This is a genomic window from Psychrobacter sp. UBA5136 (genome assembly GCF_002414005.1).
Classification (GTDB): Bacteria; Pseudomonadota; Gammaproteobacteria; order Pseudomonadales; family Moraxellaceae; genus Psychrobacter.
On record NZ_DHYG01000064.1, the window covers coordinates 1 to 41,846 of the forward strand.

The window sequence follows — 41,846 nt, forward strand, 5'->3', positions numbered from 1 at the left end:
AGAACGATTTAGTATACAAAGAGTGCGAGCAAGAGATTTATGGCATTTGTCTCATCGATTGATTCGTAAGATTCTGTCACACAATCTGTGCTTTGTACTCAACAAAAAACTTGGTAACCCGCCTCTTCAGTTTGATTTGCTTATTTCAAGTTGAGAGTGGGGTCAATTTAATTGATATCTATACACCGCGCTGTGAGCTCTTACTCTTTCTTCTCATACGGTGTTTTTGCAGTCGTCTTTGTAATCGACGGCGCAGCCTTGTCATACGGCGCAAAGGAGACAGTTTCCACACCGTGGTCGGTAAAATATCACGAAACGATGCATTGGTGCCTGTTTGTGCGCGAAACTCCTCAGACCTTTGCGCCGCTTCTTCTGCAGGCAAGATTTTACCTTTACGCCAGCCGCCGTACAGATACAATCCTATCCCCATCAAGGCCGTCGCCACCATCCCTGCTGGAAAAGACAACCAGAGGGCATCCTCACCAAGTGTTGGATAAAGCCCAAAAGCAAAGCCAAGACGTACCGGATACATCGAAATCACCATAACGATCAGCGGCCAGATCACGTAGCCGTTGGCACGCATGGTGCCAAACAGCACTTGCGCGACCCCAAAGAACAGATATCCCCACGTTGCCATGAGTTGAATATGCCGCCCGATTGGCACCGCTGCACTATCACTGCCAAGGAAAAGCCCCAAAACGGTTTTATCAAAAATGGTCAGCACTGCGATCATGGCGCCTGTCAAAATTAAATTAAAGATAAGCCCCCAGCGGGTGATGCCCGCAACGCGATTCCATTGATTGGCACCGATGTTCTGTGCGACCATCGCACTGGCCGCGGCACTGAGCGCCATTGCAGGCATCTGCACGTAGGTCCAAAGCTGCTGGGTCGCGCTGTAAGCGGCCGTTGTCTGTACCCCTTCGCGGTTGATTAGCGACAGCATCGTAAGCGCCGCAGAGGAGATTACAATCATCTGTAGACCCATCGGCAGCCCCTTTGAAAACATTGACTTTATGATGTCTCGGTCTGCGCGCAAAAAACGCAGCTCTGGCAGTCTAAGTGCCAGTACAGAACCGCGCAGATACATGGTAGCGACCATACCAATCAGCGCTAGCGTGTTGGCGACAGCGGTTGCAAAAGCTGAGCCAAATATGCCCCATTCGGGAAACAGGCCTATACCCAAAATAAGCGTCGGCGTCAAAACCAAATCAATAATGACCGATATAATGATAAACCAAAGCGGCGTCGTAGAATCGCCCGTCCCACGTAGCGCCATCATGATGAGTGTAAACGTCAAGGTGACGGGCATCGCAACAAAAATCATCCGCAGATAGGTCAAAGCAAGGCCTGCCGCGCTTGCTGGCGTACCCAGTAGATCAAGGAGCATCGGCGCAAATATCCACCCGACTGCCGCCACCAAGACACTTATCGGGATAATACTACCCAGCGCCGTGCCCATGGTTTTTTTGACCATAGTGTCGTTACGGCGGCCCATGGCCTGACCAATCAAAATGGTAGCCGCCATACCAAAACCAAAAACGAAGGAGATCAGGATAAACATCAAGATGTTGCCGTTCGCCGTCGCTGCCAGTGCCTCTTCACCTAAAAACCGGCCTACCCAGATGGCATTGATCGAACCGTTTAACGACTGCAGCGCCGATGATCCTAATGTTGGCAAGGCAAACAGCAGCATCGTTTTAGCAATTGAGCCTTCGGTAAGGTCGCGCCGTTTTTTAGTGGAAATACTTGTGTTACTCAATGTGCATCCTTTTGCGCCATCCAAGTTGGCTTTGACTGTTGGTAAATATACGTCCTACGAAAGATGGCAAATAGTTAACTTGAGATTGATGAAATACGGTTAATGCAGTAAAAATGCTTATTATAAGTGACAATGCTCGCGCCATCTTTATTAGAGTGGTAAGCAAATAAAGTAGCGTGATAATCTGTTGTAGTAATCATGTTATTTTGCTTTTAAGGTTATCTCTTACTTATGATAAAAAACGTCAAAAGATAAGAAACGTCAGAAAATATTGGCAAAAAGAGGTTTGGCAAAAACAGACGAGGATAATCACGCCACATTGCCTTTTTCCCAGCTTTCGCTTACATCGCGGCGGTCATGGTTTACGCTTGAATTAAGCGAGTGCTAAGCTTATGCTTTTTAATTTACTCTGCCAGATATTAACAAGGAAGTTTCGATGCTATTAAAACGCCTGTGCCTTGCCGCGCTTTTTAGTCTTTCAGTCGTTGGCTGTACCACCGCGCCCAACACTTTAGCCGTCAATACCACCCAAAAGCTAGTTCAGTATGAACGTAACAAGTCTGATTTAGAAGTAAAGGTACTAACATTGTCCTCTGGCGATAAAATGGTTTATGCCGAAAACGGCAATGTAACAGGCGAGCCGTTATTACTCATTCATGGTTTTGGCGGTAATAAAGACAACTTCACCCGCATCGCCAGTCAGTTAGAAGGCTATCATCTGATCATTCCAGATTTGCTTGGGTTTGGTGAGTCTAGTAAACCGATGAGCGCAGATTATCGCTCGGAGGCGCAAGCGGCGCGCTTACATGAGCTGCTGCAAGCCAAAGGTTTGGCAAATCGTGTCCATGTCGGCGGCAATTCGATGGGCGGCGCTATCAGCGTGGCTTATGCGGCAAAGTATCCAAACGACGTCAAAAGCTTATGGCTCGTCGATAGCGCAGGCTTTTGGTCAGTTGGCATTCCTAAATCGCTAGAAGGGGCGACGCTAGAAAACAATCCGCTGCTGGTTAATAGCAATGAAGACTTCTATAAGATGTACGATTTTGTCATGTACAAGCCGCCTTATCTGCCAAAATCGGTCAAAGCGGTATTTGCGCAAGAACGTATCGCCAATAAAGAGCTGGACGCCAAAATCCTCGAGCAAATCGTCACCGACAATGTCGAGGAGCGTGCCAAAATTATCGCCCAATATAACATTTCAACGCTGGTCGTTTGGGGTGAAAAAGATCAAGTGATTAAACCTGAAACGGTCAAGCTTATAAAACAAATCATCCCGCAAGCGCAAGTGATTATGATGCCAGAGGTTGGTCATGTACCGATGATTGAGGCGGTGGAGCAAACGGCGGACGATTATAAGGCGTTTCGTGAAGGGTTAAAGAAATAGTACCGTAGGCTGGGCTTTTAACCCAGCCTACCTGAATCAAACTATAAATCTTTGACCAGGCGCTTGAGCAATTCAAGCGTACTTTCCTGTCTGACCAAAGCCACCCCTTGACCTGCCCATAAAGACTGATGTTCTGCATCTAGGTTGTTTTTTGCATGCGCTCGCAAGTTTTTGGTCATGGCATTTAATTGAGGGTAGGGCGGTAGTTTGTGCGCATTTTCAAATTGACCAAAGTCGCGCAGATAATCGTTTAACAATCCGCGCGCCTGCTTCCCTGAAAACAGCCTAGTTAAGCGCGTCTCGCTACTGCGCTTACCCAGACTGACATCAAGCAGCGCTTGTTTATACGTATCATTAATACCGCATTTATCGGTGGTCAAAAATGCTGTGCCTATTTGCGCAAGCTCTGCGCCTGCTGTTTGTACCGCTTTGATGGCTTGCCCCGTCATAATCCCGCCAGCTGCAATCAAAGGAACATCGGTGCACGCGCGCGTTTGGCTAATCAGCGTCAATAAACCTAGTGGATCGTTGGCACTTTCTTGCAACCAGCCACCGCGATGGCCGCCAGCTTCCGAGCCCTGAATACATACCGCATCGACGCCAATCTCTGCCCATGCTTTTGCTTCCAACGGATGATTGGCAGTACCGATGACGCGCGTACCTAACTCCTGTAAACGCTGCACTTGCTCGGCGCTGATAATGCCAAAGGTGAAACTCGCCACAGGGACGGGATTGTCATAAAGCACTTGCAGCTGCTCAGAAAAATTGAGCGCAGGGCGTTTAGGTAACGCCATGCCTATACTATTTTTTTGATAATACTCGCTTAACCAAGCAGGGATTTCGCTATCCAAGGTATTAGAATCATGCTCCGATAACACCATCAGATTGATCATAAAGGGGCGATTGGTGAGCGATTTAAGAATATTAATGTGCTCATTTAAAACCGATGGTGCCGTCGTCCCACCGCCCAGTGATCCCAACCCGCCAAAGTTACTTACTGTCGCTGCCAGCTCTGGCGTGGTTGCGCCTGCCATCGGCGCTTGCACGATAGGATGGGTTAAATCAAAGGTTTTAAGTAAGGTCATGACGGGCGTCCTTGTTGTGTTATGAGGAGATTTGCATGACTTACTTTAGCAAAGCTGAACGGCAAGCGTGTTAGATAATGTGTATTTAGTTATGCAATAAAAGAAGAAGGTTTCCATTATAAAAGCAATGTTTTTTAAGACTAGTGCTCATTTATTTAACCTAACTGCCTAGCTTAAACGCTTAATGCAACTAAAATTAACCCGCCGGCGGCCACGGGCGATCTTTATCGCTCTCTATCCATTCTGCCACATAGCCTGACGGAGGAAACTTCCAATCAGATCGACCTAGTGCCGCTAATACACGGGCGGTATCCACCACTCTACCGCCTTCTGTAACCCCCGTTCTTAGCAGCATAGACGAGCAGGGTTTGCCCTTCACCCACATCGAATGCTCAAGATATATCCAGCGCTCATCGAAGCCTGCAATATGTGTCTTGATAGTGACTTTATCTAACAGACGAATACGCTTACGGTATTGAATATTGCTACCTGCTACCACCATACCCCAGCGTTTTTTGAGTAACAAACGCCCAAGACCAGTACGGATGATAAAGTCTGTACGGCCGATGTCATATACTGTCAAAGCCCTACCGTTATTCATCTCAAGCATTGGATCAAGGTCGGTAAGACTACAGCGCACTGTCACCTCGCTGGTCTGCGTTAGATCTAAAGACTGACCTTTTATGTTAGCGATGACCGCCCTAACGATAGACTTGGTATAGCGTAGATAAGGATACATAGCGTAATCTCAAAAGTTCAAAGGTAGGTCTAAAATTGGCTAAAATAAGTATTAGGCGTCAGAGTTGTTAGACGGCACGCCAATAGACTCAAAATAAGCACTGACGGTTTCGGGTAACCAGTTGATATCTAATCTTGATTGTTTATAAAGATGCGTCGATTTGTCTCTGTCCGTGCGATAACGGATAAAGCCCACATGCCCACCATGTTCGGTGTCCAAAATAGTGACGCTGTCAGAGACATCGTTTGGCGTGGCGGTAAAACCAAGGAAAGGGTCGTCTTTGGCACTAATTAATAATAAAGGCTTGGTCACTTTTATCAAATAAGGCAGGGCCGATGAGGCGTAATAATAATGATTGTTAGAGCGGTAGCCATGGCGCGGCGCGGTGAAAATATCATCAAAGTCACTGATGCGATTGACCGCTTTGATGGAATCAATCTCATCTTTGGTAATGTCATTAGCCAAGGCTTTTTTGATAATGGGATTAAGCAAATACGGCGTATAAATACGATGGCTCAAAAAGCTGTGCATACTCAGCGCCGCAGACGACATATCGACGGGCGCTGAAATCACCGCCGCGCCATCACATAGCGCTTTATCGCCATATTCGCCCATATATTTAGCCAGTGCATTACCACCTAGTGACACGCCTACCGCGTATATATGGGCAAAGTTTTTGCGCAAATTCTCAAGCATATGGTGCAACTCGCCCGTATCCCCAGCGTTATAAAACACGCGACCGCTTGCAGGAATACCGCCACAGCTACGAAAATGCGCGACGACAAAGTGCCAGCCTTGTGCGTGCATCTGATAGGCCAAAGCGCGCGCATAATGACTGTCGCTACTGCCTTCCATACCGTGAAATAGGACGATTAATGGCGTTTGTTCAAGCTCGCCGTTTTCTGTGTTTATAGGATGAACATCATAAAAGTCATAAGCAATATCACTTTCATCCAACGAATCTTTTGCGACCACGCGGCGATACGTCGGCGTTTTGGGCGCAAAGAATTTGGGTAAAATGCTTTGTAGATGTGGATTGCTTAGCCAAAACGGCGGTTTAAAAGGGGCGGGCGCAAAGGTTTTATTTGTTTTCGGCATAAAGGTTTCTTATTTAATGGTGGTTAAATTTATCGTTAAAATCGTCTCTAAGAATCAATGCCTTATCATACCGACGGGCGTTGCCAAAACCAATGCTTTTCAATGAACGCTCAGTGAACGCATGGTCACTCAAAAAATTATGAGTTAAGGTGATTGTAGGACGCGCCCATTCATCGCTAGGCGCTCTTTTAGATTATCAATATCTGCTTTGGCAAGCGACACGGTCAAGGTGACTTGCTTACTATAATTCACGTCATCAATACGGCCGCCTAAATCCTCGACCACATAGCGGCACTGCGCTTCGGTGGCAAACTCGGCGAGTATTTTTACTTGCGCCATTGGTACGTAGGGGAGCAATACCATTTCGTCTACCGCCGCTTGCGCAGAGCCGGCATAAGCGCGAGTCAAGCCGCCTGCGCCCAGTTTGATACCACCAAAATAACGTACTACGATAATAATGACGTTACCGATAGATTTATGCTGCAAGACATTTAATATCGGTCGTCCTGCGGTGCCATTTGGCTCGCCATCGTCGTCAAAGCCTGCGCTGGCGGTATTGTTAGGGTCGCCGATGATATACGCCCAGCAGTGGTGACGCGCATCGGCATATTGCGCGCGTAGCTGTTCCACGTGAAACATGGCGTCTTCTCGTGAAGCCACCGGATAGGCGTGCGCAATAAACTCGGATTTTTTAATTTCTAAACGTGCCGTGACAGCATGTTTTAGCGTTTGATAACTCATAGTTCATCAGGTCTAGGTTGGATATGGTAAACTTACTTAACTTTCACTGGCGTCCGTATTTGGCGCAGTGCTCATTTAATTTTTTCTTATAATACCATTTCTAATTAGTTAAGACAGCGGACAAGCTTAGCACCCCTGCTGGTATCGTTGGCTTCTATTATAGAGTTGGTAATGTAAAACGGATGGTAGTAATCGTATGCGTCTAGATAAATTTATTAGTAAAGCCACTGAGCTGTCGCGCAAAGAATCAAAGCGGATTTTGCACGCTGGTGAGGTGACAGTAAACGAGCAGGTCATCAAAGACCCAGGCTTACATGTCGATATCGTTAATGACGATGTGATGTGGGCGGGCGAGCCCTTATCGGTTGCTACGGGCAATCGCTATATCTTGCTGCATAAACCAGAGGGCTTTGAATGTACCTTAAAAGCCAAAGAATATCCTATCGTCACCGAGCTAATCGCCGTACCAGAGCTTGGCAGTTTGCGCATAGCTGGACGACTTGATGTCGATACCACAGGCGCGCTGCTTATCAGTGACGATGGCAGTTGGTTACACCGCGTGACCAGCCCTAAGCATGAGCATGCTAAAGTTTATGAGCTAACCTTAGCAGATCCGATGGACAGCGATGCGCAAGAAAAAGCCATCAAAAAAGTGGCTGAAGGCATTTTATTAGAAGGCGATTATGAGCCGACCAAGCCCGCTACCCTTGAGTTTATCGATGAAACCCATGCGCGCCTGACCTTAGAGCAAGGCAAATACCATCAAGTAAAACGCATGATGGGCTACTTTGGTAATCGAGTCACCGAGCTACACCGCGCCAGTATTGGGCATATTAATTTGGATGGTTTGGAGAGAGGCGACAGCCGTTTTTTAACGCCGGAAGAAGTGGCTAAATTCTAAATTTGGTTTTTGCTAAACCCTAAAAACCGCTACCATAATTGCCCCAGTAAGCAGCCACTAAATGGTGCGCTGCTTTTTTAATGCCTATCTTTTATCCTTACTACCTCTTCTAGCCCTCTGTGTTGCCTATCTCTTAAAGCTCAGTAGCTGTTTTGCAAAATTGAGCCGTTATCACTTGGCAAAAATCCTCCTTATGCTAAAGTCTGCCTAGCTTTTTTAATCTATATTTTTACATAATATCGTTGTCTTTATTAATAACGAGAGCGTTTAAAGCATTGCTGCTTTTAAAAACAATGGCTCTTAAAAACAGCTATTAGAAACCAGATAGGACTGTCCTCTGTGAAACGACCTGTATTCAAATCCGCCAGCTTAATCAGTGCCATATTATTGACGACCACGGCTTGTGCGCAGCCAAGCGCCACTGATGGGGGCAATAAAAAATTAACCCAAGCAGCCCCAAGCGTGCAAGCTGCTAGCACCGTTAATAAATCTATCGACAGCCGCTTGCGCGAGCTGCTAACGCAAGCAGGTATTAAAACGCAAATCACTTCTATCGCGCCCTCTAAACTGCCAAATATGTATCAAGTCAGCCTAGCTGGACAGCCGCCGCTGCATATCACCGCAGATGGTAAATATGTCATCCAAGGCGAGCTACAAAAGAACCCAAGCAAGCGCGTCGTCACCAAAACGCCCGCGCGCAGCAGCAGCTTGCAAGTCGGCAAACCTATTAGTGCTAGCCTAAAATCTGACCTATTGGCAAATATGAGTGCGCTTAAAAACATGAGTGCCAAAACGCCATTTTTTTACACCGCCGTGCCGGGAGTGATTTGGGGTGCGACGCTAGAAGGTGTACCATTTCTACTATCAGACGATGGACAATATATCACCGATGGTGAGATATCAGTGATTGAAAACGGTCAGTTTATCGGGCTTGATAGCAACTTTGAGCGCCTTAAAAATCAGTCGGTATTTGCCACTTTGGACGACAGCCAACTGATTACTTATCCTGCCACCAGCCCTGAGAAAGCGGTTATTTATGTCGCTAATGATGTCAATTGTCCTTATTGTCGCCGTCTCCATCAGCAGCTACCCATGCTCAATGCTAAAGGCGTGACGGTAAAAACCATCGGTTATCCAATCTATGAAAAGTCGCCTGAGCAAATGCGCGCTATCTGGTGTCAGGGTAGTGAGGACAGCCGCCGCACAGCTTTTGATAAAGCAATGCTACAAGGTAAAATGACGCCTGCACCAGCAAGCTGTACGGCCGATTATGTAACGCCTAACCGTGAAAAATCAGCAGGGCTTGCGGTCATGGCAACGCCAGCTATTTACCGCGAAGATGGCGTCCTTTACCAAGCAAGCTTTGAGAGCCCAGAGTTTTTAGAATTTTTGGGCGTAGATTAGTGGTTATAAATTTATGATATGAAATTTTGAGTCAAACAGTTTATAAAAGACCGCTCGATAAACATAATTTATCGGGCGATTTTTTATTGCGCTTAGCCTTGATTTTAGTAAATATATTTTAGCAACAATTATTGCGGCAAAACGATATCAACGATTTTCCAATTTATCAAACCTTCGCGCTGCATCTCGATAGTCAGCGGATAACCTTTCACTTGACCGCTAATGGTAAAGCAGTTGATACCGCAATAGCTGAGTGTTGGCTTGTCACTATCCGTACCTTGCGCCGCTTGTTGCTCAAGCTCGGCCGCTTGCTTTTGCATGATTTGCTGCATTTGGTTTTTGACCACGGCATTGACGTCGCCGCGCTGAATGATTAGATTTTGAATCAGGTTTTTAAGATCGACCTGATTACTAGCAATCGCCCATGCCGCCGCAAGCTCTTTGGTCGCAGTATTGGCTTGACCTTGGGTGTTAATCAGTTTTTCAATATTTTGCGGAGTGATAGCGCCATCGACCGCTTGGATAATAAAGCCGTTGGCCGCTTCGGTTAATGGCGCGCCGCCAAGTTCGGCGACCAATGGGTATTTGGTCACGGTCACTGCAAACTGACTGGTCAGCTGATTTTGGATACTGGGACGCACTTGCTCATAATCAATAGCCGCCGCGATAGCCGCGCCATCTTTGGCATCATAGGCATTTTTAAGCTGATAAGCGCTGTAGTAAGGCGAGCCTGCATAGATAGCGACGGCAATGACAATCAATAAAACAATCAGCTTTTTCATAATAATACGACCTTATCGCAGACCTAGTGGCTAAAAAGTGGCTAAAAAACTAAAAACAGTGTTTAAATACACATCAATACGGCGCTAAATATTAGCATGGCTCAACCTTACAAAGGTATGGAAACCTTTGTGAAATTCTTAATAAATTCTTTTTTAAGGGATTTAAAACTCCTTAATTTATAATTTAGACGCCTCAGTGCTTGATAAATCCCTCCGTCATCTCCATAAATAGCGCAAACTTTTAATAATTGATTTGGCTAAGCAGCATCCCGCCGTATTCGCTTGTAAGATTCATAAATTGTCCTCTTTTTACGCGTTATCCGCACCATCCGCACTGTTTCATGTGAAACCTTTAAGTGTGGGTGCGGGCAGTATAAAGGGTGTGATTGATTCGGGTTGATGAATCGGCCGACCGGTGGACTGTGAAGACGATAGGAGAGCCCATGAGTAAGCGCGATTTTTATGAAGTATTGGGGGTCAGTAAAACCGCTGACAGTAAAGAAATTAAGCGAGCCTACCGCAAGCTAGCCATGAAATACCATCCTGACCGCAATTCTGATGATCCTGATGCTGAAGATAAATTTAAAGAAGCGTCGATGGCTTATGAAGTATTGAGTGATGAAGAAAAGCGCTCAGCTTATGATCGCATGGGGCATGCAGCGTTTGAAAACGGCATGGGCGGTGGCGGCTTCGGCGGCGGTGGCAACTTCCAAGATATCTTTGGCGACATTTTTGGCAACTTTGGTGACATCTTTGGTCAATCACGTGGCGGCGGTGGACGCTCACGCCGCGGTTCAGACTTACGTTATGTGATTGAGCTGACCCTAGAAGAAGCGGTGCGCGGCTGCAAAAAAGAAATCAGCTTTACCGCGCCTGCGCCGTGCGATACCTGTGATGGTAAAGGTGCGAAAGACGCTTCTGATGTTGTTACTTGTCAGATGTGTCACGGCCAAGGCCAAGTACGGATGCAGCAAGGCTTTTTTGCCGTGCAGCAGACTTGCCCGCAGTGTGGCGGCTCCGGTAAACAGATTAAAAACCCTTGTTCTGACTGTCATGGCAGCGGCGTCAAAGACAAATCGCGCACGCTTGAGGTTTCTATCCCAGCGGGTGTTGACGATGGTGACCGTGTACGCCTAGCAGGCGAAGGCGAAGCAGGCGGCGCAGGCGTGCAAAACGGCGATTTATACGTCGAAGTACGCGTGAAGCCGCATGACGTCTTTACCCGTCAAGGTGCCGATCTTTATATGGATGTGCCCGTGAGTATTACCGATGCGGCACTTGGTAAAGAAGTTGAAATCCCAACCCTAGATGGCAAAGTTAAAATCAAGGTTGCTGAAGGCACGCAAAGTGGTAAATTATTGCGTGTACGCGGCAAAGGTGTGACGCCAGTACGCACGACGATGAAAGGCGATTTGATTTGCCGCGTGGTGATTGAGACGCCAGTGAATCTGACGCGCGAGCAAAAAGACTTGTTACGTCAATTCCAAGATACCTTGGACGGCGATAGTAAGCATCAGCAGTCGCCACATAAAAGATCTTTCTTTAAAAAGATTGGCGACTTATTTGATTGATAGCTAGCGCTACTGTTTAAGAAGTTTTAAGGTCTATTGTTTCACGTGAAACGATAGGCCTTTTTGTTGATGCTATAAAAAACCATTTATCCATTATATTTGCTAAACTTAACCTCACAAATTTAACAACCAACCTATCAAAAATAAAATATCTAGGGTAGCTATATGAGTCAGCAGTCAAAAAACAAAGAGCAAAAAAAAACCATTAACGTTGGCGTTATCGGTGCCGGCGGGCGTATGGGGCGTATGCTGATTGAAGCGGTGCAAGACAACGCACAAACCACGCTGAACGCCGCGATTGAACGTCAAGGCTCAAGCCTTGTCGGTGCCGATGCGGGCGAAGTTGCCGCGATTGGTCGTTTAGATGTGCAGATTGTCGATGATTTAACCGCCGTTATTAATGACATCGATGTATTAATTGATTTTAGCTTACCGGATGCGACCGAACAAAATATGCAACTCTGTGCGGCAAGCAACGTTGCGATGGTGATAGGCACAACAGGTTTTAATGAGCAGCAAGAGCAAGTATTAAAAGCAGCAAGTAAGAAAATCGCTATCGTTTATGCAGGTAACTATTCAACGGGCGTTAATTTATCATTAAAATTGCTCGCTATGGCAGCAAAAGCTTTTGGTAATGATGCTGATGTAGAAATCATCGAAGCCCATCATAAGCATAAAATCGACGCACCATCGGGTACGGCGTATATGATGGCAGAGGCGGTGGCAGAAGCGCGCGGACAGAACCTAAAAGATGTCGCCATTTATGGCCGCGAAGGACAAACGGGCGAGCGCGAAGCAGGGACGATTGGCATTCATGCGATACGCGGCGGTGAAATTATCGGCGATCATACGGTGATGTTTATTGCCGACGGCGAAATGGTTGAAATTACCCACCGCGCTCGCGCGCGCATGACCTTTGCTGCTGGTGCCGTACGAGCGGCAACCTGGGTGATTGAGCAGCCAACGGGACAATATAATATGCAGGATGTTTTGGGCTTAAATGACTAAAGCTTAAAATGAAATTCTGAATAACGATGATGTTTATTGGCTGCTTAAAGACTGCTAGTCATGGTTTAGAGGTTGGGTTAAATATCTATTAGGAGTCGCATATGAGGAAGTTTGGCAATTATCTAACAGCGATGTTTGGTTACGCCATCACGACTTTTAATAATGGAAATTTTGGGCACAAAAGATTTTTGCTGCTAACTCTGGCTATAATGCCAATAGTCGCCCAAGCCGCTACTTTTCAAACCTATGTCATCCATACTTATGGCGGTGAAGCACTACTACCAGCTGTCCGTCAGCAGCTAAACAGTAGCCGCGATGGCGGCACAGTGACGACTTATCAAGATAAGTTGGTGTTGCATACCACTGCTGCTAATTATCAGGCAGTACAGCAATTATTGGTACAAATTGACCGTCAGCCGCAGGCGTTAACGGTTGCTGTGCGCGTTGGTAATAATACTGAGTTTCAAAGTAATATTCAGCAAGGTCAGGTTATTATCAGCAATCGCGGTATCCAAGGGTCAGGGTTGATTAACCAGCGTAATAGCCAGCAGCAAGGCAACAATTTATATCAAGTACAAACACTATCAGGTAGCGCCGCCAGCATTAGCACAGGCACGCTTTACTCATTAAACCAAACCTATATTGCCAATAGCTATCCGACCTATAACCGTCCAGCGGGGCAGATTATTATTCAGCAGCAAGTATTACTGCCGACGACGCAAGGGATTGCGGTGACGCCAAGGCTACTGCCAAACGGACAGGTCGAAGTAGCGCTCACCCAAGTAGAAGAGCAGCTCGTGCGCGCTAATCCTTCTCATAATCGCTACCGCCAAGATAATAACAGTCGCATACAAGGGCAAAGATTAGATAGCACCATTATCGTGCCACGTGGGCAGTGGGTCACTATTGGACAAATATCACAAAACAATCAAAGCCAAAACTCAGGTTATGGTAGTGATAGGACGCTAAATAGCAGCAATAGCGTACCGATTTCATTACTGGTACAGTAGCTGGTTTTTATTAACGCCACATCACTGGATATATTAAAATAGACATAAAAAAGCGCGGCACTGCTTGCACAGTACCGCGCTTTTTTATTGATATTGATTGTCTAAAAATTAATCAATATAAACCACGTCTAACGGCGGAAAACCATTAAACTCAATAGACGAATATGAATTGGTATAAGCGCCAGTGGTCAGCCAATAGATTTTATCGCCAATCTCAAGCTCTTCTGGCAACTGATAGCCCGCTTCTTCATACATGATATCGGTTGAATCGCAAGTTGGGCCTGCCAATACCACCGTACCTTCGCTTTTCGAAGTTTCCATCTTAGGCGTATAAACCGGATATTTGATTGCTTCACCCAACGTTTCAATTAATCCTTGGAATAAACCCACATCGGTATAGACCCAGCGCGTCAAATCCGTATCTGATTTACGAGAAATCAAAACCACGTCACTGACTAGTACGCCTGAACCCCCAACCAATGAGCGACCTGGCTCAAGGATGATTTCTGGCATTTCGTCTTCATTGTAGTCATCAGTCAAATAACTGGTGATCTCTTCTGCATAGACCTTTATGGGATTGACTTCGCTGATATAGTTCGCTGGAAAGCCGCCGCCCAAATTAATCATTTGCAGCTTAATGCCTTCTTCATTTTTCATCCAGTCAAACATATATTTGACCTTGGCAAGTGCATCATCCCAAGCGGCCACGTCTTTTTGCTGACTGCCAACGTGGAAAGAGATGCCATAAGGCACCAAGCCCAACTCACGCGCCTGAACCAGCAGGTCAATTGCCATGTTTGGGTGGCAACCAAACTTACGGGATAACGGCCATTCAGCGGTTTCTGACCCTTGTACCAAAATACGTACAAATACTTTTGAGCCGGGGGCATACTTAGCAATATTTTTTAAATCGGCTTCAGAGTCGGTTGCATACAAGTCGATACCTTTATCAAAAGCGTATTTCACGTGCTGCGCTTTTTTAATGGTATTGCCATAAGAGATACGTGATGGCTCAACGCCGCAATCAAGCACGCGGTCAAGCTCATAGATGGACGCACAATCAAAGTTTGAACCAAGCTCCGCAAGCAAATTAATGACTTCAACCGCAGGGCTTGCCTTCATTGCGTAATGAATTTTCGCCTTTGGAAAAAAACCAACCATTTCAGCATATTTTGCTTTAATACGGCTCAAGTCGACCAGCAAAAATGGCGTGTCGCGACCTTCGGCAGCTTTGGTGAATTTCTGCCAACCGGCAGGGTCAAAATATTGGTCAATTTTGATCATGGTCATGGTGAGAAACCTTTAATGAAGACACTAGATGTCAGAGAATAAAAATATCAGAGCATAAAAGCCAGTTTATCAGTTATCATATTATTATCGTCTTATCATCGATCTTGTAATGGCGTATCAAGCCTAGCGATAATAATAAAATGATATGCAAATGGCTTAGGAATAAGTAAGTAAGTGAGTAAATTAAGAATTGGTGGTTTGCGGCTGTTTATCCATTTGCTCGCTTTGTTTTTCGCGTATTTTAAGCACTTTACGCACCTTATCACGCGCCCGCGTCTGTTTAAGACGCGATAAATAATCGACGAAGATGACGCCGTTTAAATGATCCATCTCATGTTGAATGCAAACGGCAAGTAAGCCCTCTACTTCTTCATCAATCTTATTACCATTTTCATCTAGGGCTTCGATACGTACTTTCGTCGGACGTTCAACCTTATCATAGACTTCTGGCACCGACAAACAGCCCTCTTCGTACGGCTGCTTTTCTTCGACCAATGGCGTCACTTTGGGGTTAATAAATACCCTTGGGCTGTTTTTATCTTCGGATAAATCCATGACGATAAGCTGGATATGACGATCGACTTGGCTTGCTGCCAAACCAATACCTTGCGCATCATACATCGTCTCAATCATATCGGCGATTAAGGTTTTGATTTCAGCCGTCACTTCCTTGACAGGCTTGGCAATCGTGCGTAAGCGCGGGTCGGGATAACTTAAAATAGGGAGTAACGCCATAAGGCTCACCTCAACGATAAAGATAAAATAGGTCTGATATTATAAGATAAATGGGGACAAAAGTAATGCTTATCAATACCCGAAGGCCAATCTTGCCGCTGATAAATATCAGAAAAACCTAGCATTTATAAATTTTAAGAAAAATGGACGCAATAAAAAAGGCCTTGCTTACACAAGACCTTTTTAAAAAATATTTTTTATAAAGAAAATAGATTACACGCGGCGCTTATTCATGATCATCTCATAGATAAACAGTAAGATAATCGCACCAATCACTGAGAAGATAAGACCGGTAAAGCCGCCATCGGCATCGATACCGATTAAACCTGCGATAAAACCACCCAGCATCGCTCCAACGATACCCAATACAATGGTCATGATCCAGCCCATAGGGTCGTTACCCGGTTTAATAGCACGTGCCAATAAACCTGCGACCAAACCAACGATAATCATCCAAATAAAGCTCATGGTTATTCTCCTAATATGTGTTCATTTATATGTTATTTATATTGTGTTACTTATTTGATGACTTCATTGTAGACATTCCTGAAAATAAAAAGTAAGCACAAAATGTTATCTGTGTACGGGCTATGTGAGAAAAAAGCTCTATTTGCTATGAAGCAGATAAGATAGGTAAACGGTAGGTTAAAAAGGTAGTAAAGTCGCTAACGTGAGCAAACATTAATGGCAATATTGTATGGATTTTTAAATAGTTAGATGGGCTTATAAACGTGGGATAACGTAACTACAGAAGAAAAATTAACGATAAAAAAAGCATAGCTCATTTGATGAACCATGCTTTTATAAAAATCAAGGCTTTAATACGCTTAATATTTAAGCAAAAATTTATTTATTGCGCAGCGCGGTTAATAGGCGCTGATGTATCCCTTCAAAGCCACCATTTGACATAATGACAATCGCATCGCCCGCTTTTGCCTGCGTGCGGATATGCGCAATGATAGCATCGACGCTAGAGAGCACTTGCTGGTTTGCCATATTTGGGTGTTTAGCCTTAGCATTATCGATGACGTCTTTTAACCCCCACTCAAGTCCTGTCGGCTCGTACCATAAAGTATGGTCGGCGAGGGCGACGGATTCAGCCAAGCTGTCTTGATGAATGCCCATTTTCATAGTATTGCTACGCGGCTCAATAATTGCCCAAAGTCGTCTGTCTGCCAGTTTCTTTTTGGCGCCATCTAAAGTGGTGGTAATAGCGGTTGGGTGATGGGCAAAATCATCAAACACTAAGATATCATTTATATCACCAATCAGCTCCATGCGGCGTTTGATACCAGCAAAGGCTGATAATGCCGCGCAGGCGGTTTTGACATCGACGCCAACGTTGTAAGCGGCGGCAATAGCAACCAAGGCATTATTGACGTTATGAATGCCGCTCATCGACCAAGCAACAATTCCTGTTGCTTCATTGTCCTCTACAAAACTGACGCTAAATTGACCGCCATCGGCGCTGATAAGCTCAGCTTGCCAGTCGCTACCGTCTTGTGAGTTTTGCTTGTTATGGCTAATGGACTCTTTATCAGTAACCGCAGTCCGCCAAACTGGAGTCCAAACGCCTTTTGCCAATGTCTCTTCTAAGCTTATGGTAGCAGCTGGCATGATGATTTTACCGCTACTTGGAATCATGCGAATCATATGATGAAACTGGGTTTGGATAGCGCTTAGGTCGGCGAAAATATCGGCGTGGTCAAATTCAAGGTTATTTAAAATAGCGGTACGCGGGCGATAATGAACGAACTTTGAGCGCTTATCAAAAAACGCTGAATCGTACTCGTCAGCTTCAATGACAAAGTAGCCCGTCTTTTCTGCTGCATCAGCGGTTTTTTCCGCGCCCAAGTAGCTGCTATGGGCAAACACTTGCTGTAAATGCTCGTCCGTGGTGGCGACCAATGGCACGCCGCCAATCAAAAACCCTGTATCAATACCCGCATAATGTAATATCCACGCCAGCATCGTCGTCGTTGTGGTCTTGCCATGCGTACCCGCGACGGCGATAACATGGCGCGATTGCAGCACTTGCTCGGATAAAAACTGCGGCCCTGAGGTATAGCGCAGGCCGCTATCTAGCATATATTCGATGACATCCATGCCGCGTTTCATGGCATTACCAACCACCACCAAATCTGGCGCTGGCTGCAAATGCTCTACTAAATAACCTTCGGCAATGGTCACGCCCGCATTTTCAAGTTGGGTGGACATCGGCGGATAAACATTGGCATCTGAGCCTGTAACCGTGTGTCCAAGCGCGCGCGCAAGTAGTGCGAGCGAACCCATAAAAGTACCACAAATACCTAGAATATGAATATGCATAGACGTTCCGTACAGGCTTAAATAAAGGGGAGTAAACTCTAGATTCGGCTGCTCATCTTAGCAGGGCAGACGGCTCAGTAATCAAAGCCTCATTGTAAAGTAAACACCGAAGGATGACCAATAAAAAACGCCCAGCAAGTAGGCGTTGTTTAGATTTTTAAATTGGCTGCTCTATGCGCCGGTTTATTTACGAGACAGGGTATAGTCATCGTTAGACTTGTCATCGGCGTCCGTCATAATCAAATGATTGTCTCTGATTTGATAGGTTTCGATATTTTTTTTCTCATAAACAATGGTGATTTTATCGTCGTCTTGGCGATAAACCCCTGATTCTAGCAAAGGCGGATTGGTCGGCTCTGCATCATTAAAAACACTGGTTTTTAGCACCGAGCCATCAGCAAACAGATTTAAAGTGATATCGATATTGTCGCAAGAGCCACATGGCACGACGCCGCCATAATCGCCCATCAAGGTTGCTTGCAAGGTACTGTCGCTATTTGCCGCCGAAAACATGGGCGCGCGGCGACTATTATCATTCGAATTGGCCGCTGCTATTAGCGATTGCCCATCTGCGCTATTTACCTCATCTGCTATATCGTCAGTATTACTCGCTTGCGCGACATTATTTGGTGAGTCAGTAGGTAGCGCGCTATTGGTCGGTGCGCCTTGCGTCGTTTGATTATTGGCTGATGTCGTAGAAGATGACGCACTATCACAGCTCATGAGTAACAGACAGAGTGGCAGCGCCAATAATGGGCGCAGATAGCGTCTGGCAATCGTAACGGCAGAGGAGGAAGTCGGCGAAAGAGTAATCATAGTGTTACCAAAAAACAGATTTTTTAATAGTGTGTTCAACCTTTATCGATATGATGGGGTAATACGATAAATAACTCAGGCTTTGGTAAAAATTAAAGGAATTGTGAAGCATAATCTTAACGACAATAAGCAAAGCATACGATCCTGTCTTCGTTAAATTATGTGATGAACGTAACAGAATTGCTGCTAAGCGTCGCTTTTAGGCATTGCTATGACTGCTATATACGCTTAAAATGCGATTAGGCCTATCCTTATTCCAACAGGGTAATTAAACATTGTACATATATCAAAGCGTAAAAGTGACTAGCGCGTGTCCTTAATGTCAATGCGACTATTTAAATAAGCTAAAAATAGCTTTAACAGAGTTTAAAAATAAAGCTTAAATGCAAAATAACCGTCGATGCCTCTCAGCATGACGGTTATCAATATGTTTGATAAGGGCGAAAAAGAACGTTAGCGAATGGGGCGTACGATACGCCATAGGATTAGTAAGTGCACCAATATCAAAATGCTAAATAAAATCAGTGACTGCTCAGGAATGCTTAAACCCATAAACGTCCAGTCGATAGACGCACACTCGCCAGAACCGGTGAAGACTTCTTTTAAGACTTGCTGCATCGGCAGGGTATCAAGCCAATAATCTAAGCCTGGACCGCAAGAAGGCACTTGGTCGGCAGGTAGGTGCTGCAGCCAAACGTGACGCCCGGCAACGATTGCCGCCCAGCCGATACCCGCTAAGCTACCAAGCCATAATATCAAACGTACCGCGATGGCTTTTGGGTTAAATACAGCTGCAACTAAAGCAAAGCCGCCCATGACCATCAGCCCGATGCGCTGAAAAATACACAGCGGACAAGGCGAAAACCCCATATAACGTTGTAAGAAAAACAGCGCAAAACTCATGCCTATCACGGCCATTAGCACTAAAAACACTTGCAAATTACGGTAAGTGGTCAGTTGTCGCATGGGGCGCATACTCTTATTAAGTACTGATGATTAAAGGATAAAATCTTATAAAGAATCAGCGATACTGCTGTAAAAAATCCATAAAGTCTTCGGTTTCAGCGGCTTCAAGCTCCGCTTGCTGCAAAATGGATTTTTCGGCAAGTACTTCATATTTGGCTTGAGTGTTTGGGCTCAAAGTCTGCTGTAATAACGACTCACGATGCTGCTGCGCTAAAGTAAAGCCAAGCTGCCATAAGCTGCCCAAACGTTTACTATCCGAGTTGACTTGCGCCGAGATGGTCGACTCAGGATGACCTGCTTTACCTTGCATTAAAGCGACCGCCGTTCGATATTCATTACCGCCATAATGCGCATCAAACAGCTCTGCCAATGGCTGCATACGGCTTAAGTGCATGAGCATCCAGCTTTCAAGGGTTTGTTCATCGCCATTATTGATGATTTGTAAGTTTGCACGGCGTCCTTCGTTGACGACGCGCTCCAAATTAACAGCTAACGCTTCTTCTTCTACCGGCATGAGCTCTGGCGAATCACTTAGTAAGCAATACAGCGCCATGACTTCTAAAAAGCAAGCGCTAGATAAACGAATACCAATGTCGCTATAAGGGTCGAGATCGATAGCGCGAAACTCAACATAAGCAATACCGCGGCGCTCAAGCGCTTCGGTTGGGCTCTCGCCGCTCTCGGCGATTTGTTTTGGGCGAATCGGGCTGTAGTACTCATTTTCTATTTGTAGAATGTGATTGTTAATTTGTATTGGATTGCCATCGGCATCGTCTAAACCTAGTTTCTCAAAGCTTGCATGCGGGGTCTGAATGGCTCGGCGTAGCCCTTTGATATACTCGGGTAAATTGTTATAACGAATATCGAGATGCTCTTGCACGCTATTGGTATAGCCAAGCTTGCCCATGCGTAGGCTGGTCGCAGCCGGTCTATAGTATGTTGAGTCATTGAGCAGCTCAAGGTCATGGTCAATACCTGACACAAAGCAAGGGCAAACGCTAGGGCTGGCTCCCAACAGATAAAGAACCAAGCTAGTCAGACGCTTAAAGTTACGAATAAGACCCAAATATTTGTCATTTTTAAACTCAGTTAGACTCAAGTCTTGTGCGCTTGGCGTTTGTGCTTGCCAGGCGCTAAATAACTCATCGCCAAAGGATAAGTTATAATGAAGCCCTGCAATGGTCTGCATTCGGCGACCATAGCGGATACCAAGGCCACTGCGATAGAGTGTCTTCAGCCGTCCTGTATTAGAGCTACCATAATCTGCCAGCGGAATATCTTCATCGTTAGACGACAGCATGCACGGCATCGATAAGGGCCACATCAGCTCGCCCTCAGGCAGGCCTTGATAGACCAATAAATGCAGCTGGCGCAGCATGGTGAGCGTCTCTTTTGGAGAGGTTTTAGGGTCAGTGATGAGTTCGAGTAGGCTTTCTGAATAATCGGTGGTGATAAACGGGTGCGTCAGCTTTGAGCCAAGCTTGGCCGGATGCGGCGTTTGTGCCAAATATCCATCAGGCTTCACGCGCAAACCTTCTTTTTCGATACCGCGCAGCATGCCCGTTAGATGCTCGCTATCAAACCAGTTTGGAATTTTAAAATCGACAAAGCTACTCGCAAAATTACTCATAATAGTCATCTGTTGTTATTCATTATAATCAGCCGACACGCAATTGTTGTCCGACCACAAAAATGGGTTATAGAATCTCGTCAGTTTAGCCCAAAGCCGCCCCAAAAACCACGTACAATTACAAATACAGTAAGCTTCATTTGCGCTCAGATGGCTGTTATTTGGTTTATAAATAGGGTGGGGCAAAGCCACCATGACGTAAAATAACTGCTTTCACTTAAACAGGATGAAAGTAAAAAAAGCACCTACTTATCAGGTAGATGCTTTAAATAACGCACTGCTCTAAACCACTTGCTTATGAGAATTCTAACTCTGTCTCAAAGCTTTTTAGGTTGTGACGTGCCATCGCTAGGTTTGATTTTTGACGGTCGAGTACAAGGTATAAAAACAAATTGTCATTGCGTACCAGTGGGCGTAGCAAATGGTACTGCTTGCTCAAGGTAATAAGAATGTCTTCGATGTTTTCATTTAAACCTAGTGCGTGTGCTATTTTGCGCTTCGAGCGTAGAACTTCAGTGTTGCCAGCGGCAGCAAGCTCAAGATCGATGCCTGAGCCAAGCGTTGCCATTGCAAGACCTGACTCGCTGTCGACTAGGGCTGCGGCGATAAAGCCATCAATATCATTTAATGCATCAAGTGTTAACTTAGCCATGTGGGTGTGCCTTAATTTTGGAATATGAGTAGTGTTTTTTAAGCGTTTTTTTTAAGCATGGGCGTTTAACCGCTATATTTTGCAAGTAAGAAGCTTTGAATAAAAATGCCATAGGTTGACTCAAATTAAGAGTGACTTTTATGACAACTTATTAGCGTAGCTACTTAATTTAGGGAGATATTTAAGCACACTTCCAAAAAAAAACAATCGTAAACCGACTAAAGCCACTTTTAAGCCGATTATCGGTTAAAAAGGCCATATTCGGTGTACGATTGTACACTATAGTATACCCAACAGCATAGTATCGCTGTTAAATAAAGCAACTATACCGACTTATATTACTTACATTAAAGAGAGAACGATGAACCGCAGCCACATGTTGTAGTGGCATTTGGATTGGTCACGATAAAGCGCGCGCCCTCTAAGCCTTCGGTATAATCAACGGTCGAGCCTTGAAGATACTGATAGCTTAGAGAATCGACGACCAGGGTCACATCGCCATTGTCAAAGTTGGCATCGTCTTCATTTAGGTCATTGGCAAAGTTAAAACCGTAAGAGAAGCCTGAACAGCCGCCACCCGTCACATAGACACGCAGCATAAGATTGTTGTCACCTTCTTCTTCACGCAAGCGACGCACCTTTTGGGCAGCGCTGTCTGTTAAGTTTAAGGCGGTTGGATCAACCGGCTGGCTTGAGCTTGGGTTAAATTGATTGGCTGATTCGTTCATATCTACCTCAGTTGCTAAAATCAAATGATTTATTTTTTATGTCTGCGAGGTCGTCTATTTATACTGGATAGGGCGACTGATAAGTAGCCGCTTATAAAGCATAGGCTACAGTAAAATAATGAGATTGGGTCATGGCTGTGATACTCATATCGAGCTGTCATAGCACTTAAGCGAATAGTGCCATCGCACTTAAGCACATAGTAATGCTGCCGACGCTTAGCTTCTGACACTTAACTGCATGATGTCAATAGTGTTTTACTAGTATAGCATAATTGGGGTTATGATTGATTTGTCAAGGGTGACAGCAGCGTTTGTGAGAATAATCAATGTTAAATTAAGTAGATACACAAGAGTATGATGCGCGAATGGGATATCAAGCAGTTCTTGGACGTATAAACGGTTGAATTTAAAATAGTTATTTAATCGTTTGCCTATGCGCCAAGCGTTTGAAATAATAGCCGCCTGTAAACATGCCAAACGGATGTTTTTATTGCCTTAAGTTTTATATTATTGTTGAGATGAAGAAATTATATGATCGAATTTAAAGACGTTGCTGTGCGCCGTGATGGCCGTGAGTTGTTTGCCGGGGCAAGCTTTCAGCTCCATCCGGGCCACAAAGTTGGCTTAACGGGCAATAACGGCACCGGCAAATCAACCTTGTTTGCTTTGTTATTGACGCAAATGGGCACGGGTGATACCGAGGTCACGCTTGATAAGGGCGAAGTTAGCATTCCTGATAGCTGGCAGGTGGCGCACATGGCGCAGGAAGTGGGCGCGAGCACGCAAACGGCGATAGATTATGTATTAAGTGGCGATGAGCAGTGGTATGAGATTAATGCCGCTTTGAGTGATTTAAGTAGCGTCAGTGACGATCAGATTGGCGTTTTGCATCAACAGTTCGATGAGATTGATGGCTATCGTACGCCGACCAAAGCCGCGCAAATCATGGCGGGTCTTGGCTTTAAGACCAGTCAGCATGAGCTGCCTGTAGAAGGGTTTTCGGGCGGCTGGCGGATGCGCTTAAACCTTGCCAAAACCTTGATGAGCCGCGCCGATTTGATGCTACTCGATGAGCCAACCAACCATCTGGACTTGGATGCCATTCTTTGGCTTGAGACCTGGATTAATGCTTATACCGGTTTAGTGATTGTTATCTCGCATGACCAAGCGTTTTTGGATGCCACCGTCGGTCATATCTTGCACGTCGAACAACAAAAAATCACCCTTTATACGGGTAATTATCAGCAGTTTATCCGTACCCGTCACGAGCGTATGGCGCAGCAGCAGCAAGCGTTTGAGAAGCAACAAGCAACCCGCGCGCATCTGGATGACTTTATTCGTCGTTTTCGTGCCAAGGCCAGTAAAGCCAAACAGGCACAAAGCCGTATTAAGCAGCTTGAGCGCATGGCAGAGCTGTCGCCGATGATGGCGGACAATCCGTTCTCGTTCCGCTTTTATGAGCCGGCCAATATGAGCTCACCGCTGATAGAAATGACCAATGCTGACATTGGCTATAACGAGACGCCGCTTTTGTATAACGCCAATGTCCAAGTAACGCCCGATACCCGCCTTGGTTTATTGGGGATGAATGGCGCGGGTAAATCGACCTTGATTAAAGCCTTGGTCGGCGAACTTGGTATTTTATCAGGCAGTTATCGCGTCTCTGACACTCTAAAACTTGGCTATTTTAACCAGCACCAAATGGATGCCTTGGACGCAGCAGCGACGCCGATGCAAATGCTGCGCCGCCTAGCAGGTAAAACCTCTGATGCCGAACTGCGCTCGTTCCTTGGCAGTTTTGACTTTCGCGGCGACCGTATTGATACGCCAAGTGAGTTATTCTCTGGTGGTGAGCGCGCGCGTTTGACACTTGCTTTGATTGTTTGGCAACGTCCAAACGTGCTGGTTCTCGATGAGCCAACCAACCATTTAGACTTACAAATGCGCCAAGCTTTGACCCTTGCCTTGCAAGGTTTTAAAGGGGCAGTGGTGCTAGTATCGCATGACCGTGAGCTGATTGCCAACGTCTGCGATGAGCTGTTTTTGGTCCATGACGGGCAAATCGACGAGTTTGATGGCGACATCAGCGATTATGGTAAATGGCTGGCGGAAAAACGCAAACAAGAAAATGCCTCGGACAAAAATGCCGGAAAGAAAAAGAACAAAAAAGACAATAAGAAATCTGTTTCACGTGAAACAGATGCAAGTCTGGTAAACAGTCAAACAACCAAACCATCAACTGGCCAAGCAGACTATCAAGTGAGCGGTAAAGCGTCAACTGCACCTGTAAATACTAAAGCCGCTCAGCCCTTGCTTAGCAAAGAAGAGCAGCGCAAATTGGCCGCTGAACAGCGCAAACTCACCGCACCGTTACGCCGCGAGATTGAATATACAGAAAAGGCTTTGGCTCAAATCGATCAAAAATTGGCCAGTTTAGAGACCAAACTTGCTGATACTGAGCTGTACGAAGAAAGTCGCAAGGCTGATTTATTGCTGTTGTTAGATAAGCAAACTGCGCTCCAGCAGCAGCATAGCGATAATGAAGAAAAGTTATTGCTCGCGATGACGACCTTAGAGGAAATGGAAGCAGGTTTTGAGTAGAATGCTTTAAAGATTGCTTTAAAACTTCAGCAATTAAGTACTTAACATAGTGAGTATAAAAAACTGGTAGATAGAAAAAAAGGGAGAGCGTGAGCTCTCCCTTTTTTATGCCATTATTCCATACGGTATTTACCATCGCCATAAGACAGTATTTTCATCGTGGTCGTACAAAGCTGACAGTTTATTTGACCAGCAGCGGCTTTCGATAAATCCAGAATACGACCTTTAATATAAGGTCCTCTATCGGTAATTTTTACGATTACGCTCTGCTTTGTCTTTTTGTTGGTCACTTTTACCTTCGTCCCAAACGGCAACGTTTTATGCGCGGCGGTGAGGGAATTCATATTGAAGATACTGCCACTTGCGGTACGTTTGCCGTGAAACTTACTGCCATAGTAACTGGTGTTGCCGGCAAAAACAGTGGTACTTAACAGTAGCGATAAAGTGATGACTAAAGACTTGATTAAATAAGACATTTAATACCTATTTGCTATTGATGAGATAGACAGATACTCTTGCCTATGTTATCCATACTCCCTGCGAGTACAAATAATAAAGGCATTTTACAAGAAAGAGCTTGTTATACTCTTACTGCTATGTAAAAGAACTACCAAGGTCAAAGGGGCGCTTTTACGCCTACAACTCTATAAATTTCCCTTGCTCACTCATCTTAACTTCTCTTTAATTTTCTTAACAATATCTCCATTATTACTTATAAATATAGCCTTTATACTTAAGCTATCTAGCTTTCAAGGTATGTATCTTAAGGTTTATATGAGGTATTTATAGGCTATGTCATGACTGGTAATATTTAACTAACGGTTTAGGTTTCTATTATTGTTATGATGATAAGTAGCTGACAATAATAATGATAACGACAATCTGTTCGGTCGTCGTCAAACAAAATTTTCCACCATCTCGTTTACATTGGCATACCAGTCTTATTCACATGGTTTTATATTGAGGAACAACAACATGGCAGAGAAAAACTACTATGACATTTTGGGCGTTACAAAAGACGCCACCGATGCTGAGATTAAAAAGAAATATCGTAAGCTTGTGCGCCAATATCACCCTGACGTCAGCGATGATCCTAATGCCGATAGTAAAATCGCGGAGATTAACAACGCTTATGAGACCCTTAGAGACAAGGACAAGCGCGCAGAATACGATGCCATGCTAAACAATCCTTTTGCCGGTCAAGGCGGCGCTGGTGGTTTCGGCGGTTTTGGTGGGCAATCAGCGGGCGGCCAAGGCGGTTTTCGCTGGGAAGATATCAAAGATCAGTTTGGTGAGGGTGAAGCATTTGGTGGTGGCGGCTTTCGCTTCGATGATATTTTTTCAGCCTTTGGTCGCGGCGCGCGTGGTCAAACTGGAGGCCGCTCACAAAGCAGCGGCTTTGATCAGTTCGGCGGCGGTTTTGGCGCGCAAAATGACCAAGGTCAAGACCAACATGCGGAGATTACCGTGGATTTGGCCTCGGTCTATAGCGGCGATGACTACAGTATTAAGTTAAATGTGCCCGTTCGTCAGCCAAATGGCAGTATCGATTATGAAAATAAAACCCTTAAAATTAAAATCCCTAAGGGCATCACCGACGGCAAGCAAATTCGCTTAGCTGGGCAGGGTGCGGCTGGTATCGGCGGCGGTAAAAACGGCGATTTATTTTTAAAGGTTAAAATCAATCATGCTGATAATATCCGTATCGAGGGCGCTGATGTTTATCAAACGGTCAATATAGCGCCTTGGGAGGCGGCACTTGGCGAAAAAATTAGCGTGAGTACCCCAGCGGGAACACTTGGTGTGACCATTCCCAAAAATAGTAAATCGGGTAGCAATTTACGCCTAAAAGGTAAGGGTATTCCTGCGAAGCAAGCGGGCAATTTGTATTTAACTTTAAATATCGTCAATCCTGATGTCAGCAGTGCGGCGGCTACCAAAGCCTACGAGCAGCTCAAAGAAGCCTTTGCTGACACCAGTATTAGCCGTTAACGACTGGTTTAACGATTGCTATTAACGACTGGTTTAACGATGGGTGGTATTCATTATTACCTTTGATGAATCATGCATAATTGCCCTGTAATAGAGATAAAGACCATACGATAAAATAAAGCGCAAACGAGGATAATCATTATGAAACACTCGCCTGAATTTACCGACATTATCTTGAGCTTAGATGAGCTCGTATCTGCCTGCGGTCAAGAGCGCCAATGGGTTATCGAGTTGATTGAAGAAAATATCATCGAATATGATGTGCCAGAGCGCGAGCAATTTACGGGTTATCAATTGACAACCGTGCGCCGTGCCTCGCGCCTAAGCCGCGACTTTGAAGCCAGTGTACCAGCGATTGGTTTGATACTTGAGCTGTTAGATGAGGTTGAGCAGCTGCGTCAATTTAAGCGCCAGTTAGACAGTCAGATGCCCGTCATTGAAGTAGACGTTGAGCATCTAAAATAGTAAACGTTTAATCATTGCAGGTAGAAAAAAGGGCCTCCAAAATGAGACCCGTGGGGTATTACAAATACTGTTTGCAAATAACGCTTTAAAAATCAACGCGCATATTTTGGGTCAGCCGCGGCGGTAAATAAGACGTCCGTTGACGAGTTTAAAGCGGTTTCAGCGGAATCTTGGACCACACCAATGATAAAGCCAATCGCCACCACTTGCATAGCAATGTCGTTTGGAATACTAAATAGACTTGCTGCTAGTGGAATTAACAGCAGTGAACCACCAGCAACACCAGAAGCGCCGCAAGCACTAATGGTTGCAACCAAACTTAATAACAATGCTGATGCAAACGATACTTCGATACCAAGCGTATGCGCCGCTGCTAGGGTTAAGACGTTAATGGTAATCGCTGCGCCCGCCATATTAATAGTTGCACCCAGCGGAATGGTGACTGAATAAGTGTCTTCGTGCAGGCCCAATTTGCGCGCAAGGTTCATATTGACGGGAATATTGGCGGCCGATGAACGGGTAAAAAACGCGGTAATCCCTGATTCACGCAGGCAAGTAAACACCAGTGGAAAAGGGTTTTTGCCTGTCTTCACCAAAACAATAATGGGGTTGATCACCAGCGCGATAAAGAGCATACAACCGACCAGTACCATTAAGATATGACCGTAACCTGCCAAAGCGGCAAAGCCAGTTTCGGCGACGGTATTGGCAACCAAGCCTAAAATACCAAACGGTGCGAGGGCGATGACCCATTTGACCACTTGCGAGATGGCATTAGAAAAATCACTGACCACCGCACGTGCGGTATCGCTGGCTTGACGCAGCGCAAAACCAATAATAATTGCCCACGCTAGAATACCAATGTAATTGGCTTCAGCAATAGCACCGACCGGATTGGCAACCAAATTCATCAGCAGATTGGTCAAGACTTCTTGCAGGTTGGCGGGCGGCACTTGCTCAATGGCGGCATTAACCAATATCAGCTCTGTTGGAAATAAAAAACTTGCGCCAACGGCGGTCAATGCTGCCAAAAAGGTGCCAAACATATACATAATCAGCACCGGTTTGACGTAAACCTCATTACCACTGCGATGTTGGCTAATCGCTGCCATCACCAAAATAAAGACCAAAATTGGCGCGACCGCTTTTAAGGCACCGACAAATAACGTCCCTAATAGGCCGAGCGCAATACCGATACTTGGTGCCAGCCAGCCAATCAATACCCCCAATATTAAACCGATAATAATAAGCGGCACCAGCCCTATACGCTGGTACATCGCAATCAATGAACGCATCTATACACCCTCGACTTAGTTAATAAATATGAGATTTATTATAAAACGGATAAGTAATCGAAGGATGGTAGCATTTTTTTGCGATAAACGCCTACCTTTAACCTGTGTCTGCCTAGGCACATAAGGCTAAAGAAAAAACGTGAAATGCAAAAAATGAGTGTATGTTTTAGAACAAAAAATAGAGAGGTTTTAAGGATTAAACCTTAAAATGTGTGAGTTCATAGCCCAATTGCTGATACGCTTTATATTTGTGCCGACCTTCTTGCATGCTACTAGGATCGGGTTTTATCAGCTCAAGCACCCGAGTTGGCTGGGCATTACTGGTCGCTGCCATAAAAGTATTGACTGGATGGATAGTGGTATTTAGAACAATACCCTTAAAATCTGCTGGCATATAGCTACTAAGTAAAACAGGGGCTAACGCTTGATTGTTGATAGGATGAATAGGCGTATTCTCAGTATCGTCAGCAATACTAGAACCCATAAGCCGTTGATGCGGTATAAAGCTTGCCGCATCAAATGTCCATAGTGCCTCATCAAGCGTCGATAGTAATTCATCATCACTTTCGATAAGAATCAATAACGACTGAGAGCTTTTATTGAGCGCCGTTTGGGTCAACTGACAAATAAAGCCCAAGAAATCTTGGGCTTTATTCTCACTTAAAATATAAAAACTGATGTTCATAAATTTATTTTCATACGTTGGTCTTTTAGCAAAAAATTAGGCCATATTTGCACTATTTTTTAGATATTGCATAAATAATGGCACAGGACGACCGGTTGCCGCTTTGTCTTTTCCTGAGTTCCAAGCCGTACCAGCAATGTCTAAATGCGCCCATGCTTGACCTTCTTCAACAAAGCGCGATAAGAAGCAAGCGGCTGTGATGGCACCGCCACCTTTACCACCGATGTTTTGCATATCAGCGATAGGCGAGTCAAGCTGCGTTTGATACTCATCATCTAACGGCATATGCCAGATTAAATCGCCCGATAAGTGACTGGCATTTTCTAATTCAAATAACACGTCTTCGTCATTACTAAATACCGCTGAGCGTACATGACCTAGCGCAACCACGCAAGCACCCGTCAAGGTTGCCACATCAATAATGGCTTTTGGATTATAGCGCTGTACGTAGCATAAGGTATCGGCCAATACCAAACGACCTTCGGCATCGGTGTTTAAGATTTCTACCGACTTGCCGTTCATGGCTTTAACGATGTCGCCCGGGCGCGTGGCATCACCTGATGGCATGTTTTCCGCGCAAGCTAGCGCACCAACGACGTTAATCGGTAGACGCGCTTCACATAGAGCTTTCATCGTGCCAAGTACCGACGCTGAGCCGCCCATATCAAATTTCATCTCATCCATTGCCGCACCTGGCTTGATTGAGATACCGCCTGAATCAAAGGTCACGCCTTTACCAACTAAGACGATAGGCGCATCGTCGTTTTTTGGCTGCGCATTGCTGTTTTTGTCAGATTTTTTGTTAGGCAGCTTGGTTGGTAATTTATCCGCCAAGGCTTTTAGACCGCCCGCAACCTTTGCGCTGCTATTGGCAATTTTGCTAGCATTGGCACTAAAGTTTGACTTACCGCGATACTCCAAAATTACCAATTTACCCTCTTTAGCAGAGCCTTGCGCCACCGCTAAGAAGCAGTTCATACCCAGCGCTGACATCTCATCTTCACCAACTACGGTAACTTTTAATAGGTCAGGATAGGTTTTAGCAAGCGCTTCGGCTTGTTCGGCCATGTAAGCTGGGAAGCAAATATTGCCAGGCTCATTAGCCACATCACGGGTCAAGCTTTGACCGGCAAACACCGCTTGGGCAAATTCTAATGACGCTTGCAAAGACTTATCAGCAAGTAAATAAATATCGGTTAAAACTGGCGTGGTTTGCTCAGATTTGTATTTATCAAAACGGTAGCTTGCTGCCAGTAAATTCAGCGCAAACTGGCTAAAATGATTTTCTTCTAACGCATCACCTAAGGCAACGGTAATTGAATCGACGCGTTTTTGCGTGCTCTGATAAATGGTATTGGCGATTTTTTGTAATACGCTGTGGCCAAGCTTATCAAGATTACCAACGCCAACTAATAGCAGCTGAACTGGGTTCTCTTTCGCGGTCTTTTTATCGCCTGCTAAGGCATAATCTGCCACAGTTTCGCAGGCTTTACCATTAAAATGCGATACCTCAATCAGCTGCTCAATGCGGCTTTGATAATCGCTCAATGCGGATTTTGCTAAGATATTTTTCTTATCATCGATTAAGACCACAAGGCAGGCCGCGTCTTTACTTTTGGCTTCTTTTTTAAGTATTTTTTGCGTATGGGTTTTTGGCAGGGTTTGGGTTAATTTAATATTCATATAGTTATCCTTATTAGAGTTATGAAGGTAATGTTATTTGAAGGGCAGGTTTTATTACATTGCTGATACCTGTTAAAGCTTGAACTTATTAGCCATCACGGTAGTGTAGCATATTGCGCGGTCAGTGCGCAGCGCGCAAGGCAGTGCTATTAACGTAACCATTTTATATTTTTTTTCAAGCGCCTACATTCGTATTTGTATCGGTTAATTTTTGCAGAAGCATCAGTTTAGCAATAAAAGCTAAAAAGGCGCGGCAACGGATACCAAGCACAAACAAACTTTGCTAAATGATATAAAGCAAAAATATTATGCAAGAAAATGCTTGCTATAAGGCGATTAGATGCGTCACTTTTTTTATGCTAATTTGATACTTTTCTCACGAGCGCTCGACTCACGGCATTATTAATAAGACAGAAGCATAGTTAGTAAGACAAAAGCATAGTTTGCCAACACATTTCACAGCCATTTTTGAGCAAAATATGCTAGGATTAGCGGTTATCTTTATCGCTATTATTTATAACATATTGCCAATAAAACTGCGCTAAATCGTGCGCATACCAACCTTTTTAAAGAGTGCTTATTGTGATATTACGCCGCTATATGACTCAACAAGTTGCCTCAACGACCGCTTTGGTTTTGGGGTTTTTAGTGGTGATGATGCTCGGCGGCCGCTTAATTCGTTACTTTGGTATTGCCGCCGAAGGCAATCTGGATATCAGCTTACTATTTACCATTATTGGTTATAATTTACCCTATTTTTTAGAGCTCATCTTGCCATTGGCGTTTTTTATCGCTCTCATGCTGGTATTTGGGCGCTTGTATGTTGACCAAGAAATGGCGGTGATTAATGCCAGCGGCGTATCGCGCGGTAAGCTTGGGCGTTTGATGACGCCGCTGATACTGGCATTGTTTGTTGGGGAAGCGGCTTTATCCATCGTTGGTAAACCGTGGGGCGTGCGCTCATCGGAAAGTATTTGGCAGCAGCAGGCGTTAACCAGCGCGTTTGATTTGATTCGTCCCAATCAGTTTATCAGTAGCGGCAATTATCATTTGTACGTTGGCAGCTTAAGCGATGATAAAAAGCAATTGCAAGATGTGATATTGATTCAATCGGAGCCTAAGTCTAAAGGCAATGCGGCAAAAAATGCAGCAAAAAATGTAGCCGCTGATGTTAATCACAACATCGACCCAGAAACCGCTGAGCAACTTAACATTCCAGAGCTGCCAAAAGCACTCATAGCCAGCAATATTACTAAAGACACCATTACCCTTGCCAAACGCGCCGAGCAAGTAGATACCGGCAGTAGCGGCATAACTCAACTGGACTTATTCCAAGGTCGCCGTTATGAAGTCGGCGCGGGCAGTTTGAAATATAATCAAGTGGGCTTTGATCGCTACCGCATTACCTTGACCGAATCTTCCAAAGAAGTCATTACCGAAGACAATATTGAAACCCAAGCAATCGGGCCCTTATGGCAAGCCGCAACGGGCAGCGCCGCGGTGAACAGTGAAAACGCATTACAAGCGGCGCAAGGGGAGCTTGGCTATCGTTTGGCCCTGCCTTGGTTGATGATTATCGCGCCGATGCTTGCCGTGCCACTGGCGCAAGTACGTCCGCGCCAAGGTCGCTGGCTGCGCCTGTTCCCGTCGATTTTGTTATTTGTCAGCTGTGCGCTGGGTATCATTTCCCTCAAAAATGCGGTGGGTAAAGGCAGTGTCAGCGTTTGGGCGTATGCTTGGCTCGTTTTAGGCTTTATGGCATTGGCGCTTTATATGAACTGGGGTAGCCGCGTGCAGCATCGTTTGCGCTTTCGCAAACCAGATGCTGCGCTGTTAACCGTTAGCAACCATCAAAACAGTACCGATAATCAAAGCAGTGGCTCACAAGGAGGACAATCCTAATGAGCACTTTATTCTCTAAATCAACACTCTTTAAGTCATCAAAGCCAAATTCGTCAAACCCTAAAATAAAACTTGCGCCAAAACCGACCAATCTAAAAGTGCTGAGCCGCTACGTTAAATTAAACGCTTTGCTTGCCATCATTGGCGCCGTGCTAGGCTTATGGGCTTTGCAATTGGTGTTTTCTTATTTGTCTGAGCTTGATTCGTTAGATGATAGCTATACGATGGGTGAGGCGATTAAATATATCTTTTACCGCTCGCCATATTTTTTAGAGCAATTTATCCCAACCGGTGCGCTACTTGGTGCTGTGATCGGTTTGGGTTTACTTGCCAATAAAAGCGAGCTGGTCGTCATGCGCGCCGCTGGCGTTAGCGTTTATCGTATTGTCGGTTGGGTGTTACAGCCGGCTTTGCTTTTTGTGCTATTGGCATTGGTGATTAATCAGTTTGTTTTGCCGCATTCCAATCAATTGGCGCAAGAGATTAACGACGAAGACAACAGCTCGTTGGTCACAGCGGTACGAGGTTATTGGACGGTGCAACCACGCTTTGAGCGCACAAAAGACGGCACTGCTAAGCCAGATGGCAGCGATATTTTGTATATCGATTATGCCGATGTGCAAGGCAATATTGGCGAGGTCAAACGCTGGCATCTGGACAATAATGGCAATCTGCAAACTGCCATTCATGCTGAGGGCGGTAAATATATCGGCCGCGAAACGCTAGATACTGATAGCAGCAAAACTGATAGCCGTAAAGCAAACGAGCAATATCGCTATGAGTGGCAACTGAACAATATGACCAAGCTCATGATCAATCAAGGATTTGAGAGTAGCCAAGCCATCGCCCCATCAGATACCTTGAGTTTGCCCTTTGCCCCTGAGTCGGTGTATTTGCTCACACGTAAAGCCGAAGATTTGTCATTGACCCAGTTGTATGAGCATCGTCAATTTATGCGTGGGCAGGGCACGCGCTCATTAAGTCATGAGCTGGCATTTTGGCAAAAGCTATTATCACCGCTGTCGATTTTATCGCTGGTAATTGTTGCTTGCTCATTCGTCTTTGGCTCATTGCGCACCCATAGCTTGGGCCTACGCATCGTCGTGGCATTGCTATTTGGCTTGCTATTTAGTTATGTACAAGATTTAGTCGGTTTTGTTGCCCTTGCGACTGGATTTTCGCCATTATTAATGGTGCTATTACCGATTATCGCCAGTGCGATTTTAGGCGGCTATTTGCTGAAGCGGCAAATGTAACTTTGAAAATACGGCTTTAAAAATATAGTTCTAAGAATTTAGGTGCAAAAAATCCCGCTAAACCATCATCGTGTTAGCAGGATTTTTTTTGCGCAGCTTTTAAGTTGTTTAAGCTTAGTCTTTGGTCGCCATGGTAATGGTATAAGTTTTACCCTGTTTGACCTTTTCGCTATTACCAAACACTTCGGTAAATGAGCGTTTCATAAATTGACGTAGACCATTAATCGTCACCACGTAAAAACGGCCACCTTGCCGCATACGCGCATAGGCATCAAGGAAGTATAAATAATGCTGCTCTTTGCCAACTTTAGCGGGTAGATTCGACATCACAAGGCTAAAGTCTTTGTCCTTTGCCACGTGATTAAAGCCGTTTGATAAATGCACATTGACATTTTTTAGACCGTTTTTTTCGCAATTGAGGCGCGCATATTCCACCGCCATAAAGTCTTTATCAATTAAGGTGTGCTGACCATTTGGACATTCACGCGCCGCCGTCATACCAAGCACGCCATAGCCACAGCCCAAATCTATTGAATCATCATCTGCTTGAAAATCCACATAATCAAGCAGCATCAAGCTACCATCATCGAGCTTTTGCGGTGAAAAAATGCCCCACGTCGTCGTAAAATCAAACGGCTTGCCCAGCACATCTTGGCGAAAATGAATGTCTTCACGCCAGTGTTCAGCGCTTTTTAAGAGGTCAGCAGGGGGTCTATGGCTCATGGAATTCTCGAATATTGGATAGGTAGGGAGTAATAATTGATGAGGAGTATTGTAACGAGAAAAGGGCAGTTTTGCAGCTAGGGATTGATTTAAATTCTATCGTAGTTAAAGATAAAGAAGTAGGGTGCGCCTAGCGCACCTTAATCAAGATAATGTCTAACATGGATGCGCGAGGTGCAGCCTACTTTCTTAAACGCTTCTTCAAAAGATGATCAAAGATAAACGGACCAAATGGCAAAAACGAACCAAACACACCGGCAGGCATAGCCCACAGCGGCATTCTTATTTTGCTCGTTGCAAGCAGCAGCATCAAAATATAAGCGATAAACAGTGCCCCATGCGCCATCCCAACATATTTTACTGCTTCAGGAATACCTAACATATATTTTAGTGGCATGGCGACACCGAGCAATAATAAAAAAGAAGTGCCTTCTAGATAACCCATGATAGTCAGGTTTTTGAGGGTAGAATTTTGCCCTCTAGTTAGGGTATTCAGAGTAGATGGCTGAGCTGGCAACACGTGTCATTCCTTTTATTATCATCAATAAACAGTCACATCAATAAATAGACAATTTCAACTTTAACCGCGCGGATGATGCTCGGCGTGCAATTGCTGCAATCTCGCCGTCGCCACATGGGTATAAATTTGCGTGGTTGATAAATCACTATGCCCAAGTAATAACTGCACGCTACGTAAGTCAGCGCCATGATTGAGCAAATGAGTAGCAAAGGCATGACGTAAGGTATGCGGCGATAGTTCTTTATCAATACTGGCAACTTTGGCGTATTTTTTGATGAGATACCAAAAGTTCTGCCGCGTCATATAACCACCTTGCGCGGTCAAAAACACCGCTTGGCAATTGCCAGACTTTAAATGCGCAATCAAATCACCGCGTCCGTGAGAGAGATAATCCTCTAGCGCATCTGCTGCGTATTCGCCGAGTGGCACTAAGCGTGTTTTATTGCCTTTGCCCGTGATTTGTAGCCAGCCAGCATTTAGATTGACTTGCTCTAGGGATAGATTAATCAACTCGCTCACACGCAGACCGCAAGCATAGAGCACCTCTAGCATGGCTTTGTCACGCAGTCCAAGCGCCGTACTGGTATCGGGTGCGGCAAGAAGATTATCCACATCCGCCTCGCTTAAATCCTTTGGCAGGGGACGACCCAATTTTGGGCTTTTGATACGTTCGCACGGATCGTCTTCGCGCAGATTACTGGCAATCATCCATAGATAGAACTGACGCAAGCTTGAGAGTATACGTGCTTGCGTACGCGGTGTTTTGCCATCTTGCGTAAGAATTGATAAGCAGTGCAACACATCCTCTGGCTGCCATTTTGTCAGGGCAATAGGATTGGTCAGCTCGCAAGAACGCAAGTCGCGCACATAAGCGTTACGCGTCCGTGTCGCCAAACCGCGTGCCAGCATCGCTTGACGAAACTCCGTGATATAACTCGGCTCGTCATCGACGGCGAGCGCTTTTGGTTGACGCTGTTGTACGGCGCGGTCACGGCTCATAGATGGTTACTCAGTAAGGGGCTAGGTATAGAAGACTAGATATAAGAAACTAGATATAAGAAACTAGGCACTTTTTTTCTTAACCAAATACCGATAAAGCGTGGCCCTGGTTGGTGCGTCATCATCGCCAGCAACCGTGATTTCATCAGGATCGTTATTTAAAGGCACATTTTCAGCAAGCGTTTCTTGCTGCACCAGTTCATGCCCCAAATGACGACAAAAATTAGGAATGTCACGAGTGGTCGCAGGATCCGTGGCGAGTATTTCAATCACCTCACCGGCATCCGCTTTACGGATGGTTCGATGCAGCATCATCACGGGCTCAGGACAAATCAGCCCTTGAGTATCTAGATGATGATTGATGGTCGTTTGTGTGCTAGAAGTGGTCATAGTAGTCGTTTAAATTGATAAGGTAAGGGTAAAGTTTTTGCTCTTTATTCGTTAGAATTTTTTATCAGCGTTTTTTAGCTTTCTTTAACGTTTTCAGCGTCTTTTGCCGTGTCTTTTTCAGCCTCTATAAAGTTAAAAAAGCGCTTAAAACTGACTTTAAATAAAAATGCCACGCCAAGCCAACAGGCCAATCCTAACCAAGCAGTATCGGCAAATAATAAGCCACCAACCAATACGACCGTTGAGACGCCAATACTCATGGCAATCATCGACGGCTGATTTAAGCGATAACGATAAATCACCAGCGCGTCATAAATCGTCATAGGAATGGTCAGCGCCACCAAGGCGTAAGGCAGGTTGTAGAAAAGTTGATAAAGCAGCTGATTGTTATGAAAGGCTTTAATACTAGCAATGGTGCCAAAGACCATAAAGGCGAGGATAGCGGCATAAATAAGATAAATCGCTAACTGGTTTGCACGCTGAGCGCCTTTGATACGCGCAATCGCCAGCGGCGCAAAACCACGCTGCGAGCCATTTTGCAAAGAGTGGTCTGAGACAGTGGTCATAGTAATCAGTCATTTATTCGTTTAGAAGATAGGGCAAAGATAGCCAGACGAGCGATATTTTAACAATTCATTTGCCCATTTGCCGCTGTTTTAATCCGCTTTAATGGCGTCGATGGCAAGACTGCTACTGGGATCAGCAAAATATGTCGACATCAGGATACAGGCGGAAATATCGTCAATTGGGTCGCGCTCGTTTTGTATCCAACCGTTCTCCCAAGCGATTTCACGCGCTGCTACTGAGGTTAGGCGTTCATCGCAGAGAGATACAGTGACGGGCAAATGCTGCTCCATAATCCTATGCGCCAAGCGGCGAGCAAATTTGTGCGCCCGCTTGGAGAGCATTGAGCTGCTTCCATCCATGTTGAGTGGCAATCCAACCACCACTTTTGCCACGCCCCAAACTTTGATAATGCCAAGTAAATTGTCCCAATCAGGCTGACCATTATTCATCGCCAAGATATCAAAGGCGCGCGCTGTTTCGGTAATAGAATTGCCGAGCGCCATGCCCATCTTTTTAACCCCATAATCTAAGGCTAAAATAAGATGCGGCTTAATAGTTGGCTCAGTAGCGCTAGCAGCATTGATAGCATCTGCGCTATCTGTTGTAAGAATACTATCTACCATAATCAGGGGTATTTCCTATTTCTGTCTTCATTTTTCTTTATTCATTGAGCGAAGGGTGCTAAGCATGACCGATATCGCTGCTTAAATAATCGAAATTAACGCCAATTTTATCAGCGGCGATTTGCCAGCGCTCGGCAAACGGCGTATCGAACAATAAATTTAGATCAGCAGGACAGACGAGCCAGTCGCCACTAGCAAGCTCTTGGTCGAGCTGTTTTTTCCCCCAACTCGCATGACCTAAGCACAGCTGATAATGTCCAACGCCTTGACCGGCGGCGATGCGTTTTAGGATATCTTGACTGGTGGTAATACAGACGTTTTCTGAGATGGCAAAAGACGACGCCCACTCTGGCTGCCCGGTATGTAAGACAAAACCCACCTCTGGATACATAGGACCACCTTCTAACGCCACATCTGCCATTACTTGTGGATCGGTCACTTCGATACTCAAATCTTCTAGCAGTTTGCCCACGCGGGCTTGCTCTATTGGACGATTGACCATAAGGCCAAGCGCGCCGTGCTTATCATGACGACAAACATAAATCAGCGCCTGCTCAAACCGTGGGTCTGACAGCTCGGGTGCGGCAATTAAGAAGTGGTGGGTCAAATTGACTTTAGACATAGAGACAAACGCAACCTAATATTAAATATAAAATAACTGAGATGATAGTCCACTATATGGCGATAATGAGCAAAAAATCAACTAAAGCAAATATTTAGCCATTTTTTGGTACTCATGATGAAGCTTAAATTATTTAACATCGGTTAATAAGCTACGAGCGTGGTCACGGGTGACATCAGTGATGGTCACACCGCCAGACATGCGCGCCAGCTCGTCGACTTGCGCGCTACCGGTTAAGATTAATAGCTCGCTTTCGGTTTGTTGGTCATGATGCTTTTGCACCAAGATATGCTGGTGCGCTTGCGCCGCGACTTGGGCTTGGTGGGTAATAGCAAGCAGCTGCTGCGTCTGCCCAAGCGCGCGTAATAGCTCGCCAACCACTTGTGCGGTGCCGCCACTGATACCGACATCGACTTCATCAAAGACCAGCATCGGCTTGGCGGCGTTATTATCAGCGTTGGTCGCTTGCAAAACCTGCATCACCAGTGCCATGCGCGACAGCTCACCGCCTGAGGCGATTTTATGCAGCGGCTGCATGGGCATACCGACGTTGGCGCTAAACAACAAATCGATATCATAGCAGCCTTGACCATTATACTGGCTAGGGTCAGTCTTTTTGGTAAAGACAAACTCGCAGCGGGCATTGGGCAGGGCAAGCGGTTGTAATTGCGCGATCAGCTGTTTACTGACTTTTGGTGCCGCTTTTGAGCGCTGTTTATTGAGCTCAGTTGCAAGCGATAGATACTCTTGCCATGCTTGCTCGATTTGCGCCGCCATGGCATCGCTACTTGGCTCATTTTCTAACTGCTCTAATTGTGCTTGCCACTGTTTTGCTTCATCAATCAAATCGCTTGCGGGCAGGCCATGCTTGCGTGACAAGCGGTGCCCAAGACTGATTAAGCTATCGAGTGTTTGCAAGCGCTCAGGGTCGGGCAGTTGCTGTTCAGCATAATCTGATAGTAAGCCTGTGACCTCAGTGATTTGCTGCTGCGCCAAATGCAATTGTTCGGACGCCTGCTCAAAGGTGTGGCTAACACTCATCTGGTTATCACAAAGCTTAATCGCTTGCCCGAGCAAGGTCATGACATCAGGCTCATCGGTGTCATTATCGAGCAGATGCAAACCATGGCTGGCTTCCGTCATCAGTGCTTCGATATTAGACAGCTCCTCGTGCTCGGCTTCAACTTCTGCATAATCAACCGCAAGTAGCGGGGCAATGTCAGCAAGCTGGCTTTGTAATAGCTGAATGCGGTCTTGGCGCTGGGCTTCGCGGCTTGCGATATCATCAGCGCGGCGTTTGAGCTGCTGATAAGCGTGATAACTGCTCGCCGTTTGCGCGGCAAGTGGCGTGATTTGCGCCATCTCATCGAGCCATTGCACCACAAATTGCGGTTTGAGCAAGGCTTGCTGGGCGTGCTGACTATGAATATTAACCAGTAATGCACCCAGACTTTTTAATTCCGCCAAGCTGACCGGCGCTCCATTTAACCAGGCTTTTGAGCGCCCCGTATTGCTAAGTTGCCGGCGAATTAGGACTTCAGGTTCTTCTAGGGGCCGATCATTTTTGGCAAACCACTCTGCGACGACATCATTATTTTCCACATCAAACTGCGCATAAATATCAGCATGCGAAGCGCCATGCCTGACCATGGCGCTATCGGCGCGCTCGCCTGCACATAAAGACAGCGCATCTAATAATAATGACTTGCCAGCACCCGTCTCACCGGTGATGACATTGAAGCCTTCAGCCATACTCAGCTCGTGCTGAGCAATCAATGCAAACTGATGTAAAGTTAATGATACGAGCATCAACGCCTCTCATGGCAGACAATAAACGTCAGCAATTAAGCTGTCATTTCTGTCTACGATAGGATAAATAAGGGAATAAACGGCTTTGGTTAATGGGCTAATGAGATAAAAATGATTGGTAAATATTATGGTGGCAAAAAGTCCTAAATACAAATTTTAAAGGTAAGGAAAGTTAGCCGCTGTAACAAACTTTATAGATATAATGTGGTAGCATAATCTCACATAATGATAAACTCTTACCACCAGATTTTTATATTCTCTGCTACCCTGTCTGTCTTTCAGGCGAGATAAAATGTAGATACAGGGCAGGCGAAATAAGCGTTTTATCATTATTTTAGACAGTGTAAGCTTTGACTGGCTCTTGATTTGGCTAACAGCTCTAGCAAGCCAAATACAGAGGCAGTCGTTAAAAAGATGTAATAAAACTGTCATCTATGCAGTGAGTTATGCTTCTATTTGGTTTTTAAATTTGGTTTTTTAGTTTGGCAATAATTATTTGATAAGGAAGCCACTATGACAGCGGCGCAATTTACCAATGTAACAGTCAATGCTCAAGCCACGATATCCTACGATGGTCGTTGCTCAAGCCATACCATCATGTTTGAGGACGGTCGCCATAAAACGCTTGGGGTTATTTTACCTTGCGACAATTTGGTTGAGCACTATCACTTTAGCACCAACACCTCTGAGCGTATCGAAATCATCAGCGGTGAGTGTGAGGTCAAAATAAACGGTGAGGAAGAATTCAGCTATTACCGCGCAGGACAGTCATTTGTAGTCGAAGGCAATAGTGGTTTTAATTTGCGCACAGAAGAAATCGTGCAGTATATCTGTCATTTAGAAGGTTAAGTTGGCTAAAAAATCATACGATTAAAGGTGTTAAAAGACAACTTGCCACACCTTTAAATAAACAAGTTAGAAGAAATAAACCTTACGCTAAGGTTTATTTCTTTTTTTTGGCGATTATTTTAATAATCTTTCGTTTCGCCACGCGTTAATTGCTACAATTATCATTATATGAGCGGTCCGCTATAAAATGAACACAGAGCTACTGGTATTAATTTTCCTTGCTTGCTGTGCCTACGCA

Annotated in this window: 39 protein-coding genes and 1 pseudogene; 13 read left to right on the forward strand and 27 right to left on the reverse strand. The window is 45.2% G+C overall.

Going from position 1 to position 41,846, the window contains the following annotated elements; translation table 11 throughout:
- Positions 1–154 (forward strand): annotated as a pseudogene (locus B4240_RS10195) (IS982 family transposase); the annotation flags it as partial.
- A gap of 24 nt (positions 155–178) precedes the next feature.
- Here the strand turns inward: B4240_RS10195 and B4240_RS10200 are convergent.
- On the reverse strand, positions 179–1,759 hold the full coding sequence (locus B4240_RS10200) for an MATE family efflux transporter (protein ID WP_296238921.1): 1,581 nt from the start codon (positions 1,757–1,759) through the stop codon (positions 179–181).
- A 436-nt stretch (positions 1,760–2,195) separates the two neighbouring features.
- Between B4240_RS10200 and B4240_RS10205 the strand changes: the two genes are divergently transcribed.
- Positions 2,196–3,143, forward strand: coding sequence for an alpha/beta hydrolase (locus B4240_RS10205; protein WP_296238923.1), 948 nt, complete (start codon positions 2,196–2,198; stop codon positions 3,141–3,143).
- Positions 3,144–3,184: 41 nt separating this feature from the next.
- Here B4240_RS10205 and B4240_RS10210 read toward each other — a convergent pair whose 3' ends face one another.
- The 4 genes from B4240_RS10210 to B4240_RS10225 all read right to left on the reverse strand — a co-directional run bounded on the left by B4240_RS10210 (position 3,185) and on the right by B4240_RS10225 (position 6,806).
- Positions 3,185–4,228, reverse strand: coding sequence for an NAD(P)H-dependent flavin oxidoreductase (locus tag B4240_RS10210; RefSeq protein WP_296238924.1), 1,044 nt, complete (start codon positions 4,226–4,228; stop codon positions 3,185–3,187).
- Positions 4,229–4,424: 196 nt separating this feature from the next.
- Positions 4,425–4,967 carry an acyl-CoA thioesterase gene (locus tag B4240_RS10215; RefSeq protein WP_296238925.1) on the reverse strand — a complete coding sequence of 181 codons (543 nt, stop codon included), beginning with the start codon at positions 4,965–4,967 and terminating at the stop codon, positions 4,425–4,427.
- Between the two features lie 51 nt (positions 4,968–5,018).
- Entirely contained in the window at positions 5,019–6,065 is a 1,047-nt protein-coding gene (locus tag B4240_RS10220; RefSeq protein ID WP_296238926.1) for a YheT family hydrolase, read from the reverse strand.
- Between the two features lie 144 nt (positions 6,066–6,209).
- On the reverse strand, positions 6,210–6,806 hold the full coding sequence (locus B4240_RS10225) for a YigZ family protein (RefSeq protein WP_296238928.1): 597 nt from the start codon (positions 6,804–6,806) through the stop codon (positions 6,210–6,212).
- Between the two features lie 196 nt (positions 6,807–7,002).
- On the opposite strand from B4240_RS10225, the gene B4240_RS10230 reads away from it, so the two are divergent.
- Entirely contained in the window at positions 7,003–7,707 is a 705-nt protein-coding gene (locus tag B4240_RS10230) for a pseudouridine synthase (RefSeq protein ID WP_296238930.1), read from the forward strand.
- A gap of 339 nt (positions 7,708–8,046) precedes the next feature.
- Positions 8,047–9,111 (forward strand): disulfide isomerase DsbC N-terminal domain-containing protein, encoded by a 1,065-nt coding sequence (locus B4240_RS10235; RefSeq protein WP_296238932.1) that lies wholly within the window; start codon positions 8,047–8,049, stop codon positions 9,109–9,111.
- 128 nt (positions 9,112–9,239) lie between these two features.
- Here B4240_RS10235 and B4240_RS10240 read toward each other — a convergent pair whose 3' ends face one another.
- Positions 9,240–9,893 (reverse strand): DUF2939 domain-containing protein, encoded by a 654-nt coding sequence (locus B4240_RS10240; protein ID WP_296238934.1) that lies wholly within the window; start codon positions 9,891–9,893, stop codon positions 9,240–9,242.
- Between the two features lie 443 nt (positions 9,894–10,336).
- Between B4240_RS10240 and dnaJ the strand changes: the two genes are divergently transcribed.
- The 3 genes from dnaJ (at position 10,337) to B4240_RS10255 (ending at position 13,482) form a co-directional block, all read left to right on the forward strand.
- Positions 10,337–11,464 (forward strand): molecular chaperone DnaJ, encoded by a 1,128-nt coding sequence (gene dnaJ / locus B4240_RS10245; protein ID WP_296238935.1) that lies wholly within the window; start codon positions 10,337–10,339, stop codon positions 11,462–11,464.
- Between the two features lie 165 nt (positions 11,465–11,629).
- The gene (dapB, locus tag B4240_RS10250) at positions 11,630–12,472 is read left to right on the forward strand and encodes a 4-hydroxy-tetrahydrodipicolinate reductase (RefSeq protein ID WP_296238936.1); all 843 of its coding nucleotides are present in this window, start codon (positions 11,630–11,632) and stop codon (positions 12,470–12,472) included.
- 101 nt (positions 12,473–12,573) lie between these two features.
- Positions 12,574–13,482, forward strand: a complete 909-nt coding sequence (locus B4240_RS10255; RefSeq protein ID WP_296238938.1) for a hypothetical protein — start codon at positions 12,574–12,576, stop codon at positions 13,480–13,482.
- A gap of 108 nt (positions 13,483–13,590) precedes the next feature.
- On the opposite strand, the gene B4240_RS10260 is transcribed toward B4240_RS10255, so the two are convergent.
- The 9 genes from B4240_RS10260 to erpA form a co-directional block, all read right to left on the reverse strand.
- Positions 13,591–14,766, reverse strand: coding sequence for a type III PLP-dependent enzyme (locus tag B4240_RS10260; protein ID WP_296239010.1), 1,176 nt, complete (start codon positions 14,764–14,766; stop codon positions 13,591–13,593).
- 189 nt (positions 14,767–14,955) lie between these two features.
- On the reverse strand, positions 14,956–15,507 hold the full coding sequence (def, locus tag B4240_RS10265) for a peptide deformylase (protein WP_296238940.1): 552 nt from the start codon (positions 15,505–15,507) through the stop codon (positions 14,956–14,958).
- Between the two features lie 213 nt (positions 15,508–15,720).
- Positions 15,721–15,975, reverse strand: a complete 255-nt coding sequence (locus tag B4240_RS10270; protein WP_296238941.1) for a GlsB/YeaQ/YmgE family stress response membrane protein — start codon at positions 15,973–15,975, stop codon at positions 15,721–15,723.
- Positions 15,976–16,353: 378 nt separating this feature from the next.
- Positions 16,354–17,835, reverse strand: a complete 1,482-nt coding sequence (mpl, locus tag B4240_RS10275; protein ID WP_296238943.1) for a UDP-N-acetylmuramate:L-alanyl-gamma-D-glutamyl-meso-diaminopimelate ligase — start codon at positions 17,833–17,835, stop codon at positions 16,354–16,356.
- A gap of 183 nt (positions 17,836–18,018) precedes the next feature.
- Entirely contained in the window at positions 18,019–18,651 is a 633-nt protein-coding gene (locus B4240_RS10280) for a copper resistance protein NlpE N-terminal domain-containing protein (RefSeq protein WP_296238945.1), read from the reverse strand.
- 453 nt (positions 18,652–19,104) lie between these two features.
- Positions 19,105–19,617: a disulfide bond formation protein B gene (locus B4240_RS10285; protein WP_296238947.1), complete on the reverse strand. Its 513-nt coding sequence runs from the start codon at positions 19,615–19,617 to the stop codon at positions 19,105–19,107.
- A gap of 55 nt (positions 19,618–19,672) precedes the next feature.
- On the reverse strand, positions 19,673–21,247 hold the full coding sequence (gshA, locus tag B4240_RS10290) for a glutamate--cysteine ligase (RefSeq protein WP_296238950.1): 1,575 nt from the start codon (positions 21,245–21,247) through the stop codon (positions 19,673–19,675).
- Between the two features lie 295 nt (positions 21,248–21,542).
- The gene (locus B4240_RS10295; protein ID WP_296238952.1) at positions 21,543–21,899 is read right to left on the reverse strand and encodes a roadblock/LC7 domain-containing protein; all 357 of its coding nucleotides are present in this window, start codon (positions 21,897–21,899) and stop codon (positions 21,543–21,545) included.
- Between the two features lie 347 nt (positions 21,900–22,246).
- On the reverse strand, positions 22,247–22,627 hold the full coding sequence (erpA, locus tag B4240_RS10300; RefSeq protein ID WP_296238954.1) for an iron-sulfur cluster insertion protein ErpA: 381 nt from the start codon (positions 22,625–22,627) through the stop codon (positions 22,247–22,249).
- 531 nt (positions 22,628–23,158) lie between these two features.
- On the opposite strand from erpA, the gene B4240_RS10305 reads away from it, so the two are divergent.
- Complete coding sequence (locus tag B4240_RS10305; RefSeq protein ID WP_296238956.1) at positions 23,159–25,228, forward strand: ABC-F family ATP-binding cassette domain-containing protein; 2,070 nt, start codon at positions 23,159–23,161, stop codon at positions 25,226–25,228.
- A gap of 113 nt (positions 25,229–25,341) precedes the next feature.
- Here B4240_RS10305 and B4240_RS10310 read toward each other — a convergent pair whose 3' ends face one another.
- Entirely contained in the window at positions 25,342–25,704 is a 363-nt protein-coding gene (locus B4240_RS10310; protein WP_296238958.1) for a septal ring lytic transglycosylase RlpA family protein, read from the reverse strand.
- 499 nt (positions 25,705–26,203) lie between these two features.
- Here B4240_RS10310 and B4240_RS10315 point away from each other — a divergent pair, with 499 nt between their 5' ends.
- Together B4240_RS10315 and B4240_RS10320 are read left to right on the forward strand one after the other, a co-directional pair.
- Positions 26,204–27,220: a DnaJ C-terminal domain-containing protein gene (locus B4240_RS10315; RefSeq protein WP_296238960.1), complete on the forward strand. Its 1,017-nt coding sequence runs from the start codon at positions 26,204–26,206 to the stop codon at positions 27,218–27,220.
- A 141-nt stretch (positions 27,221–27,361) separates the two neighbouring features.
- Positions 27,362–27,685: a chaperone modulator CbpM gene (locus B4240_RS10320; protein WP_296238962.1), complete on the forward strand. Its 324-nt coding sequence runs from the start codon at positions 27,362–27,364 to the stop codon at positions 27,683–27,685.
- 92 nt (positions 27,686–27,777) lie between these two features.
- Here B4240_RS10320 and sstT read toward each other — a convergent pair whose 3' ends face one another.
- The 3 genes from sstT to B4240_RS10335 all read right to left on the reverse strand — a co-directional run bounded on the left by sstT (position 27,778) and on the right by B4240_RS10335 (position 31,348).
- A complete protein-coding gene (sstT, locus tag B4240_RS10325) occupies positions 27,778–28,980 on the reverse strand; it encodes a serine/threonine transporter SstT (protein WP_296238964.1) in 1,203 nt (400 codons plus the stop codon).
- Between the two features lie 196 nt (positions 28,981–29,176).
- Positions 29,177–29,665 (reverse strand): DNA polymerase III subunit chi, encoded by a 489-nt coding sequence (locus B4240_RS10330; protein WP_296238966.1) that lies wholly within the window; start codon positions 29,663–29,665, stop codon positions 29,177–29,179.
- 36 nt (positions 29,666–29,701) lie between these two features.
- Complete coding sequence (locus tag B4240_RS10335) at positions 29,702–31,348, reverse strand: leucyl aminopeptidase (RefSeq protein ID WP_296238968.1); 1,647 nt, start codon at positions 31,346–31,348, stop codon at positions 29,702–29,704.
- Positions 31,349–31,948: 600 nt separating this feature from the next.
- Here B4240_RS10335 and B4240_RS10340 point away from each other — a divergent pair.
- Positions 31,949–33,250, forward strand: a complete 1,302-nt coding sequence (locus B4240_RS10340; protein ID WP_296238970.1) for an LPS export ABC transporter permease LptF — start codon at positions 31,949–31,951, stop codon at positions 33,248–33,250.
- Positions 33,250–34,506, forward strand: a complete 1,257-nt coding sequence (locus B4240_RS10345; protein WP_296238971.1) for an LptF/LptG family permease — start codon at positions 33,250–33,252, stop codon at positions 34,504–34,506. Before B4240_RS10340 ends, B4240_RS10345 begins: the two co-directional genes overlap by 1 nt.
- A 114-nt stretch (positions 34,507–34,620) precedes the next feature.
- Here the strand turns inward: B4240_RS10345 and B4240_RS10350 are convergent, their stop codons facing one another.
- The 8 genes from B4240_RS10350 to recN form a co-directional block, all read right to left on the reverse strand.
- Positions 34,621–35,229 (reverse strand): class I SAM-dependent methyltransferase, encoded by a 609-nt coding sequence (locus tag B4240_RS10350; protein WP_296238973.1) that lies wholly within the window; start codon positions 35,227–35,229, stop codon positions 34,621–34,623.
- A gap of 181 nt (positions 35,230–35,410) precedes the next feature.
- Positions 35,411–35,749 (reverse strand): DUF3817 domain-containing protein, encoded by a 339-nt coding sequence (locus B4240_RS10355; RefSeq protein WP_296238975.1) that lies wholly within the window; start codon positions 35,747–35,749, stop codon positions 35,411–35,413.
- Between the two features lie 60 nt (positions 35,750–35,809).
- On the reverse strand, positions 35,810–36,748 hold the full coding sequence (xerD, locus tag B4240_RS10360; RefSeq protein WP_296238977.1) for a site-specific tyrosine recombinase XerD: 939 nt from the start codon (positions 36,746–36,748) through the stop codon (positions 35,810–35,812).
- Between the two features lie 63 nt (positions 36,749–36,811).
- On the reverse strand, positions 36,812–37,138 hold the full coding sequence (gene tusA, locus B4240_RS10365; RefSeq protein WP_296238979.1) for a sulfurtransferase TusA: 327 nt from the start codon (positions 37,136–37,138) through the stop codon (positions 36,812–36,814).
- Between the two features lie 74 nt (positions 37,139–37,212).
- A complete protein-coding gene (locus B4240_RS10370; protein ID WP_296238981.1) occupies positions 37,213–37,704 on the reverse strand; it encodes a hypothetical protein in 492 nt (163 codons plus the stop codon).
- A 90-nt stretch (positions 37,705–37,794) separates the two neighbouring features.
- Positions 37,795–38,328: a Holliday junction resolvase RuvX gene (ruvX, locus tag B4240_RS10375; protein WP_296238982.1), complete on the reverse strand. Its 534-nt coding sequence runs from the start codon at positions 38,326–38,328 to the stop codon at positions 37,795–37,797.
- Positions 38,329–38,386: 58 nt separating this feature from the next.
- Positions 38,387–38,950 carry a YqgE/AlgH family protein gene (locus B4240_RS10380; protein ID WP_296238985.1) on the reverse strand — a complete coding sequence of 188 codons (564 nt, stop codon included), beginning with the start codon at positions 38,948–38,950 and terminating at the stop codon, positions 38,387–38,389.
- A 129-nt stretch (positions 38,951–39,079) separates the two neighbouring features.
- Positions 39,080–40,759: a DNA repair protein RecN gene (recN, locus tag B4240_RS10385; RefSeq protein ID WP_296238986.1), complete on the reverse strand. Its 1,680-nt coding sequence runs from the start codon at positions 40,757–40,759 to the stop codon at positions 39,080–39,082.
- Positions 40,760–41,272: 513 nt separating this feature from the next.
- Between recN and B4240_RS10390 the strand changes: the two genes are divergently transcribed.
- The gene (locus B4240_RS10390) at positions 41,273–41,608 is read left to right on the forward strand and encodes a pyrimidine/purine nucleoside phosphorylase (RefSeq protein ID WP_068407914.1); all 336 of its coding nucleotides are present in this window, start codon (positions 41,273–41,275) and stop codon (positions 41,606–41,608) included.
- Positions 41,609–41,846 lie beyond the last annotated feature (238 nt).

What these genes read in the sequence shown, in the direction of transcription:
- def (WP_296238940.1), bottom strand. Translation starts at nt 15,507, where the DNA reads ATGGCGTTACTCCCTATTTTAAGTTATCCCGACCCGCGCTTACGCACG.
- B4240_RS10210 (WP_296238924.1), bottom strand. Translation starts at nt 4,228, where the DNA reads ATGACCTTACTTAAAACCTTTGATTTAACCCATCCTATCGTGCAAGCG.
- B4240_RS10370 (WP_296238981.1), bottom strand. Translation starts at nt 37,704, where the DNA reads ATGACCACTGTCTCAGACCACTCTTTGCAAAATGGCTCGCAGCGTGGT.
- erpA (WP_296238954.1), bottom strand. Translation starts at nt 22,627, where the DNA reads ATGAACGAATCAGCCAATCAATTTAACCCAAGCTCAAGCCAGCCGGTT.
- B4240_RS10215 (WP_296238925.1), bottom strand. Translation starts at nt 4,967, where the DNA reads ATGTATCCTTATCTACGCTATACCAAGTCTATCGTTAGGGCGGTCATC.
- B4240_RS10225 (WP_296238928.1), bottom strand. Translation starts at nt 6,806, where the DNA reads ATGAGTTATCAAACGCTAAAACATGCTGTCACGGCACGTTTAGAAATT.
- tusA (WP_296238979.1), bottom strand. Translation starts at nt 37,138, where the DNA reads ATGACCACTTCTAGCACACAAACGACCATCAATCATCATCTAGATACT.
- gshA (WP_296238950.1), bottom strand. Translation starts at nt 21,247, where the DNA reads ATGAGTAATTTTGCGAGTAGCTTTGTCGATTTTAAAATTCCAAACTGG.
- ruvX (WP_296238982.1), bottom strand. Translation starts at nt 38,328, where the DNA reads ATGGTAGATAGTATTCTTACAACAGATAGCGCAGATGCTATCAATGCT.
- B4240_RS10295 (WP_296238952.1), bottom strand. Translation starts at nt 21,899, where the DNA reads ATGGCTAAGTTAACACTTGATGCATTAAATGATATTGATGGCTTTATC.
- dapB (WP_296238936.1), top strand. Translation starts at nt 11,630, where the DNA reads ATGAGTCAGCAGTCAAAAAACAAAGAGCAAAAAAAAACCATTAACGTT.
- B4240_RS10310 (WP_296238958.1), bottom strand. Translation starts at nt 25,704, where the DNA reads ATGTCTTATTTAATCAAGTCTTTAGTCATCACTTTATCGCTACTGTTA.
- B4240_RS10255 (WP_296238938.1), top strand. Translation starts at nt 12,574, where the DNA reads ATGAGGAAGTTTGGCAATTATCTAACAGCGATGTTTGGTTACGCCATC.
- B4240_RS10390 (WP_068407914.1), top strand. Translation starts at nt 41,273, where the DNA reads ATGACAGCGGCGCAATTTACCAATGTAACAGTCAATGCTCAAGCCACG.
- B4240_RS10345 (WP_296238971.1), top strand. Translation starts at nt 33,250, where the DNA reads ATGAGCACTTTATTCTCTAAATCAACACTCTTTAAGTCATCAAAGCCA.
- B4240_RS10280 (WP_296238945.1), bottom strand. Translation starts at nt 18,651, where the DNA reads ATGATTACTCTTTCGCCGACTTCCTCCTCTGCCGTTACGATTGCCAGA.
- B4240_RS10220 (WP_296238926.1), bottom strand. Translation starts at nt 6,065, where the DNA reads ATGCCGAAAACAAATAAAACCTTTGCGCCCGCCCCTTTTAAACCGCCG.
- B4240_RS10380 (WP_296238985.1), bottom strand. Translation starts at nt 38,950, where the DNA reads ATGTCTAAAGTCAATTTGACCCACCACTTCTTAATTGCCGCACCCGAG.
- B4240_RS10315 (WP_296238960.1), top strand. Translation starts at nt 26,204, where the DNA reads ATGGCAGAGAAAAACTACTATGACATTTTGGGCGTTACAAAAGACGCC.
- dnaJ (WP_296238935.1), top strand. Translation starts at nt 10,337, where the DNA reads ATGAGTAAGCGCGATTTTTATGAAGTATTGGGGGTCAGTAAAACCGCT.
- sstT (WP_296238964.1), bottom strand. Translation starts at nt 28,980, where the DNA reads ATGCGTTCATTGATTGCGATGTACCAGCGTATAGGGCTGGTGCCGCTT.
- B4240_RS10320 (WP_296238962.1), top strand. Translation starts at nt 27,362, where the DNA reads ATGAAACACTCGCCTGAATTTACCGACATTATCTTGAGCTTAGATGAG.
- recN (WP_296238986.1), bottom strand. Translation starts at nt 40,759, where the DNA reads ATGCTCGTATCATTAACTTTACATCAGTTTGCATTGATTGCTCAGCAC.
- B4240_RS10260 (WP_296239010.1), bottom strand. Translation starts at nt 14,766, where the DNA reads ATGATCAAAATTGACCAATATTTTGACCCTGCCGGTTGGCAGAAATTC.
- B4240_RS10305 (WP_296238956.1), top strand. Translation starts at nt 23,159, where the DNA reads ATGATCGAATTTAAAGACGTTGCTGTGCGCCGTGATGGCCGTGAGTTG.
- B4240_RS10240 (WP_296238934.1), bottom strand. Translation starts at nt 9,893, where the DNA reads ATGAAAAAGCTGATTGTTTTATTGATTGTCATTGCCGTCGCTATCTAT.
- xerD (WP_296238977.1), bottom strand. Translation starts at nt 36,748, where the DNA reads ATGAGCCGTGACCGCGCCGTACAACAGCGTCAACCAAAAGCGCTCGCC.
- B4240_RS10330 (WP_296238966.1), bottom strand. Translation starts at nt 29,665, where the DNA reads ATGAACATCAGTTTTTATATTTTAAGTGAGAATAAAGCCCAAGATTTC.
- B4240_RS10270 (WP_296238941.1), bottom strand. Translation starts at nt 15,975, where the DNA reads ATGAGCTTTATTTGGATGATTATCGTTGGTTTGGTCGCAGGTTTATTG.
- B4240_RS10340 (WP_296238970.1), top strand. Translation starts at nt 31,949, where the DNA reads ATGACTCAACAAGTTGCCTCAACGACCGCTTTGGTTTTGGGGTTTTTA.
- B4240_RS10285 (WP_296238947.1), bottom strand. Translation starts at nt 19,617, where the DNA reads ATGCGACAACTGACCACTTACCGTAATTTGCAAGTGTTTTTAGTGCTA.
- B4240_RS10335 (WP_296238968.1), bottom strand. Translation starts at nt 31,348, where the DNA reads ATGAATATTAAATTAACCCAAACCCTGCCAAAAACCCATACGCAAAAA.
- B4240_RS10205 (WP_296238923.1), top strand. Translation starts at nt 2,196, where the DNA reads ATGCTATTAAAACGCCTGTGCCTTGCCGCGCTTTTTAGTCTTTCAGTC.
- B4240_RS10230 (WP_296238930.1), top strand. Translation starts at nt 7,003, where the DNA reads ATGCGTCTAGATAAATTTATTAGTAAAGCCACTGAGCTGTCGCGCAAA.
- B4240_RS10350 (WP_296238973.1), bottom strand. Translation starts at nt 35,229, where the DNA reads ATGAGCCATAGACCCCCTGCTGACCTCTTAAAAAGCGCTGAACACTGG.
- mpl (WP_296238943.1), bottom strand. Translation starts at nt 17,835, where the DNA reads ATGCATATTCATATTCTAGGTATTTGTGGTACTTTTATGGGTTCGCTC.